50 protein-coding genes, 2 pseudogenes and 1 riboswitch are annotated in these 54054 nt (G+C 62.5%); of the genes and pseudogenes, 22 read left to right on the top strand and 30 right to left on the bottom strand.

All coding sequences use genetic code 11. The annotated features are described in order from the left end of the window. The 5 genes from CFR79_RS11745 to CFR79_RS11725 all read right to left on the bottom strand — a co-directional run. Window positions 1–1680: diguanylate cyclase domain-containing protein (locus tag CFR79_RS11745; RefSeq protein ID WP_110548021.1), on the bottom strand; the 1680-nt coding region annotated here is incomplete at its 3' end. A gap of 277 nt (window positions 1681–1957) precedes the next feature. Further along, complete coding sequence (locus tag CFR79_RS11740; RefSeq protein WP_110548020.1) at window positions 1958–2221, bottom strand: DUF6587 family protein; 264 nt, start codon at window positions 2219–2221, stop codon at window positions 1958–1960. Then, the gene (gene feoB / locus CFR79_RS11735; protein ID WP_102325085.1) at window positions 2221–4056 is read right to left on the bottom strand and encodes a ferrous iron transporter B; all 1836 of its coding nucleotides are present in this window, start codon (window positions 4054–4056) and stop codon (window positions 2221–2223) included. The genes CFR79_RS11740 and feoB overlap by 1 nt, the downstream gene beginning before the upstream one ends. Further along, a complete protein-coding gene (locus tag CFR79_RS11730) occupies window positions 4053–4301 on the bottom strand; it encodes a FeoA family protein (protein WP_102325086.1) in 249 nt (82 codons plus the stop codon). The genes feoB and CFR79_RS11730 overlap by 4 nt, the downstream gene beginning before the upstream one ends. A 139-nt stretch (window positions 4302–4440) precedes the next feature. Beyond that, complete coding sequence (locus CFR79_RS11725; RefSeq protein WP_258373566.1) at window positions 4441–5760, bottom strand: cobyrinate a,c-diamide synthase; 1320 nt, start codon at window positions 5758–5760, stop codon at window positions 4441–4443. Window positions 5761–5848: 88 nt separating this feature from the next. Here CFR79_RS11725 and CFR79_RS11720 point away from each other — a divergent pair, with 88 nt between their 5' ends. Next, the gene (locus CFR79_RS11720) at window positions 5849–6940 is read left to right on the top strand and encodes a cobalt-precorrin-5B (C(1))-methyltransferase (protein WP_102325087.1); all 1092 of its coding nucleotides are present in this window, start codon (window positions 5849–5851) and stop codon (window positions 6938–6940) included. Window positions 6941–6953: 13 nt separating this feature from the next. On the opposite strand, the gene cobM is transcribed toward CFR79_RS11720, so the two are convergent. From cobM to cbiE, 3 genes are read right to left on the bottom strand one after another with little or no spacing between them, the layout of a single operon-like run. Further along, entirely contained in the window at window positions 6954–7706 is a 753-nt protein-coding gene (gene cobM / locus CFR79_RS11715; RefSeq protein WP_110548018.1) for a precorrin-4 C(11)-methyltransferase, read from the bottom strand. Beyond that, the gene (locus CFR79_RS11710; protein WP_102325089.1) at window positions 7703–8077 is read right to left on the bottom strand and encodes a cobalamin biosynthesis protein; all 375 of its coding nucleotides are present in this window, start codon (window positions 8075–8077) and stop codon (window positions 7703–7705) included. Before CFR79_RS11710 ends, cobM begins: the two co-directional genes overlap by 4 nt. Then, entirely contained in the window at window positions 8074–9324 is a 1251-nt protein-coding gene (gene cbiE, locus CFR79_RS11705) for a precorrin-6y C5,15-methyltransferase (decarboxylating) subunit CbiE (protein WP_110548017.1), read from the bottom strand. The genes CFR79_RS11710 and cbiE overlap by 4 nt, the downstream gene beginning before the upstream one ends. Before the next feature lie 32 nt (window positions 9325–9356). Between cbiE and CFR79_RS11700 the strand changes: the two genes are divergently transcribed. Further along, window positions 9357–10127: a cobalt-precorrin-6A reductase gene (locus CFR79_RS11700; protein ID WP_110548016.1), complete on the top strand. Its 771-nt coding sequence runs from the start codon at window positions 9357–9359 to the stop codon at window positions 10125–10127. On the opposite strand, the gene cobJ is transcribed toward CFR79_RS11700, so the two are convergent. From cobJ to CFR79_RS11665, 7 genes are read right to left on the bottom strand one after another with little or no spacing between them, the layout of a single operon-like run. Next, entirely contained in the window at window positions 10097–10864 is a 768-nt protein-coding gene (gene cobJ, locus CFR79_RS11695; RefSeq protein WP_102325091.1) for a precorrin-3B C(17)-methyltransferase, read from the bottom strand. The genes CFR79_RS11700 and cobJ overlap by 31 nt on opposite strands. Next, the gene (locus CFR79_RS11690; RefSeq protein WP_102325092.1) at window positions 10861–11586 is read right to left on the bottom strand and encodes a precorrin-2 C(20)-methyltransferase; all 726 of its coding nucleotides are present in this window, start codon (window positions 11584–11586) and stop codon (window positions 10861–10863) included. The genes cobJ and CFR79_RS11690 overlap by 4 nt, the downstream gene beginning before the upstream one ends. Next, the gene (locus CFR79_RS11685) at window positions 11583–12224 is read right to left on the bottom strand and encodes a precorrin-8X methylmutase (RefSeq protein ID WP_110548015.1); all 642 of its coding nucleotides are present in this window, start codon (window positions 12222–12224) and stop codon (window positions 11583–11585) included. The genes CFR79_RS11690 and CFR79_RS11685 overlap by 4 nt, the downstream gene beginning before the upstream one ends. Beyond that, window positions 12221–13456 (bottom strand): precorrin-3B synthase, encoded by a 1236-nt coding sequence (gene cobG, locus CFR79_RS11680; protein ID WP_110548014.1) that lies wholly within the window; start codon window positions 13454–13456, stop codon window positions 12221–12223. The genes CFR79_RS11685 and cobG overlap by 4 nt, the downstream gene beginning before the upstream one ends. After that, a complete protein-coding gene (gene cobN / locus CFR79_RS11675) occupies window positions 13453–16824 on the bottom strand; it encodes a cobaltochelatase subunit CobN (protein WP_110548013.1) in 3372 nt (1123 codons plus the stop codon). Before cobN ends, cobG begins: the two co-directional genes overlap by 4 nt. A 31-nt stretch (window positions 16825–16855) precedes the next feature. Next, entirely contained in the window at window positions 16856–17908 is a 1053-nt protein-coding gene (gene cobW / locus CFR79_RS11670) for a cobalamin biosynthesis protein CobW (RefSeq protein ID WP_102325096.1), read from the bottom strand. A gap of 5 nt (window positions 17909–17913) precedes the next feature. Next, window positions 17914–18312: a DUF1636 family protein gene (locus CFR79_RS11665; protein WP_102325293.1), complete on the bottom strand. Its 399-nt coding sequence runs from the start codon at window positions 18310–18312 to the stop codon at window positions 17914–17916. Between CFR79_RS11665 and CFR79_RS15925 the strand changes: the two genes are divergently transcribed. After that, window positions 18311–18490, top strand: coding sequence for a hypothetical protein (locus tag CFR79_RS15925; protein ID WP_165927312.1), 180 nt, complete (start codon window positions 18311–18313; stop codon window positions 18488–18490). The two genes, CFR79_RS11665 and CFR79_RS15925, sit on opposite strands and share 2 nt — an antisense overlap. Beyond that, window positions 18475–18708: riboswitch (cobalamin riboswitch) on the bottom strand. (Overlaps the previous gene by 16 nt.) Before the next feature lie 55 nt (window positions 18709–18763). Here CFR79_RS15925 and CFR79_RS11660 read toward each other — a convergent pair. Continuing rightward, complete coding sequence (locus CFR79_RS11660) at window positions 18764–19297, bottom strand: histidine phosphatase family protein (RefSeq protein ID WP_110548012.1); 534 nt, start codon at window positions 19295–19297, stop codon at window positions 18764–18766. A 169-nt stretch (window positions 19298–19466) separates the two neighbouring features. Here CFR79_RS11660 and CFR79_RS11655 point away from each other — a divergent pair, with 169 nt between their 5' ends. Further along, window positions 19467–19691, top strand: coding sequence for a CbtB domain-containing protein (locus tag CFR79_RS11655; protein ID WP_102325294.1), 225 nt, complete (start codon window positions 19467–19469; stop codon window positions 19689–19691). 92 nt (window positions 19692–19783) lie between these two features. Here CFR79_RS11655 and acuI read toward each other — a convergent pair whose 3' ends face one another. Next, window positions 19784–20764: an acrylyl-CoA reductase (NADPH) gene (gene acuI, locus CFR79_RS11650; protein ID WP_110548011.1), complete on the bottom strand. Its 981-nt coding sequence runs from the start codon at window positions 20762–20764 to the stop codon at window positions 19784–19786. 328 nt (window positions 20765–21092) lie between these two features. Here acuI and CFR79_RS11645 point away from each other — a divergent pair, with 328 nt between their 5' ends. Then, a complete protein-coding gene (locus tag CFR79_RS11645) occupies window positions 21093–21959 on the top strand; it encodes a nitroreductase family protein (protein ID WP_110548010.1) in 867 nt (288 codons plus the stop codon). A gap of 143 nt (window positions 21960–22102) precedes the next feature. Next, on the top strand, window positions 22103–23194 hold the full coding sequence (locus CFR79_RS11640; RefSeq protein WP_110548009.1) for a branched-chain amino acid aminotransferase: 1092 nt from the start codon (window positions 22103–22105) through the stop codon (window positions 23192–23194). A 172-nt stretch (window positions 23195–23366) separates the two neighbouring features. Here the strand turns inward: CFR79_RS11640 and CFR79_RS11635 are convergent, their stop codons facing one another. The 3 genes from CFR79_RS11635 to CFR79_RS16435 form a co-directional block, all read right to left on the bottom strand. Next, complete coding sequence (locus tag CFR79_RS11635; RefSeq protein ID WP_102325102.1) at window positions 23367–23630, bottom strand: DksA/TraR family C4-type zinc finger protein; 264 nt, start codon at window positions 23628–23630, stop codon at window positions 23367–23369. A 184-nt stretch (window positions 23631–23814) separates the two neighbouring features. Further along, the gene (gene thiC / locus CFR79_RS11630) at window positions 23815–25656 is read right to left on the bottom strand and encodes a phosphomethylpyrimidine synthase ThiC (RefSeq protein WP_102325103.1); all 1842 of its coding nucleotides are present in this window, start codon (window positions 25654–25656) and stop codon (window positions 23815–23817) included. A gap of 51 nt (window positions 25657–25707) precedes the next feature. Beyond that, the gene (locus tag CFR79_RS16435; RefSeq protein WP_456305894.1) at window positions 25708–25902 is read right to left on the bottom strand and encodes a hypothetical protein; all 195 of its coding nucleotides are present in this window, start codon (window positions 25900–25902) and stop codon (window positions 25708–25710) included. Between the two features lie 151 nt (window positions 25903–26053). Here CFR79_RS16435 and ade point away from each other — a divergent pair, with 151 nt between their 5' ends. The 10 genes from ade (at window position 26054) to CFR79_RS11580 (ending at window position 37993) form a co-directional block, all read left to right on the top strand. Next, the gene (gene ade / locus CFR79_RS11625; RefSeq protein WP_110548008.1) at window positions 26054–27754 is read left to right on the top strand and encodes an adenine deaminase; all 1701 of its coding nucleotides are present in this window, start codon (window positions 26054–26056) and stop codon (window positions 27752–27754) included. Window positions 27755–27778: 24 nt separating this feature from the next. Continuing rightward, window positions 27779–28645, top strand: coding sequence for a site-specific integrase (locus tag CFR79_RS11620; protein WP_110548007.1), 867 nt, complete (start codon window positions 27779–27781; stop codon window positions 28643–28645). Next, window positions 28638–29342, top strand: a complete 705-nt coding sequence (locus tag CFR79_RS11615; protein ID WP_102325106.1) for a hypothetical protein — start codon at window positions 28638–28640, stop codon at window positions 29340–29342. Before CFR79_RS11620 ends, CFR79_RS11615 begins: the two co-directional genes overlap by 8 nt. Further along, window positions 29339–30184 (top strand): segregation and condensation protein A, encoded by an 846-nt coding sequence (locus CFR79_RS11610; protein ID WP_110548006.1) that lies wholly within the window; start codon window positions 29339–29341, stop codon window positions 30182–30184. Before CFR79_RS11615 ends, CFR79_RS11610 begins: the two co-directional genes overlap by 4 nt. 607 nt (window positions 30185–30791) lie before the next feature. Further along, the gene (locus CFR79_RS11605; RefSeq protein ID WP_102325108.1) at window positions 30792–31460 is read left to right on the top strand and encodes an energy transducer TonB; all 669 of its coding nucleotides are present in this window, start codon (window positions 30792–30794) and stop codon (window positions 31458–31460) included. An 86-nt stretch (window positions 31461–31546) separates the two neighbouring features. Next, window positions 31547–32632, top strand: a complete 1086-nt coding sequence (locus tag CFR79_RS11600) for a MotA/TolQ/ExbB proton channel family protein (protein ID WP_110548005.1) — start codon at window positions 31547–31549, stop codon at window positions 32630–32632. 2 nt (window positions 32633–32634) lie between these two features. Next, window positions 32635–33057, top strand: coding sequence for an ExbD/TolR family protein (locus tag CFR79_RS11595; RefSeq protein ID WP_102325110.1), 423 nt, complete (start codon window positions 32635–32637; stop codon window positions 33055–33057). A gap of 54 nt (window positions 33058–33111) precedes the next feature. Further along, on the top strand, window positions 33112–33552 hold the full coding sequence (locus CFR79_RS11590; RefSeq protein ID WP_102325111.1) for an ExbD/TolR family protein: 441 nt from the start codon (window positions 33112–33114) through the stop codon (window positions 33550–33552). Between the two features lie 582 nt (window positions 33553–34134). Then, entirely contained in the window at window positions 34135–36552 is a 2418-nt protein-coding gene (locus tag CFR79_RS11585; protein ID WP_408884573.1) for a TonB-dependent receptor, read from the top strand. A 70-nt stretch (window positions 36553–36622) separates the two neighbouring features. Next, window positions 36623–37993 (top strand): nucleobase:cation symporter-2 family protein, encoded by a 1371-nt coding sequence (locus CFR79_RS11580; RefSeq protein ID WP_243705194.1) that lies wholly within the window; start codon window positions 36623–36625, stop codon window positions 37991–37993. A gap of 17 nt (window positions 37994–38010) precedes the next feature. Here the strand turns inward: CFR79_RS11580 and CFR79_RS11575 are convergent, their stop codons facing one another. Next, the gene (locus CFR79_RS11575) at window positions 38011–39411 is read right to left on the bottom strand and encodes an MFS transporter (RefSeq protein WP_110548003.1); all 1401 of its coding nucleotides are present in this window, start codon (window positions 39409–39411) and stop codon (window positions 38011–38013) included. A 125-nt stretch (window positions 39412–39536) separates the two neighbouring features. Further along, the gene (gene purD / locus CFR79_RS11570; protein ID WP_110548002.1) at window positions 39537–40817 is read right to left on the bottom strand and encodes a phosphoribosylamine--glycine ligase; all 1281 of its coding nucleotides are present in this window, start codon (window positions 40815–40817) and stop codon (window positions 39537–39539) included. A gap of 68 nt (window positions 40818–40885) precedes the next feature. Between purD and xseA the strand changes: the two genes are divergently transcribed. The 4 genes from xseA (at window position 40886) to CFR79_RS11550 (ending at window position 44169) form a co-directional block, all read left to right on the top strand. Further along, window positions 40886–42346 carry an exodeoxyribonuclease VII large subunit gene (gene xseA, locus CFR79_RS11565; RefSeq protein WP_110548001.1) on the top strand — a complete coding sequence of 487 codons (1461 nt, stop codon included), beginning with the start codon at window positions 40886–40888 and terminating at the stop codon, window positions 42344–42346. Window positions 42347–42415: 69 nt separating this feature from the next. Beyond that, on the top strand, window positions 42416–42754 hold the full coding sequence (locus tag CFR79_RS11560; protein ID WP_180967552.1) for a BA14K family protein: 339 nt from the start codon (window positions 42416–42418) through the stop codon (window positions 42752–42754). A gap of 157 nt (window positions 42755–42911) precedes the next feature. Next, window positions 42912–43319 (top strand): DNA-binding protein, encoded by a 408-nt coding sequence (locus CFR79_RS11555; RefSeq protein WP_102325117.1) that lies wholly within the window; start codon window positions 42912–42914, stop codon window positions 43317–43319. 124 nt (window positions 43320–43443) lie between these two features. Continuing rightward, window positions 43444–44169 carry an OmpH family outer membrane protein gene (locus CFR79_RS11550; RefSeq protein WP_102325118.1) on the top strand — a complete coding sequence of 242 codons (726 nt, stop codon included), beginning with the start codon at window positions 43444–43446 and terminating at the stop codon, window positions 44167–44169. A gap of 53 nt (window positions 44170–44222) precedes the next feature. Here the strand turns inward: CFR79_RS11550 and ybaK are convergent, their stop codons facing one another. From ybaK to CFR79_RS11510, 7 genes and pseudogenes are all read right to left on the bottom strand, one after another. Beyond that, window positions 44223–44696, bottom strand: a complete 474-nt coding sequence (ybaK, locus tag CFR79_RS11545) for a Cys-tRNA(Pro) deacylase (RefSeq protein ID WP_102325119.1) — start codon at window positions 44694–44696, stop codon at window positions 44223–44225. Then, window positions 44693–45442, bottom strand: a complete 750-nt coding sequence (locus CFR79_RS11540; RefSeq protein WP_110548000.1) for an SDR family NAD(P)-dependent oxidoreductase — start codon at window positions 45440–45442, stop codon at window positions 44693–44695. The genes ybaK and CFR79_RS11540 overlap by 4 nt, the downstream gene beginning before the upstream one ends. After that, on the bottom strand, window positions 45439–46953 hold the full coding sequence (gene purF / locus CFR79_RS11535; protein WP_110547999.1) for an amidophosphoribosyltransferase: 1515 nt from the start codon (window positions 46951–46953) through the stop codon (window positions 45439–45441). Before purF ends, CFR79_RS11540 begins: the two co-directional genes overlap by 4 nt. 51 nt (window positions 46954–47004) lie before the next feature. Further along, window positions 47005–47529 carry a CvpA family protein gene (locus CFR79_RS11530; RefSeq protein WP_102325122.1) on the bottom strand — a complete coding sequence of 175 codons (525 nt, stop codon included), beginning with the start codon at window positions 47527–47529 and terminating at the stop codon, window positions 47005–47007. A gap of 172 nt (window positions 47530–47701) precedes the next feature. Next, a complete protein-coding gene (locus tag CFR79_RS11525; RefSeq protein ID WP_110547998.1) occupies window positions 47702–48106 on the bottom strand; it encodes a phosphoribosyl-ATP pyrophosphatase in 405 nt (134 codons plus the stop codon). Window positions 48107–48502: 396 nt separating this feature from the next. Further along, a complete protein-coding gene (locus tag CFR79_RS11520; RefSeq protein WP_243705196.1) occupies window positions 48503–49585 on the bottom strand; it encodes a polysaccharide biosynthesis/export family protein in 1083 nt (360 codons plus the stop codon). A 1137-nt stretch (window positions 49586–50722) separates the two neighbouring features. After that, window positions 50723–51322, bottom strand: a pseudogene (locus CFR79_RS11510) (IS5/IS1182 family transposase); the annotation flags it as partial. A gap of 478 nt (window positions 51323–51800) precedes the next feature. Between CFR79_RS11510 and CFR79_RS11505 the strand changes: the two are divergent. Further along, complete coding sequence (locus tag CFR79_RS11505) at window positions 51801–52631, top strand: WavE lipopolysaccharide synthesis family protein (RefSeq protein WP_110547995.1); 831 nt, start codon at window positions 51801–51803, stop codon at window positions 52629–52631. A gap of 62 nt (window positions 52632–52693) precedes the next feature. After that, complete coding sequence (locus CFR79_RS15695) at window positions 52694–53248, top strand: hypothetical protein (protein ID WP_258373561.1); 555 nt, start codon at window positions 52694–52696, stop codon at window positions 53246–53248. Window positions 53249–53950: 702 nt separating this feature from the next. Here CFR79_RS15695 and CFR79_RS11500 read toward each other — a convergent pair. Continuing rightward, window positions 53951–54054: pseudogene (locus CFR79_RS11500) on the bottom strand (IS481 family transposase); the annotation flags it as partial.

The raw sequence follows: 54054 nt of genomic DNA, 5'->3' as shown, positions 1-54054 counted from the left end.
GGCGGACAGGTTCACGGCCACCGTGGGCACATGGATGCCGTCGCGGTCCCATTTCACGATCTGGCGGCATGCTTCAAGCAGCGCCCACTGGCCGATGGCCTCGATCTGGCCGGTCTCCTCCGCCACCGCGATGAAGCGGGAGGGAAAGATGTTGCCAAGGCGCGGATGATGCCACCGCGCCAGTGCCTCCACCCCCGTCAGTTCCAGCGTATTGATGCGGACCTGTGGCTGGTAATGCAGCTTCAGCATGCCTTCGGCCAGCGAGTCCCGTAGCGCCGAACCAAGGACAAGCCGGTCCTGCGCAAGCTGGCTTTTAGCCGGGCTGGCGAAGCGGAATGCCCCGCGCCGGTCCGTGCGGGCCCGCCGCATGGCGGCATTGGCGGTGCTGAGCAGCGATTCACTGTCCGGCCCGTTGGTGGGGAAGATGCTGATGCCGATACTGCATGAAATGGTCAGGGTATTCTGGCCAACCCGCATCGGCCGCGCGATGGTGTCCAGCAGCAGACGGGCGAAATCGGTGGCGTCCTCGTTCGTGCAGTCGGGTGCGATCACCACGAATTCGTTGCCGTTCGAACGGCTGATGATGTCGCCGTCTTTTACGATCGAGCGCAGGCGCTGGGCGATTTCCACCAGAAACTGGTCGGCGTAGATATGGCCCAGCGCATCGTTGATGTCGCGGAAGCGGTCGATATCAAGCATGAAGACCGCAAGCTGCCGGTTGCCTTCCTGCCTGGCGATCAGTTTCTCGATTTCCCGGTGTACGGCGGTGCGGTTGAGCAGGCCGGTCAGCGGGTCAAAATTGGCGAGGTGGGAAATATGTTCCTGCGCCGCGTTCTTTTCAAAGGCCAGCGCGCAGAACGGCACGCAGGCATCGACCACGCGCTGCGCCCATGTATTGGCGCCCTGTTCCACGCGGGTATAAAGGGCAAAAATGCCTTTTACCTGCCCTTCGCCACAATGCACGGGCATGCTGAAACACTGCTGAAGCCCCAGTGAAATGCCAAGGGAGCGGTAGCTGTCCCATACCATATGCGTGGCATGGCGGGCGTCCGCGCGCAGCTTTTCCATTTCCGGGCCGGAAACCGGCAGGCTTTCCAGTGCGCTCCGGTAACGGTTGGGCAGGGTGGGGCTGGCCAGCACGAGCAATGACCCGTCCGGCTCGATCAGCAGGAAGGCCGCCACCGCGTCGGGCACAAAACTTTCCACCCGGCGGCACATGAGGTCGGCCACATCCTGCATGAGCGTGTTGCTGGCCAGGGCGCGTAACACGTCATTCTGTAAAATCAGGATCTTGTGCTGCTGGCACGCGCTGGTGACATTCTTCATCACCCCCGTGTAAAAACAGCGTCCCGTATCCGCATTGACGCGCGACAGGGATAGTTCACCGCAGATGTTCATCCCGTCGCTGCGGGTAAAGGCCACTTCATGTGTGGCGTCGCCCTCGGCTACCGTGCTGTCACTGCTGCGATTGATGAAAGCTTCATAGCGGCTGCGATGCGGTTGCGGCAGCAGCGTGTCCATCGACTGGCCCAGCACGTCCTGCCTGTCGAGGCCCCACAGTTTTTCCGCAGCCCTGTTGAACAGGATCACCCGGCCTGCGTCATCAATGATAATGGTTGCATCAGCGGCCTGCTCCAGTGCCAAAATCAGGACTTCGGCACTCAGTTTAGGCTTTGGCATTGATCTACCTCGCACAAGGGGTAAGGGCGATCCGCCATCACGCGCCAACGCACGGGGTCGCGCAGTCTCAAATGGTCAGGACGGGTATGGTCCCGTCCCATATTCTCAATATGGCCAGTATACAGGATTGGCGGCAATGGTGCATGGGTATCACATGTGGATGGCACAGACATCACATACCAGTTTAGATAATACTTATTCTATACTTGTATAATTTATCGCCATATCCTGCTCGCAATGGCACTGTAGCTGTCAGTTGGACCAGCAGTGAACCGGATTACCTGTCAGGTCCGGCGCCGGGCGTGCAGTTTCTGTCCGCACAACCCGAACAGCCGCCACATCCTGTCCGGTTGCGGGGCCGGCTGCGGCGGTCGGCATAATGGATCATGCCAGCCGGTGCATGCAGCCCGCGCAGGATGGCTGTCATGCTGCTCCATCCCCTGCGGCTGGCGGCAGGAAACAGTCGCCCGGCCCAGTACAGCCCACAGGCCAGCACCATCGCGCAGGCCAGCACTGTCTGGATGATGTGGTGGGGCCCCATCAGAACATCCGGGCGATGTGATACGTCAGGAACGATGCGGCGTAGGCAAGGGCGAACAGGTAACCCGCGGCGATGGCGACCACCCGCCACGATGCGGTTTCGCGCCGGATGACGGCCAGTGTCGCGACACATTGCGGTGCGTAGACATACCATGCCAGCAGGGACAGGGCGGTTGGCACGCCCCAGTGCGTGGGCAGCATCTGGCCAAGCTGAAGTGCCGCCTGATCCGTATCGGTGCCCGAGCCAAGGGAATAGACGGTGGCCAGCGCGCCTACCGCCACCTCACGCGCGGCGAGACCGGGGATCAGCGCGACGCAGATCTGCCAGTTGAAACCCAGCGGGGCGAAAACCGGCAGCATAAGATGGCCGATCCTGCCCGCGAAGCTCCAGTCGATTGCCGGACCCTGCGCGCCTGCGGGCGGGGCGGGAAAGCTGGAAAGCCCCCACAGCATGACGGTAAGCGAGACAATGGTCGTGCCTACGCGCAAAAGGAATATGCGCGCCCGTTCCCACAGCCCCAGCGCCAGATCGCGGGGGTTGGGTACCCGATAGGCGGGCAGTTCCATAAGCAGCGTGGCTTCCTGCCGGTCGGCATTGCGCCAGCGCAGTACGCGCGCGACCACCAGGGCGGAAGCAATGGCCACTGCGTACAGGCCGAACAGGACCAGCCCCTGAAGGTTCAGGAAATGGGCGATGTTACGATGCGGTATGAAGGCCCCGATCAGCAGCGTATAGACCGGCAGGCGCGCCGAACACGTCATGAGCGGGGCGATCAGGATCGTGACCAGCCGGTCGCGCGGGTTCTGGATCGTGCGCGTGGACATGATGCCCGGCACCGCGCAGGCGAAGCTGGACAGCAGCGGAATGAAGGATCGCCCACTCAGCCCGGCAAAGGACATGAGCCGGTCGAGCAGGAAGGCCGCGCGGGGCAGGTACCCCGATTCCTCCAGCACCAGTATCCATGCGAACAGGATCAGGATCTGTGGCAGGAATGTCACCACGCTGCCTGCGCCCGCGATCACGCCATCCACGATCAGGCTGCGCAGGACGCCATCGGGCATGAGCATGCCGATCTTCTGCCCCAGCATCCCCATGCCCGCATCGATTGCATCCATAAGGGGCTGTGCCCAGGCAAATACCGCCTGAAACATGAAGAACAGCAGCACGATCAGGATGACCGGCCCCCACACCGGATGCAGCACCCAGCGGTCAAGCCGTTCCTCGATCCGGTCGGACAGGGGGGAAGACTGCGTCACGCAGTCCGACAGGATCTGGCGCACCAGCGCGTGCAGGTCCGTGCCTTCGGGCAGTGGGGCGGGTACGGGGGGTGGCGTCCCGTCCAGTTCCGCCAGCAGTTCGCGCGCGCCGTCGCGCCGGACGCCGATCGTGGGGATCACCACCATGCCCAGTTCCGCCTGCAGGCGCGGCAGGTCGATTTCCATGCCGTTGCGTCTGGCGGCGTCGATCATGTTCAGCGCCAGCACAAGGGGACGGCCCATGGCCCGCATTTCCAGCACGAAACGCAGGTGCAGCCGCAGGTTGGTGGCGTCCGCCACGCAGACCAGCAGGTCAGGTGCCGCTTCCCCGCGATAGGTCCCTGCACAGACATCGCGCGTTACCGCTTCATCGGGGCTGGTGGCGTTCAGGCTGTACGCGCCAGGCAGGTCCAGCAGCCGGATACGGCGGCCCCCGGGTGTGGTAAACCAGCCTTCCTTGCGTTCGACCGTCGCGCCGGCATAGTTCGCCACTTTCTGCCGACTGCCGGTCAGCAGGTTGAACAGGGCGGTCTTGCCACAGTTCGGATTGCCGACCAGCGCGATGTTCAGGGTGGTCATGCCAGTTCTTTCACCGGGTGGATAACCACGCGGTCCGCTTCCGTGCGACGCAGGGCGAAGCGGGTAAACCCGATGCGCACCGCCAGCGGATCGCCCCCCAGCGGGGCGGTTGCGACCACACGCACCGGTTCACCCGGCACGAATCCCAGTTCCCGCAGGCGCCGCGCGACGGGGTCGGTTTCGGCATGATCGTCCACGTGGTCGATTATGGCATCGGTGCCACGTGGCAGGTCGCTCAGTCGCATTGGCGGGTTTAATCCGGACAATATAAGTAAGTAATAATAATTATTATTAAATATGAACCGTAATGGTGTCCATCATCTTTGTCCCGATCCCTGTGCTGCCACCATTACGGGTATGTTTACCCTGCATGCGCCGCCATGTTCATGATGGACACGCCGCCAGCACGTGAAAGAACGTGCCCGATACATAACCACGTCGCCCACCACCCGCGCCGCGTTCCACACCATAGCCATCGCGCATGTCGGCCAGTGCCCCGTCATGGCCGGGGTCAGTCACCGTGGCATAGTGGAATTCGTGCCCGCGCAGCGTATCTCCCGCCCGGCCTATGGCGCAGTCATGGCGCAGGGTGGCGGCACGGTAGCCAAGGTTCATGCGACGGGTGGCGAAGGACGTGGCATGACCCAGCAGGCCGGTCATGCGATGGGTCTGGCCGGTTTTATCGGTCAGACTCTGGCCCAGTACCATGAAGCCCCCGCATTCCCCATGCACGGGCCGGCTGGCGGCGAAACGGGACAGCGCACCCCGGAAGTTTTCCGCTGCCGCCAGTTGGCCCGCATGCAGTTCGGGATAGCCACCGGGCAGCCAGCAGGCATCGCAGTCATCCGCCGGGCCTTCGTCATTCAGGGGGGAAAAGGAATGCAGTTCCGCCCCCGCCGCGCGCCAGCCTGCGGCGATATGGCCATACAGGAAGGAAAAGGCGGCATCATCCGCCACCGCAATCCGCTGGCCCGGCGGGGATAGCGCGATGGTGGCGCCCCCCATCGGGGCGATGCGCGGGGGTGCTGCGCATGCGATGATGGCGTCAAGGTCCAGATCGCGCCGGGCCTGCGCGGCCAGACGTGCGGCCAGTTGATGCAGCCCGTCATGTTCGCGCGCCTGTACCAGTCCCAGATGCCGTTCGGGCATCTGCAACTGCGCATCCCGCCCGAACGCGCCCAGAACGGGGATGCCGGTTGCGGTAATGGCCTGTGTCGCCATCGCGGCATGACGGGGGGAGCCAACACGGTTCAGGATGACGCCCGCCACGCGCACCGCCGGGTCCAGCGTTGCAAAACCCAGCGCCGTCGCCGCCGCCGACTGGCCCTGACCGGAAATGTCCAGCACCAGCACCACCGGCAGGCCGTAGCGCGCGGCGATGTCCGCGGGCGCTCCCCGCGCGCCATCCGGCCCCAGCAGCCCGTCAAACAGCCCCATGGAGGCTTCCGTTACCAGCATGTCGCAACCGGACAGGCTGCGCGCCATCACATTGTCCAGCAGGGCAGGCGGCATGGCCCAGCTATCGAGATTGAGGCTGGCATGACCTGTCAGGGCCTCATGGAACGCAGGGTCGATATAGTCCGGTCCCGTCTTTGCCCCGCGCACGGCCACGCCGCGGTCCCGCAGGGCGGCAAGCAGGGCCAGCGTCAGGGTCGTCTTGCCACCGCCCGAACGTGGGGCGGCTATCATCAGGCCTCGTGTCATCATGTCCGTTCCTGCTAGACCGTGGCGACGGAACCCATGCCGTTGCCTGCCATCCTGGTTATCCGTATCGGAAAAGAAGGTCATCCCGATGGAGCGTTCCCATACCAGCCTGCGTCGGGGCTGGACTACAGGCAGTTGCGCCACCGCTGCCGCCCGCGCCGCGTGGGGCGGCCTGTGCGGGCCCGGTTTTCCAGACCCCGTAACCATAACGCTTCCGGGTGGCCAGCATGTCGCCTTTGCCCTTGCCGCCCATGGATATGAGGGGGATAGCGCATGGGCGGAGGTGGTCAAGGACGCGGGCGATGATCCGGACGTGACCCATGGCGCACATGTGCGCGCTACCGTCCGTCATGCGCCACCGGGCAGCGGGGTGGTATTTCGCGCGGGCGAGGGGGTGGGCACCGTCACCCTGCCGGGCCTGCCGCTACCGCCGGGGGAGCCTGCCATCAATCCCGTCCCGCGCCACATGATCCGCACGGCATTGAGTGCCGTGAGCGGGTATGAGCCGGATGTGGAGGTCACCGTCTCCATCCCCGGCGGGCAGGATATGGCGCGGCATACGCTTAATGGCCGTCTGGGTATTGTGGGGGGGCTGTCGGTCCTGGGCACGACGGGCATCGTGGTGCCATTTTCCTGCGCCGCGTGGATTGACAGCATCCATCGTGGCGTGGACGTGGCGCGCGCGCTCGGGCTGCGGCATGTGGCGGGCTGCACGGGCGATGTGTCGGAACGGGCGACACAGGCGCTGTATGGCCTGCCGCCCGAAGCCATGCTGGAAATGGGCGATTTTGCCGGGGGGCTGCTCAAATACCTGCGCCGCCACCCCGTGGACCACATTACGGTGGCGGGGGGCGTGGCCAAGATGACCAAGCTGGCGCAGGGTTTTCTGGACCTGCATTCCCGCCGGGGACAGGCCGATATGGGACGTGTGGCGGATCTTGCCCGCGCGCAGGGTGCGACGGCAGGTGTGGTGGCGGACATTGCGCGCTCCCATTCCGTCGCGGCGGCCTTTGCCCTTGCGATCGAAGCGGGGGTGCCCCTTGGCCCGGCCGTGGCGCGGGCTGCGTGGCAGACTGCATGCGATGTGCTGGCGGGCGCGGACTGCATGCTGGATGTGCTGTTGTTCGATCGCGCGGGCCAGATGGTGGCCCGCCATGGCCCGCATCCCGTTACGCGGTAACCGGCCTGCTGGCTCAGGAACGGAAGCGGCGGTGATAGTCGGGGTTGTAGAGCGCGCTTTCGCGGAAATCATGCGTGCCCAGCGCGCGCCCGACCAGAACCAGCGCCGTGCGCTCGATGGGATTTTCGGCGAGCTGTTCGCTTATGTCGCCCAATGTGCCGCGTAACACCAACTGGTCCGGCCATGTCGCCCGCGCCACGATGGCGACGGGACAGTCCGCGCCATAAAACGGGATCAGGTCGGCTACGATCTGGTCCAGCACATGGATGGCCAGATGGATCGCAAGCGTTGCTCCCGTTGCGCCAAAGGCGGCCAGTTTTTCACGTTCCGGCATGGCGGAGGCCCGGCCGCTGACACGCGTCAGCACCACGCTCTGCGCGACTTCCGGCACGGTCAGTTCACGTCCCAGCACGGAGGCGGCGGCGGCAAACGCCGGTACGCCCGGCGTCATGGTCCACGGGATGTTATTGCGGTCCAGCCTGCGGATCTGTTCGGCCACGGCGCTATAGACCGACAGGTCGCCCGAATGCAGGCGCGCCACGTCCTGTCCCGCCGCATGGGCGCGGATATATTCCTGCTCGATCAGGTCCAGCGTCAGCGGGGCGGTATCCACCAGCCGCGCATCGTCCGGGCAGTGTTCCAGCATTTCCACGGGTACGATCGAACCCGCGTACAGGCAGACCGGGCATTTCGCCAGAAGGTCGCGCCCGCGCAGGGTCAGCAGGTCGGCAGCGCCCGGCCCGGCGCCGATGAAGTGTACGGTCATGCATCCTCTCCCTGTGCCATGGCACATGTTGCGTGGGTGCCGGTCAGGCGCGGCACGACAAGCCTCGATCGCGGTCCCGCCACCGCAAGGGCGCACCCTTCCGCAACGGAAGCTACGCCAGTAGCCGCCAGCGCCCGGGCGGAATGGCTGATGCAGCGGGGCTGCGCGGCCAGCAACTGCGCCCGTGTCACCCCGCGCAGCATCAGGCCCAGATGGGCGACGGCGGCCCGCAGGCCGGGCTCGTCGTACCGGAAGGCTGGCACGGCCACAAGGTCCGCCTGCCCGCCGCAGCACTCCTGCGCCGCATGGAGCAGGTCAAGGATCACCTGCATGTCACACCCGCTGCGCAGGCCCAGTCCGGCCACGATCATGCGCGCGCGCCATCAGGACGCTGCGCGGCATATAGCGTGACGGTCATGCCGGGCCGGAAACCATGGAAACGTCCGATCTGTTCCAGCCGCTCGACCTGCATGCGCGTCAGCGTGCCGCCCCAACGTGCATGGGCGGCGGCCAGCGCCGTCTCGCTTTCCAGCGTCACGGCATTGGCGACCAGCCTGCCACCGGGGCGCAGCGCCTGCCACGCCGCCTCCAGCATGCCCGGATTGCTGGTGCCGCCACCGATGAAAATGGCGTCGGGCGCGTCCACACCGTCGGCCAGCATCTGTGTGAGGACAGCCGGGGCCTCGCCTTCCACGACGCGTAGGGCGGGCACGCCCAGGCTGAGCGCGTTGCGTGCGATGCGCGCGCCGCGCGTGGCCGATTTTTCAATGGCGATGGCCCGGTTGGCGGGGTGGCGCAGCATCCATTCGATGCTGATCGAACCCGATCCACCGCCAATATCCCACAGCATTTCCCCCCGCCGGGGTGCAAGGGCGGACAGGGTGGCGGCACGGATTTCACGCTTCGTGATCTGTCCGTCATGCTCGAACAGTTCATCCGGCAGCCCGCAGGCCAGCGGAATGACATGCGCGTCCCGCTCCGCCACGATTTCCAGCGCCATAAGGTTCAGCCGGGGGATGGATGCTACCCTGTCGCCTGCCAGCGCGGCAACCGTCACGACCTCATGCGTCTGCTCCGCCCCGCCCAGCGCGCCAAGGATATGAAGCGTGGAAGCCCCAAAACCGCGCTGGTCCAGCCACCGTGCGAAGGCAGCGGGCGTATGTTCATCGGCGGACAGGACAACCAGCCGTGCGCCGGGCTGGAGGGAGGGCGCGCAGGCTTCCATCGGGCGACCGCATAGCGACAGCACGGCCACGTCCTGTTCCGCCCAGCCCAGCAGGTTGCACGCCAGCGCGACCGAGGACGGGGCAGGCAGGCAGACCATTTCCCCCATCGGGACATGGCGGCGCAGCGTGGCCCCGACGCCGAACAGGAACGGATCGCCCGATGCCAGCACACAGACCGTCCTGCCGCGCCATGTCAGCAGTTCCGCTACACCCGCGGCAAAGGGATGCGGCCACGGCAGCATGCGTCCCGTAATAAGGGATTCGGCCAGTTCCAGATGACGCGCGCCGCCCGCCACCAGTTCCGCACCGGCGATCAGCGCACGGCTGGCGGCGGACAGCCCCTCGACACCGTCTTCCCCAATGCCGATAACGTGCAGCCATGGCGTGTTCATGCGGCACCCATCGCGCATGCAGGAGGATAGGGATGCGGGTTCTGGTTCTGGGCGGCACTACGGAGGCACGTGCGCTTTACGGCCTGCTGGAAGCACGGACCGGGTGCTTTCAGGCTACCGTTTCCCTTGCCGGGGCGACGCGCGCGCCGGTGCTGCCCGCGCTGGATGTACGCATCGGCGGGTTCGGCGGTGTGGCGGGACTGCGGGCATGGCTGGAAACCCATGGTATCGAGGCGGTCATTGACGCCACCCATCCCTTTGCCGCGCAGATCAGTGGCAATGCGGTACAGGCCTGTACGCAGGCGGGCGTGCCGCTGCTGCGGGTGGAGCGGCCCGGCTGGACACCCGGTGTGGGCGATGACTGGACCCTCGTGCCCGACATGCAGGCCGCAGCCTGTGCGCTGGGCACGGTGCCCCGGCGCGTGCTGCTGACGGTCGGGCGCAAGGACCTGCTGCCCTTTGCCACGATGGACCGGCATGACTGGCTGCTGCGTAGCGTGGACCGGCCCGATTCCGCCCTGCTGCCGCCGGGCGCGCGGGTGCTGCAGGCGCGTGGCCCCTTTGATGAGGCGGCGGAGGAAACCCTGCTGCGCACCGAACGGATTGACGTGATCGTCACCAAGAATTCCGGTGGCATGGCCACGGCGGGCAAACTTGTCGCCGCGCGCAGGCTGGGGGTGGCGGTAATCATGGTCGCCCGGCCCGTTCTTGCCCCGGCCCCGGTCGTGCCCGACGCCACGGCCGCCATGGCATGGCTGGACGCCCTGCATGATCACGGCGCGTCCACCCTGCGCGACGTGTAAAGCCACTGGCCCCCATCCGCCCGGTCGATGACATGGGTCAGCGGGCAGCCGATCAGCACCAGCGTGCTCATGTCCACCTGTTCGGGGTCGGCACTGGCGATGTCGGTCAGGATAACGCGTTCATCGGGCCTGCCGATGGCACGGGCGAAGGCGACCGGCACGGTGGGGGGCAGGATGGTGCGCAGCAGGTCCAGTGCTTCGCCGAGCTGGTCGGGCCGTGCGCGGGAGCGGGGATTATAGAGCGCGATGACCAGCCCCGCCTGTGCCGCCGCCGCCAGCCTGCGATGGACGACCTCACGTGGCTTGAGGTTGTCGGACAGGGAAATGACGCAGAAATCCCCCCCCAGCGGCGCACCCAGCCGTGCTGCCGCCGCCAGTACGGCGGAAATGCCGGGAATGACGGTTACCTCAACCCCGCGCCATGCGGCGGGGCCGTGGTCGATGGCCTCGAACACGGCGCTGGCCATGCCGAATACGCCCGCATCACCACCCGATACGACCGCCACGACCCGCCCCGCCAGCGCCAGTTCCACGGCATGGCGGGCACGATCCAGTTCCACGCGGTTGTCGCTTGCGTGCCGTATCACTTCCGGCCCGGCCTGAACGCGGGCGACGTAGGGTGCGTAACCGATCAGGTCGGTTGCCTGCGCCAGCGCCGCATCGGCCTGCGGCGTGCGCTGCGCCAGTGCGCCGGGTCCCAGCCCGATGACAAGGATGCGACCCCGGTTTTCCGTCATCGTGCGTCCTCCCGACCGGGAACGAGGATAATGGAGAAATAGGGGGCAGGCCCCTGCATTTCGGTCAGCTTCATGCAGCGTTGCTGCGGCTGGGTGGCGCGTTCCACGTAGATCGCCCGTTCCTCCCGCCCGGTCTGGCGCAGGGCGGTGCGGATCTTTTCAAGATTGCGGCCCAGTTTCATGATGACGGCGGCATCGGCCTGTTCCAGCCGCGTGGTCAGGGATACGGCATCCAGCGTGCCGGGAATGACGCACAGCACGTCATCGCCATGTACCATCGGGGCCTGCGCCACCGACCAGCATCCGGCCATGGCGGTAATGCCCGGCACGATGGTGCAGGGGAAACGGTCATGCAGGCGGTCGAATACATACATGGCCGATCCGAACAGGAACGGATCGCCCTCGCATAGCAGGGCGACATCCTGCCCGTCACGCAGGCAGGTTGCGATCCGCCCGGCGCAGTCATCGTAGAATCGTGCCATGCGCACCAGATAGGCGGGATCGCTGACCGGGATTTCCGTGGTGAAGGGATAGGCGAAGCGCAGCGTCGTGGCGGTGGGGGAGACCAGATCCCCCGCGATCTCACGGGCATGGCCGGGGCGGTCATGGCGGCAGAACCATGCGACGACCGGGCTTTCGCGCAGCAGGCGCGCGGCCTTCAGGGTCATGAGTTCGGGATCACCCGGTCCCATGCCCAGAATGGACAGGTGGCCAGTGGTCATTCCGCCTCGCTCGCCAGTGCGTTGACGGTCGCCGCCGCCATGGCGCTGCCGCCCAGACGACCACGCACGATGATGAAGGGCAGGTCGCCGAATCCGGCCAGCGCCTCTTTCGATTCGGCGGCCCCGACGAAGCCGACCGGCATGCCGATCACCGCCGCGGGCCGTGGCGCGCCCGCCCGGATCATTTCCAGCAGGTGGAACAGTGCTGTCGGTGCATTGCCGATGGCGACGACTGCCCCCGCCAGATCATCGCCCCACAGGTCCATCGCGGCGGCGGAACGGGTATTGCCGATCGCCCGGGCCAGTTCGGGTGTGCGCGGATCGCGCAGCGTGCAGATGACCGGGTTATCGGCGGGCAGGCGCGCGCGGGTCACGCCATGGGCGACCATGTTCGCATCACACAGGACCGGCCTGCCCGCCAGCAGGGCGGCGCGTGCGCTGCTGACGAAATCGGGTGACATGCGGACGGCCTGCGCCACGTCCACCATGCCGCAGGCGTGGATGATGCGTACGACCACGCGGGCTTCCGCCTCATTCAGGCCGCTGAGGTCCGCTTCGGACCGGATGATGGCAAAGGAACGGGCATAGATCGCCGCCCCGTCATGGATGTAGTCGTACGGTTCCGTTTGCGCGGTCATGCCGGTCCAGTTCTCCCGTTCTGTGGCGAGGCATCGCCCTGTCGCGGGGACCAGCCCCGCACGATGGGATGTATCTGTGCCAGCGAAAGCCCGATGTCTACAGGCGTATCGTCCGCCCGGCCATGCGGACACAGGGCATAGCCATCCTGTCCGGCGACCAGGGTGATGTCGGCGGGGGCCGGATGGGCGCATCCCTTGGTGCAGCCCGATACGTGCAGGCTCACGCCCGGTGGCAGGTCGGGGGCCAGACAGGCCGCATCCGCAATGACGTCGCGCGGCGCACAGCCACAGCCGCGCATGCCGATACAGGCCGATATGCGCAGGCGCGGATCATCGGGTGTGGCGATCAGGCCGGGCACTGGCGGTGGCGCAGCACAGTCTTCCAGTATGATCGTGCGCCACGGGGCAATGCGCATATGGCCGTTGCCTGCGGTTTCGGACCAGTCCGCCACGGCTTCCAGCATGTCGGCGTCAATCGGGCCGGGGGGCAGGACCGCGCCCATGGCATTGCCGGGCAGCGGACCGGCCAGTTGCGGTGTCGCCCCGGTTGCGGCGGGGATTTCCACCGTATCGGCCAGCAGGCCAGACTGCGCAAAGGCCGCGCGTCCCAGTCCCGCATCACGCAGGGGACGGCTACGTGCGCCGGTGGCAGCCAGCGCATGGGCCAGTGCAAGAACCGTGGCGGGAACCCGTGCGCCGGTACAGGGCAGGCCCCGCGCGCCGCATATGACCAGCCAGCCGGTGGGGCAGGTGCGGACAACGATATCGGCGCGCAATGTGCCCGCCGGGATATGGCCGCCGCAGTCAACGGCGATCAGGAATTTGGCAGGCAGTCCGCACAGGGTATCGGCGGTGGCCAGCGCGGCATCAAGCGCACGTATGACGGCAGGCGCGCCAGCCGCTGCGTGCGGGTCCAGCCCCGCCAGTGGGGAGAGCAGCAGCCCGCGCCGGGCCTCCGTCGCCGCATCCGCGCTGGCCAGACCGGCGGCGTGCATGTCACGGGCGAAAGCACGCGTGCTGTCGGGTGTCAGGCCGCGCAGTTGCAGGTTGCCCCGGCTGGTCAGTTCGATCAGGCCATTGCCATGCCGCCGCGCCGCCTGCGCGATCTGGCGTGCCTGAAGCGCGGACAGGCGGCCAAGGGGCGGGCGCACGCGCACCAGCCAGCCATCGGCGGCTTCCATGGGAGTATGCAGGCCGGGGCACCAGCCGCGCACGCTGGGGGCGATGGTCATGAAGCATCATCCAGCAGCAGCCCGGCGCTGTTGCTGCGCGGTCGCCACAGGTCGCGCCGCATCGCATCGGCCAGCAGCCGACGGATGGCGGCATGGGCATCGGGATTGGCTTCGCGCAGGAAAGCCTCCATTTCCGGATCGTCCAGCAGCGCGCCGAAAGTCAGGTCGAACTGCCGGTCGAAGCGTGTGGGCAAAGTCGCGGCAAAGCCATGCAGGGCTTCCATGCCGCGCGCGATTTCGGCTGCGCCCCGGTAGCCATGGCGGCGCATGCCCGCAAGCCAGGCCGGGTTGACCAGACGACCGCGCGTCACGCGGGCCACTTCCTGCGCCGTGGCGCGCAGGCGGGGCGTATCCGGGCGGGACGTATCGCCATGCAGCAGGCGCGGTGCATTGCCCAGCATGCCTGCCGCCGCCGCCATGCCGCCTTCATGTGTGGCGATGTCCACGCTTTCCAGAATATCGGTTTCCGCGTTGTCCTGTAAATGCAGCATGACTGCCGCCTGCGCCATGCGCTGCGCCAGTGCGGCCGGGTCCTGCCCGCCTTCACGCTGGCCGCCATAGGTCCATGCCGAACCCGCCAGCCATGCCTGCCCCAGTTCATCGCGTCCGGTCCATGCCCCCCCGGCCAGCAGGTCTTCCACCCCGCTGCCATAGGAACCGGGCGCGGCGCCGAACATGCGCGCGGTGGCGGCGTGGCGGGCCGGGCCGTCCAGTCCGGTGACACTGGCGGCCAGCGGGTTAAGGTCCGGGGCTTCGAAATCGCGCCCCGCAATGGCCTGCACCGCCTGTTCAAACAGGGCGATCTGACCCGGAAAGGCATCGCGGAACAGGCCCGACAGCCGTAGCGTGACATCCACGCGCGGACGGCCCAGTTCGGCCATGGGGACGATCTCGATCCCGGTGATACGGCCCGATGCGTCATCCCATACCGGCCTGACCCCCATAAGCAGCAGCGCAAGGGCCAGATCCTCGCCCCCCGTGCGCAGGCTGGCCGAACCCCACAGGTCGATCACAAGGCTGCGCAGCGGCTCGCCCTGATCCTGAAGATGCCCTTCAAGCAGTATGGCGGCGGTGCGTTCGGCCAGCACCAGCGCCGAACGGGTGGGGATGGCGCGCGGGTCCATGGCATACAGGTTGCGTCCCGTGGGCAGCACATCGGCACGCCCACGCGTGGGCGCGCCAGCCGGGCCTGCGGGAACGAACCGGCCATCCAGCGCGGCTAGCAGCGCATTGCTTTCCGCCTGTCCGCATGCGTGCAGACGGGTGGCGATTTCCTCGCCATCGGTCATGTTGCACGAATGCGCGATGGCCCGCGCCAGTTCATCCGCCCGTGGCGGCGGGTGGCCAAAGACATGCAGCCCGTCGCGGATCTGCAGGTCCTTCACATCGCACAGATAGGCATCCAGCCGGGCGAGGGCTTCATCCTCATCCCCGTCACGGGCTGCACCGCTTTCTCCCAGCAGGCCCAGACTGTCCGCGCGTTGCAGGATTTCCCCGCGCAGTATGGCCCCGCGCCTGCGGTCCAGACCATCAGCCGCCGCATATTCATCGATCAGGCGTTCCAGTTCGCCCGTATCGGTCCCGCTGGTGCCGACCGGCACGATGGGGGGCGTCATGTGGCCGATGGTGACGGCCCCTAGCCTGCGCCGGGCGGCGGCGGCCTCGCCGGGGTTATTGACAATGAAGGGATAGATCACCGGCAGGCCGCCCACCAGTAATGACGGCCAGCAGGTGGCGCTGGGCGCAGCAGCCTTGCCCGGCAGCCATTCCAGCGTGCCATGCGTGCCCAGATGCACCATGGCGTCCAGCCCCGCTTCATGGCGCAGCCACAGATAGAAGGCGACATAGGCATGCCGGGGCGGAGTATCGGGATCATGATAGCCCCCGTGCCGGTCGCCCGGTGCGCCCCGGTCGGGCTGCAGCGCCATCAGGATGTTTCCCGCCCGCATGTGGCGCAGGTGAAACATCCCGTCCCGGCAGGCCGGGTCTTCTTCCGGCGCGCCCCAGCAGGTAGTGAGCGCTGCGCGTGATTCCGCAGGCAGGCCGTCAAACCAGCGTTGGTAGGTGGTGACGGAGACAAAGGGCCGCACGGATGCACGGGCCAGTGCATCCGTAAGCTGCCGTGCGGTAGGCAGCGGGGCCGCACCCGTATCGTATCCGGCGGCGTGCAGCAGGTACATGATGTGTTCGAGGCTTGCGAAACTGTCCAGTCCCACGGCGTGGGCGGCCTGTCCCGTGGGCGCGCCCTGCGCGCCGGGATAGTCGGACAGGATGATGCCCACGTGCCGCGCGTCGGGCCGCGTGTGTCCCAGCCGTGCCCACCCGGCGGCGCGGGCGCATGTCAGCGCGATGCCATCGGGGTAGGGCACATGACGCGCGGGCAGCCCGGGCGCGGCTTCTTCCTTGAAGGAAATGGGACAGGCGGGAATTCGCCCGTCGAGTTCCGGCAGCACCACCTGCATGGCAAGGTCCGCCTGTGACAGGCCGCGCACGCTGTCGCGCCATGTGGCGTAGGGTATGCCCGGCTGCTGCACCTGCAGCACCGGCACGCCCGCCATATCCAGCGGACTGTGGCCATCATCGCTGCCCCGCGTGGAAAAGAAGGTGGCGTTGACGATGATGTCGGGCGGGGCTGCGGCAATCCGGTCCGTCACCACCCGCGCCGACGCGGCATCTTTCAGGGAGGTGACATAAAGCAGGTCAGCCCCGATGCCGTGCCCGGCCAGAGCGGAGGCCAGTTCCATGATGGGGGCGATATCCGCTGCCAGCAGATGCGTGCGGTAGAACACCACCATTGCACGTAGCGGCAGGGCGGGGTCGGCTGCGTGCAGCAGTTCCGCCGGGGGCAGGGGAATGGTGGGCGTATCCACATCCGGCCCGCATCCGGCCAGATGCGCCATGACCCGCAGGGCGGTTGCCATGTTGGCGCTGCCGCCCGTGCGCATGAGGGCATCAAGCCGCGCGCGCGTGGCGTCCCCCACGGTGGAAAGCTGTGCCAGACGCGGATCATCGCGTCCATCCCCGGACAGGAAGGCCAGCGGGATATCCGCCTGACCGCATGCGCGCGCCAGTTCTTCCGCCCCGTAACGCCAGTAATCCAGCCCCCCCAGCAGCCGCACCACCACGCAGCGCGAATCCATGATGGTATCGGCTACATACAGGTCGATCGACATCGGGTGCAGCAGTCGCGACAGGGTGACGGTGCGCAGGCTGGCAGCCGGAGCGTCCGCCGCCGCACGGGCGGCGTTCAGGCACAGCAGGTCGCTGTCCGAAAAGGACAGGAACACGATATCCGCCGGGGCATGCCCCAGATCTTCCGCCTGATCGCCGTCGTCGAGCGTGCGGACCTCGCGTGCCAGCAGATGCATGGTGCCTGTCCCGTCCTGCTGCCGTTGTCCCCTAGACCTGCGCCAGCGCGTGCGCGATGGCGGACTGATCCATGCCCTTCTGCCCGATCACCACCAGATCGCCCGTGCGCGGCGCATCACTGGCAAGGGGGCGGTCGAACTGGTGGCGGAAGCGGCTGCCGACGCCCTGCACCGCAAGGCGCATGGGTTTGCCCTGCACGCAGGCATAGCCTTTCATGCGCAGGATGTCGTGCTGTTCGGCCAGTGTTTTCAGCCGGTCGATGAAACCGTCCACGCTGCCCTGTTCGGGAATGGCCAGCACGAAGCTTTCAAAATCATCATGCTCGTGCTCGCCGCCTTCCGCATCGTGGTGGGACGGGCGCGCTGCAAGGTCGTCTTCCGCCGCCGCGTCCAGACCAAGCAGCACCGCCGGGTCAACCTGCCCGTCTGTTGCGCGCACCACCTTGACCGCGCGGGGGATTTCGGCGCGGATCGCGGCTTCCACCGCATCGGCCTGCTGCGCCGTCATCAGGTCAGACTTGTTCAGCACCACCAGATCGGCCGACAGGAGCTGGTCTTCGTAGACTTCGGCCAGCGGGTTGTCATGGTCGAGCGACGGGTCGGCCGCCTGCTGGCGGGCGACCTCTTCAGGGTCGTCGGCGAAGCGGCCAGCGGCGACGGCGGGGCCGTCCACCACCGTAACCACGCCGTCCACCGTCATGCGGGTGCGGATGGTGGGCCAGCCAAAGGCCTTGAGCAGCGGCTTGGGCAGCGCCAGACCGGAGGTCTCGATCACGATATGGTCCGGCGGGCTTGCGCGGTCGAGCAGGGCTTCCATGGTCGGCAGGAAATCATCCGCAACCGTGCAGCACAGGCAGCCATTGGTCAGTTCGACAATATCCTCGTCACGGCATCCTTCCACGCCGCAGGCGCGCAGCGTGTCGCCATCAATGCCCAGCGTGCCGAATTCATTGACCACGATGGCAATGCGCCTGCCCTTCGCATTGGCCAGCACATGGCGCAGCAGCGTGGTCTTGCCCGCGCCCAGAAAGCCGGTGATGACGGTAACGGGTACCCTGGCACGTGCCGTGGTGGTGGGGGTCATGGCGATCAGGCTCCAGAAAAAAGGGATGCGGGAAAACGGCCACGCACCATGTCCGACAGGCTGGCGGGCCTGCGCGATGGCATGACGGTGCCGCTGCGCGATGCGGCGTAGGCCGTAAGATAGGTCATCAGGTCCTGTGCCTTCTCCGGGCCGAGCCGGGCGAGGAGCCAGCCCCATTTGCCCGGCGTGGCCACCACGGCGGCACAGCCGCTGTCACATGCGGCAAGGCAGGAGACCTCATGAATGACAAGGCCTGGCGTGTCCGCCGCCAGCGCCACCATGGCGTCATGAAGCTGGCGTCCCTGCGGATTGTCGGATGCGGGCAGGCCCCGGCGGCAGGTCACGCATACATGCAGATGCACGGGGGGCGTATTTCCGGATTCCGGCTGCGGCTGTGCGGTCATGTCGGTCCGTGCCCTTTCGCGGCATGGCTGCGCGGCGCAGCCTGAAGGCGGGGTGCACGGTTACGACCCCGCACCCGCGCGGGGCGGGGACGGTGGCCCATCGCGTGCCGGGCACCCCGCCGGCCATGCGATTGAAATCGGTCTCATCCGGGTCGCATGGCTGCGGCGCGGCATATGATGGCAGGTCTCCTGGCTTGTGGCGGAGGGGGTGATCCCTCCCTTCCGGCTGCCTTCCCGGTCCCGCTGGTAAGGGACCAGTGACAATGCCGCGTCCCCTGACAGGTCACGCGGGCCGGAAACAGCCACCTACAGTTGCGGGGGCAGCGACGGCCTTGCCCATGGGCGCACCGTCTTCCCTATTCTCCCCAATGGGGAACCATCAGGACCGGATTTAGACGATTGCGGACCACGCTGTCAAAGAAACCACGGCAATGCTGGATATGTCCCGTCTTCATGACAGCGGCGCGCCGGTCATGCGCACGCGCCATGCCGTATGCCGTGTCAGCACCGTGTGGCTGCATGGTGCGATATCCAGCCGCGACAGCATGCCCGCATCCCCGCCAAGGGCTGCGATGACGATGGCCTTTATGACCGTGGCATCGGCCATCACCCGGATGCGCGGCGGTGTTGTGGGCAGGGCCGTCAGCCAGGGGGTGATGCGGTGCAGGAGGTCCGCGCGGCTTTCCCCGCCGGGCGGGGCGAACGTGGCATCCGCAGTCCAGCGGGCCAGACCGGCAGGGGGCAGATCCTTCAGTGCAGCGCCCTGCCATGCGCCCATTTCCACCATGCGCAGCGCGGGCACATGATGGCAGGCACAATCTGGCGGTGGTTCCATTGACGGCGGGATCAGGGTCAGGTCGGCATCATCGGACAGGCTGCCTGGAAAATCCGGGGGCAGGGCGATGGCATCGTCCGTGCGGGGGATCATGCCCCGGCGCAGGCTGTCCGCCGGGGGAAGGGCAATACAGGTCAGGATCTGGTTCATGGGTCACTGTCCCGCGCATGGGGAAAGGGTGGGTCAAGCAATGGATGATTGACCTTCCATGCCAATTTTGGAAACATGCGGCCAGATCCGGTTATGGAACGGGCGGCAGATCAGGCCGTGTTTCATGCATACTGCTCCGGGTCGTGCGTGATCCATGGAGTTTCCCAGTATGAGCCAAGGTACAACTGTCCTGTCCACCGGTAGCGTTGCCGCGCCGCAGGTTTCCATCCCGGTCCGCGACCTGCTGCCGTGGGGTGTGTTCGGGCTGGTACTGGCATCGCTGCTGCTGTATTTCGTCGGGGCGGAGCAGGGGGCGACCGCGCTCATTTCCGGTCACTACGTGCATGAATTCGTGCATGACGGACGCCATCTGCTGGGCTTCCCCTGCCACTGATCCAGTAGGGGCGCGGGTTCGTCCCGCCTGTTCCGGTCCCGTGACCGGGTATGTGCTGAACGGCATTTCCATCGGGAATGCCGTTTTTGCGTTCAGGCCATGCTGATGACCGTTCGGCCCCGGACGTGACCCGCCAGAATGCGCGGCGCGATGGTGATGGCATCGGCAAGCGGTGCATCGTGCAGCATGCTTTCCAGAAGCGTATGGTCGATGTCGCGCGCCAGCCGCGCCCATGCCGCCATCCGGCGCGGGCGGGGACACATGACGCTGTCCACGCCCTGCAGGCGCACGTTGCGCAGGATGAAGGGCGCGACCGTCAGGGGCAGGGCCATGCTTTCCGCCAGTCCGCAGGCCGCCACCGTGCCACCGTACTGGATGGATGCGCACATCGTGGCCAGTGTGTCCCCGCCCACTACATCGATACCCCCGGCCCACCGGATTTTTTCCAGTGGCCTGCCCGTGGGGGCCAGCGCCTCACGCGGCACGATTTCGCTCGCGCCCAGACGGGTCAGATAGACATGAAGCTGCGGGCGGCCGGTTACGGCTGTGACCTGATAGCCCAGTTGCGCCAGAAGCATGATGGCCATGCCACCCACGCCACCGCCCGACCCGGTTATGATGACCGGTCCGCTGGCCGGGGTCAGCCCCCCTTCTTCAAGGCTCATGATGCACAGCATGGCGGTAAAGCCGGCCGTGCCGATTCCCATCACCTGCCGCGAGGACAGGCCCGCAGGCTGTGGCAGCAGCCACCGTCCCGACAGGCGGGCCATGCGTGACAGGCCGCCCCAGTGCGTCTCCCCCAGTCCCCAGCCGGTGGCAAGCACCCGGTCGCCTGCGCGATAGAGTGGATCTTCCGATTCGATGACGCGACCGGCAAGGTCGATGCCCGGTACCATCGGAAACCGCCGCACCACCGGCGCGCCACGGGTAATGGCCAGTGCGTCCTTGTAATTGAGGCTGGAATGATCCACCGCGACCGTTACATCGCCTTCGGGCAGGGATGCGGGATCGACCTGTTCCACGCGGGTCGTGACCGCATCGTCGGTGCGGGAGATCATCAGGGCCTCGAACATGCTGGCGGACTTCCTTTATGGGCAGGGGAAACGCGCGGCCGGAGCGGCGTGACTGTAACTTTCATGCAGGATTCAGGTATGGTTTCCTATTTACAGCCCTGTGACATCGCAGCAACGTGAAGAAAAGTGCATCCTGAAAAATACAAGATTTTCAAAGGATCTTTTTAAAGACCATCCGGTCGGTCCATGACCGGATGGTGGCGCATGGCCGTCCTGCGCCATGATGCGAAAATGTGCAGGGCAGGTGTGATTTTCCCACGCTTCCCGCCAGACAGGCAGTGTGGTGTGCTTATTATCCAGCCACCATTGCACAGGCAGGAGGCATTTCATGTCCGACAGTCTTGTTTCGTCCTTTCCGGCCCTTTCTTCCATGACCGCGCTGTGGCGGGCGCGGTACGGCACCCAGCCGCCCGCAGCCCCCGCATTGCCCGAAAGCCCGGTGGCGCGCGGTCTCATGACGCACCGCTCCGTGCGGGGATTCAGTGCCAGCGCCCTGCCTGATGGGGTGCTGGAGGCCGCCGTGGCCGCGGCGCAGTCGGCGTCCACGTCATCCAACCTGCAGGGATGGAGCGTCATTGCCGTGCGCGACGCCGACCGGCGCGCGCGGCTTGCGAAGATAGCGGGGGATCAGGATTTCATCGCGCAGGCGCCGCTGTTCCTTGCATGGGTTGCCGACCTGTCGCGGCTGGACCATGTGGGGCAGGCGCATGGCCGTGACCTGCCGGGGGTGGACTGCCTCGATACCTTTCTGGCCGCCGTCATGGATACGGCTTTCGCCGCGCAGAATGCCGCTGCCGCGTTTGAATCCTACGGGCTGGGAATCGTGTATGTCGGCGCGGTGCGTAATCGGCCCGAAGAGATTGCCGCCGAACTTGGCCTGCCCGCGCGTACGGTTGCGCTGTTCGGCATGAGTGTCGGCTACCCCGACCGCCAGCGTCCCACCGCCATCAAGCCCCGCCTGCCGCAGCATGCCGTGCTGCATGCCGAACGGTATGACAGTGCTGCCGCGAACGACCCGGCTGTCATCGCGGCCTATGATGAACGGCTGCGTGCCGCCCGTACCGCTCAGGGATCGCCGGGGCGTAGCTGGAGCGAAAGCGTGCTGGCGCGTCTGGGGGATGTTAGTGCGCTGCATGGGCGTGAACGCCTGCCTGAAGCACTGCGCGGGCTTGGTTTTGTGCTGGGTCAGACGTGAAAGCAGGGTGTTTACGCGCAGGGCGGGGTTGACCGACGGAATGTTCTGGTGAACTTCTGCTAGCGATGCCCGCGCCTGACGGCGGGCATGAGCGCGCGCCTTGCGTATCGCGCCAGCGTCATGATGAAAGAGAAACAACGGCTATGGACAGCGCCACTTCCCTTCCCTTCACGCTTTCTCCCAATGCGTCGCCGGTTTCGGCGCAGCGCCGGGCGGAGATTCTGGCCAATCCCGGTTTCGGGCGTGTCTTTACCGATAACATGGTCGTTATCCGCTATGAGGAAGGCAAGGGATGGCATGACGCGCGCGTACAGCCCTACGCATCTCTGACACTGGACCCGGCGGCAGCCGTGCTGCATTACGCACAGGAAATTTTCGAAGGGATGAAAGCCTACCGCACGGCGGAAGGCGGGATCACCCTGTTCCGGCCCTATGCCAATGCCGCGCGTTTCCGCAAATCAGCCGAGCGCATGGCCATGGCGCAGGTGCCCGAGGAACTGTTTGTCGAAGCCGTGCGCCAGCTTGTGCGCGTGGACCACGCATGGGTGCCGGGCAATCCCGACGAGAGCCTGTATATCCGTCCCTTCATGATCGCGAGCGAGACGTTCCTTGGCGTGCGGCCCGCGGGTGAATACCTGTTCATGGTCATTGCTTCCCCCGTCGGCGCCTATTTCGGGGCCGAGGCGGTCAGCGTGTGGGTATCCGATTTCTGCCGCGCGGCTCCCGGTGGTACGGGTGAGGCCAAATGCGGGGGCAATTATGCCGCAAGCCTTATGGCCCAGCAGGAAGCCAAGACGCACGGCTGCGCGCAGGTGCTGTTCCTTGATGCGGTCGAACGCCGCTGGATCGAGGAAATGGGCGGCATGAACGTGTTTTTCGTGTTCGATGACGGTTCGGTCTCCACGCCTGCCCTGACCGGCACGATCCTGCGGGGCATCACGCGCGACTCGCTGCTGACCCTGGCGCGGGAGATGGGCCTGACGGTGCGTGAAGAACGCTATGGCATCGACCAGCTTTACGCTGATGCCGCCTCTGGCCGTCTGAAGGAAGTCTTTGCCTGCGGCACGGCGGCGGTTGTCTCGCCCATTGGCCGTTTCTGTGGCCGTAACGGTGATGCGGTGATTGGCGATGGCGCGGGGATCGGCCCGGTTACGGAAAAGCTGCGCAATGCCCTGATCGGCATCCAGCGCGGCACGGCGGCCGATCCGCATGGCTGGGTGGAAAAGGTTATCTGATTTTCCCGCATGATCCGGCCAGTCAGTCTGGCCGGATCATGCCTGAGACGATGGGTGAGCGGATTGGTCTGGATTGATGCCGCAGCCCGCCATCCCGGATTGGGTGGCAGTTCTTGTCAATAGGCAGGTCTGTGGTCATGTCCTGTGATACGGGATCGGGTCCCACGGGCTGCTAGCGAAGCTGGCTGTCCTTGCTTCCCCGGCGGTTGATGCCGGTGAAGACCGGCTTTCTGTCGCGTTCCGACTGGCAGTCGATGCACAGCTTGACGCCCGGCATCGCCTGCTGCCGGGCCGGGGGGATGTCTTCCCCGCATTCACGGCAACTGGTTTCGCTTTCGCCTGTGGGGATATGGGACCGTGCCCGTTTGACGGCGTCTGCTATCGTATCGTCGATCTGATCCTGTACGGCTCCGTCGGGAGCCCAACCGGTGGCCATGCGTGTTCTCCTGAAACGAAAGCACGCAGTATATCGCGTGACGTATGTTCAGACAAAACGGTTCGTGATCGATATGAACAGAATTCGGTGCCAGCCCCGATGAGGCGGCGGGCGACGGGTCTGCGGTCCGGCACCCGTGCAGCAGCCGGCAGACATCTGCCGCACGGGCTGGATGGAGCGGCCGTTATTCCGCAGGCGTGACCGTTTCCTCAACGGGTACGTAAATGCGGTTGCCACTGTTGCGGAATTCTTCCTTTTTCTGTTCCATGCCCGCCATGCGTTCGGCATTGGCCTTCAGATCGTGGCTTATGCGCATGGAACAGAATTTCGGCCCGCACATGGAACAGAAATGCGCGTTCTTGTGGGCTTCACGCGGCAGGGTTTCATCGTGGTACGCGCATGCGGTATCCGGATCGAGTGACAGCCTGAACTGGTCATTCCACCGGAAATCGAAGCGCGCGCGGCTGATGGCGTCATCGCGTATACGGGCTGCGGGGTGTCCCTTGGCCAGGTCGGCGGCATGGGCCGCGATGCGGTATGTGACCACACCGACCTTCACGTCATTGCGGTCGGGCAGGCCAAGATGTTCCTTGGGAGTGACGTAACACAGCATCGCCGTGCCAAACCACCCGATCATGGCGGCCCCTATGCCTGATGTGATGTGGTCATATCCCGGTGCGATATCGGTCGTGAGCGGGCCGAGGGTGTAGAACGGTGCTTCCCCACATTCGCGGAGCTGTTTTTCCACATTGACCTTGATCTTGTGCATGGGCACATGGCCCGGCCCCTCGATCATGACCTGACAGCCTTTCGCCCATGCGATTTTCGTCAGTTCGCCCAGTGTTTCCAGTTCGGCGAACTGTGCGGCGTCATTGGCATCCGCAATCGAGCCGGGACGTAGCCCGTCACCGAGCGAGAACGAGACATCATAACGGCGCATGATGTCGCAGATTTCCTCAAAATGTTCATACAGGAAGCTCTCGCGGTGATGGTGCAGGCACCATCCGGCCATGATCGACCCGCCGCGCGAGACGATGCCCGTCACGCGGTTGACGGTCAGCGGCACATGGCGCAGGCGCACCCCGGCATGGATGGTGAAATAGTCCACGCCCTGTTCCGCCTGTTCGATCAGCGTATCGCGGAAGATTTCCCATGTCAGGTCTTCAGGTACGCCATTTACCTTTTCCAGCGCCTGATACAGCGGCACCGTGCCGATGGGCACCGGCGCGTTACGCAGGATCCAGTCGCGGATGTTGTGGATGTTGCGCCCGGTGGACAGGTCCATGACCGTATCCGCGCCCCAGCGGATGGCCCAGACCATTTTCTCCACTTCTTCCGCCACCGAGGAGGTAACAGCCGAATTGCCGATATTGGCGTTGACCTTCACCAGAAAGTTGCGCCCGATCACCATCGGTTCCAGTTCGGGATGGTTGATGTTGGCGGGCAGGATGGCGCGACCCGCCGCGATTTCGGCGCGCACGAATTCCGGTGTGACGAAGGCGGGGATGTCCGCGCCAAAATCCTCGCCATCCGCGCGGCGTTCTTCCGCGTGCGCATCCATGGTGGCGCGGCCAAGGTTCTCGCGGTGGGCGGCGTAGATCATTTCTTCGGTAATGATGCCGGCACGGGCGAATTCGTACTGCGTGACCATCTGCCCCTGCCTGCCTTCATGCACCGTATGGGGGGCAGGGCAGGCGGGGACCAGATGTTCGCCCTGGGCGAAGCCGTTGTCTTCCGGGCGTACGGCGCGGGGTGTCACTGTGGGCAGGTCGCGTGCTGCAATCCACGGCGCACGCACCGGATCAAGCCCGCTTCGTACGTCGATGCGTGCCGTCGTATCGGTATAGGGGCCGGATGTGTCGTACACCCGTACCGGTGGTTCGTTCGCGCTGGGTTCCAGCGCTATCTCACGAAAGGGCACGCGGATGTCGGCGTGTCCGACGGGTGATGACCAGACCTTGACGGACCCCAGTATGGGGCCGGTGGTGACATGGTCGGGAGATGAAGGCGAAGCAACGGACGACATGGCTATGCTCCTCGTTTCCTCTCCGACAGGGGGTGTGGGGAGAAAACCGGGCTATGCGCCTGTATGCGCATGACCTTCGGCCACAGGGGCCAGCAGGGGTATGCCGATTGTCTGCACCAGTCCCTCCGCCGGTATGAGCCGGATCAGGTTCCCCGGGACGCACCATGCGCCCGGAAGGGTCCCCGCGCGCATGACCGGGTCATGCCAGCGGTATCTCAGCCCCTTGCCGGGACTCCCCTTGGTCATTTCAGGATCATGAATCCTGCCGTCCTTGTCAACGATATTGCGAAAAGCGGGGCAGGCGGGGCGAAAAAGAATCCGTGTGCCGATTTGTCATCCGCGCCGTTGTGATAGAGTGCGGGCAGGCAACATCTTTTTTCCGGGGAAGCAGGACAGTATGACAGGCAGCGCCATTTCAGATCGGATTGCACAGGGCAGCGGGCGTGTGGTGGCGGATACCGTCATCAGGAACGTGCGCCTGTTCGATCTGGTGACCGGGACGCTGCTGCCGACCGACATCGCCATCTGTGGCGATACCATCGTGGGCACGCTGGACAGTTACGAAGGCGCCACGGTGATCGAGGGGCATGGCCGCATCGCCGTGCCCGGCTTTATCGATACGCATCTGCATGTCGAATCCTCCCTGATCACCCCGTTTGAATTCGACCGCTGCGTCCTGCCCCATGGCGTGACCACCGCCATCTGCGATCCGCATGAAATGGCGAACGTGCTGGGCCGTCCCGCGCTGGATTACTTTACCGAAGCGGCGTTGCGCACGGTCATGGACCTGCGGGTCAATCTTTCAAGCTGCGTGCCGTCCACCGCGCTGGAAACATCGGGTGCTACGCTGGGTGCTGCGGACCTGCTGGCCTATCGTGACCATCCCAAGGTGATCGGCCTTGCGGAATTCATGAACATTCCCGGCGTGCTCAATGGTGATCCGGTATGCATGGAAAAGCTGGAAGCCTTTGCCGGCGGTCATATTGATGGCCACGCCCCGCTGCTGCGCGGGCGCAGGCTCAACGGTTATCTTGCTGCGGGCATCACCACCGACCATGAGGCCACGACGGCGGAAGAAGCGCTGGAAAAGGTACGCAAGGGCATGATGGTGCTGATCCGCGAAGGATCGGTATGCAAGGACCTGCGCGCGCTGGTGCCGCTGCTCAACCCGGTTACGTCCCCGTTCTTCGCCTTCTGCACCGATGACCGCAACCCGCTGGAAATCGCGCATGAAGGCCATCTGGATTACCTGATCCGCCTTGCCATCTCGCTGGGCGTGGAACCGCTGGCGGCATATCGCAGTGCCTCGCTCAGTGCGGCGAACGCCTTTGGCCTGCGCGACCGGGGCCTGATCGCGCCGGGACGGCGGGCGGATATCGTGCTTCTGGACGACCTGCGCGAATGCCGGGTGTCGGACGTGATCAGCGCCGGGCGACTGGTCAATGACGCGCTGTTCGCCGCGCGTGAGATCATCCCCCCCGTTGGCATCGACAGCATCAACCTGCCCGCGCCCGTGACGGCACGGGACATGGAAATTACGGGCAGCGGCACGCAGCGTCCCGTGATCGGCCTGCTGCCCGGCCAGATCATCACACCCTTCCTGCATGCCGACCTGCCGGTGCGTGACGGGATTGTCCAGCCGGACCCGGCGCAGGACATCGCGCGGATCTGCGTGGTGGCGCGCCATGGCCATAATGACAATATCGGACGCGGGTTCGTTAAGGGGTTTGGCCTGTCGGGCGGGGCGCTTGCATCCTCCGTCGGGCATGACAGCCACAACATATGTGTGGTCGGCATGAACGATGCGGACATGGCGGTTGCGGTCAACCATCTGGAAAAGACCGGCGGCGGGTTCGTGGTGGTGCGTGACGGCAAGGTCGTGGCCGACATGCCCCTGCCGGTTGCGGGCCTGATGAGCGATGCCCCGTTCGAGACCGTGCGTGACCAGCTTGAGGTCCTGCGCGCTGCCGCCCGTGCGCTGGGCTGCGAACTGGATGAACCGTTCCTGCAGCTTGCCTTCCTGCCGCTGCCGGTTATTCCGCACCTCAAAATTACCGATTTCGGCATGGTGGATGTCAACCGGATGGAGCTGGTCTGACACAGGCATGGATGGGAACGGTCCATGACAACGGTTGCTGAGGCCCCCGCGCGGGAAGCCACGGCCACCCTGCGTGCCTACCGTGCCGACTGGGTGCATTTCACCCAGTGGTGCGCGGCGCAGGCCGTATCCCCCATTCCCGCCTCGGCGGAGGTGGTGGCCGCCTATCTGCGCAGCCTGACGGAATTCGCCCCCGCCACCATCCGGCGCAGGCTGGCGGCGATCGGCAAGATGCACCGTTTCAATGAAATGCCATGGGATGTAAGGGACCACCGCGTGCAGCACGCGGTGGCCGAAATGGTGGAGAAAACCGCCACCCCCGCGCTACCCCCGGCCGTCGTAACGCCGGAGATGCTGCACGCCATGGTCGCGCGGTGCGGGGACGGGGTGCGTGGCCTGCGTGACCGCTGCCTGCTGCTGTTCGGTTTTGCCGGGGCGCTGCGTCGTTCCGAACTGGTGGGGCTTCAGGTGGAAGACGTGCAGCCAGACCACGGACAGGTCGTTTTGATGATTCGGGATGAAGGCGGCGCGCAGCCCGTCATCCTGCCCCGGGCGCAGGACCGGACGCTTTGCCCGGCTGCGGCATATGCGGCGTGGCAGCAGGTGGCGCACCGGCTGACTGGCCCACTGTTCCGTGGCATTTCAAAGGGGGAGCGCATAGGCGGTCGTGCCCTGACCCCCTATGCCGTAACGCGTATCCTGCAGCGCCGGGCGCTGATGGCCGAACTTCCGCCTGATACGGTCGCCCGGTTAAGCGCCCATGCGCTGCGCTCCGGCTTTATCCTTGATGCCCTGCGGCGCGGGATGGAAACCACCGAACTGTGCCGCCATACCCGCTACCACGATCCACGCGCCCTGCGCCCTTATGAACGGCAGCTTGCCGATGGCTGAAAACCTGCGTCTGCCCTGGGCTGACCTGCCACCTCCCGCCGTGGCGGAGGAAGAGCCGACTGCCACGCCCGCCCGCCGGACACCGGCACGGCGGGGGCGACGGCCTCTTTCATCGTGGCCTAAATCCTCCGAACCTGCGCCGTGGAAGGGGTGGCACCTGCTGGTCCATGGACCCGATGCGGCCATGGATGCGTTCGTGGCGCAGGCATCCGGCCCCGGCCTGATTCCATGGCCGTTCGATGCCGAACGGGTGGAGGAAGATGTGTTCGCCCTTGCCATCGGCGCCAGTGGCAAGGGACCGGGGCGCAGTGGTCTGTCGGTGGAAGGGTGCCGGATACTGGCCCGCCAGTTCCGCGAGGCGGCGGAAGTGCGTCATGCCCGGCTGGCCCTGCGGTCGGGTGCGGCCTGTCCGCTGGACTTTCACCGTCTGGTGCCGGTGCCGCAGCGGATACTGGAACTTGGCGCAACGCATCCCGATGCGCGGGCATGGCTGCGCACGCACTGGGGAATAGCCGAAGCACCGGTGCAGGTCAGCCTGCTGCCCCGGCTGAAGGCAGGTCGCCGCCTGCCACGCGATCACCGGGCAGCCGTTTACGGGTTCTTTACCCGCAATGGCGCGCCCGCCCCTGTGGTGCGTCGTCTTGAGGAGCATTTCCCAACCCTGACCTTCCGGCTGTCGGAACGGTCGCTGGCATGAACGCGCAACTGGGCCTGTTTGACAGTGGCATGCCGGACGGGGGGGAGCCGGTCATCCGGCTGGAAGCCTATCAGGGCGGGCTGTCCCATCTGCTGCAACTGGCGCAGGCGCGCGAAATCGATCTGGGTCAGCTTGATATCGTCGCCCTGATCGACCAGTTGGCGGAAGCAGCGCGCATCCATGTGTCCCTGCCGCTGGGCATGAAGGCGCAGTGGGCGGTTATGGCATCGGGCCTTCTGCTGCTGCGCTCGCGGCTCATGCTGCCGGTCGATGATCCCCGCCAGCAGCAGGCCACGCAGGAAGCGGCCGACCTGCGTTCGCGCCTGATTGCGGCGGAAAACGCTACCCGCCTTGCCGGATGGCTTGCCGCGCGTGAACAGCTTGGGCACGACGTTTATGGTTTCGGGGGCGCAATACACGGCGATACGGACGAATCGATGCCGTGGGAAGTTGACCGCATCGAATTCCTGTGGGGCTGTCTTGCCGTGTTTGATGGCAACTGGGGCGTCATGCCGGTGGAAAGTCCCGCCTACGCGCCGGTCCAGCTTGACCTGTTTTCGGTAGAGGATGCGCGGGTGCGGGTGCGCTCCTGTCTGGCGCGGGCGCGCGAACGCGTGCCGCTTGAACGCATGCTGCCCGATTCCATGCGGAAGGGACCGCCAGGGCGCCTGTCCACCGGTCAGCGCCGCTCGGCTTGGAGCAGCACCTTTTCGGCCTGTCTGGAAATGGTGAAACAGGGCGAGGCGCTGGCCTTTCAGGACGCATCCGAAACCCTTCCGGCCTTCAGTGGCGTGCCCGATGCGGCCACCCCGGATACGCAATCCGTTTTCGCCAAGAAATAAGGGTGGCGGGGGACGTGATCTGTTGCAACCTATACTGATCCACGGCAGACTCGTATCGAATCCGAAATGTTATTATGCCCGCCCGGAAGGCCACGGAAAGGAGGAAAGATTTTTTCGGGCGTTTTTTAACACTTTGCTTGACTAGGATTTTTTTTTGATGAAGCTGGAACGAACGGTTTTTCAGCGATCTTTCGAACGGTGGTGAAGACGGGTCCATCGGACCGTTTCCCGCCCCCTCGGTATGTTTCGCAAAGTTATGACGTGCACATAAGTTTATTTCGGATAAAATCGGGGTTGATTTCGAGATGTTAATAATGTTTATGGATAAAACGTGATGAATGAGTGGCTTGGCCTGTCATGGCGGCATGTATCGGGTGCTTCGGCACCTGCCTGCATGTTGCCGGAAGTCGCGGCGGTCGTGTTCTCCTGTTCCGCCAGGAGGGATGGTTGCCGTGCTTCAGGGCCGGGTCAGGGAGAACAAGGCGGATCGCATCAGTCGTTTCGTAGAAATCTGGTCATACTCCCGCAGTAAAATTGGTGAAATCAGAACATCTAGAATAATTTTTGTAGTAATTCCTTCCTAAAACTATGCCGTTCTGAGTGAGGTATGGGTATGACGTATGCGGAACAGAGTGACAATACACTACAAAAGGTGATAATTTTCGCCATTGTCCTTGTGTTCGAAGCGGCGCTGGTGATGGCACTTTTGTTTGGGCTTCACTCACCACCTGATGCGCCAAAAGAACCACCGCGGCCGCCGGTGCAGGTGCACATGATCAAGGAGCCGCCGCCGCCGCCGCCGCCGCCTCCACCCCCGCCGCCGCCGCCGGAAATCACGCCGCCGCCGCCGCCTTATATTCCGCCGCCGAAGATTCAGGTGCCGACGCCGCCGCCGCCGATGCGCGTGACGCACACGAAGCCGCCGAAGGCCATGCCGCCCGTAAAGGCCATGCCGCCGTCCGATGCGCCCGTGTCCAACGCCCCGCCGGTGCCCGACCATTCGGCCGGAACGTCGCCGCTGAACCATGTGGTGCCGGAATATCCGGAGGAAATGTCGGAAGAAGGTCGTGAAGGCGTGGTCTCCGTCGCCTGTGACGTGGAGCCCAGCGGCGAGACCAGCAACTGCCAGGTCGTCAATGTAAAGGGTGGCGAACCGTTTGCTGAAGCCGCGCTGAAGGCGGTCCGCCGCTCACGGTATGCGCCGGCTGTTAAAAATGGTGTGCCCGTCAAGGAATATCACCATCTCTATACGATCACGTTCAGTCTGAATGACTGAGCCTGAATGTTAGGTCAGGCACGGCGGGGGCCGGCAGCACCCCGCCGCCTCGGAAAAAACATCCTGCTCCAGAGGATTTTGGTTAAATGATCAGACTGCATCGTAAACACACTCTTGTTGCCTCGGCCGCTTTCGCTGCCATGCTGTGTGCTGCCTCTCCGCTCGCAGCGCTGGCACAGGATGCCGCCCCGGCCGCGAACGATGCGGCCACGGCACCCGCACCGGCGGTTTCCGCTCCGCCGACCGATGGCAGCGGCGCGGCCGCCACGCCGGCTCCGGGTGCGGATGCCCCGGCTGCACAGACGCCTGCCCCGGCAGATGGCTCGGCACCTGCGGCCCCCGCTCCGACCGACGCGGCGCCTGCCGCCCCGGCCGATGCGCCCGCCGCTCCGGCGCCCGCTCCCGCAGCGGATGCGACGCCTCCCGCCGATGCCCCCAAGGCACCCGAAGGCAATCCCTACGGTCTGGGCGCGCTGTGGGCCAACGGTGACTTCATCGCCCGTGGCGTGCTGCTGATCATGGTCTTCATGTCGCTTGGCACATGGTACATCATGATCACCAAGTTCTTCGAGCAGGCCCGCGTCATGGCTGCCGCCAAGAAGGTGATGAGCGATTTCTGGACCAAGGGTTCCATCAAGGACGGCGCCGCCGCCCTGCCCGCGAACTCTCCGTTCCGCTACATCGCGGATACGGGTGTGAAGGCTGCTGAGCACCACGAAGGCACGATGCAGGAATCCATCGACCTGCACTCCTGGACCACCATGTCCATCCAGCGTTCGGTTGACGTGATCCAGACCAAGCTGCAGGGCGGCCTTGCCTTCCTCGGCACGGTGGGTTCGACCTCTCCGTTCGTGGGTCTGTTCGGCACCGTGTGGGGTATCTATCACGCGCTGACCGCCATCGGCATCGCGGGTCAGGCTTCGATCGACAAGGTTGCAGGTCCGGTTGGTGAATCGCTGATCATGACGGCCATCGGCCTTGGCACCGCGGTGCCTGCGGTTCTGGGCTACAACCTGCTGGTGCGCCGCAACAAGGGCGCCATGGACAAGATCCGCAACTTCGCGGCTGACGTGCAGTCGATCCTGATGGGTGGTTACCGCCATGGTTCGGAAATCACCATCCATCCGGACAACTCCCCGACCACAACGACTATCGATAACCGGGTGGCCTGATCATGGGTATGCAAGTTGGAGGTGGCGGCGATGAAGACGAGGTGGTGTCGGCCATCAACACCACACCGCTTGTCGACGTCATGCTGGTGCTGCTGATCATCTTCCTGATCACCATCCCCGTCGCGACACACACCATCAAGGTCAGCCTCCCGATGGATGCGAACCAGCCCACCCGGACGATGATGAACAACGTTGTCATTGCGGTGACGCCACAGGGGCAGGCATACTGGGATGAAACGCCGCTTACCAGTTATGCCGACCTTGAGTCCCACCTGGAGCACGTGGCTGCGCAGAACCCGCAGCCACAGATCCAGATCCGTGGTGACCAGGCATCGAAATACGAAGGTGTGGGTCGTGTGATCGCGGCCTGCCAGCAGGCAGGTATCGTCCACATCGATTTCATTACCGAGCAGCCGCACGGCTGATATCCATTCCCGGCCGGGGTCTGATCCCCGGCCAATTTCGGGAGAGTAGACACCATGGGCATGAATGTCGGCTCAGACAGCACGACAGAGGATGAAGGTATTGTCGATATCAATACCACGCCCCTGATTGACGTCATGCTGGTGCTGTTGATCATGCTGATCATCACCATTCCGCTTCAGACGCATTCAGTTTCGATCGACCTGCCGCAGGGTAATCCCCCGCCGTCTTCTGTCCAGCCGGACCCGGTTGTGGATACTGTGGCGATCGATTTTGACAACACCATCACCTGGAATGGTGAACCGGTTCCGGATGATGCAGCCCTTCAGGCCCGTTTTTCGGAAGCGGCAGCCCAGCCGGTCCAGCCCGAGATGCACATCCATCCGGATCGTCTGGCCAGCTACAAGGTTGTGGCACGGGTTCTGGCTGATGCGCAGCGCCTGGGTGTGAGCAAGCTTGGCATTATGGGCAGCGACCAGTTCATGGATGCGCAGTAAGGCTTCTGCATTCCTGATAATGGTATGAATCCGCATGACAGAACGGCCCTTCCGCAAGGAAGGGCCGTTTTTTCGTACCATCATGCAAGGTGTCAAAACTGCCTATTTTAAAGGCAGTCAGCCTGTTTCACCTGTGACATTAAAGCCACGAAATACACATTGTTGACGGTGAGATCGGCTTGGTCACGCAGGAGCATTCATGGCAGGAATATGGAATATTTATTGTTTTTTAGGGGGATAGAGCTTATTTGCCCCTTCCGGCAACGGTGTGTTGTCAGATAGATAAACAGCCCGTTGCATTTTTTGAGCTTTCCGTGTCCATGTGTATTTCTTAAGTCAACATATATGCGGAATGTTTAGTTTCCGTAACTACTTCAGCATTACCGAACAGGACGGGACCTGCTGGTAGGAAGGCAGACGGGGATGGCTGCCGCTGGAAAACAAAACCGTATGGCAGCCCCGAAAAGCGGTGCGCCAGACAGATTTGCGGGGGAATGAATGAAGACGGGCCGGGATTTCTATAGCGCAGTGATACGTCAGGTACGGAACGCGGGGGGACGCACCGGACTTGCGGGACTGTGCATGCCGGGGCTGAAAACGCGCCTGCGTGCCATGTCGTGCCTTGTGGGCACGGTCTGCATTGCCTCGGGTGCTGATGGCTGGGCGCAGGCGGCAACCACCACCACGCAGCCGGCGCAGCAGCATGCGACGACAAAGACGGGTGCGACGTCTGCCGCCAGGCACACCACGACTGCCGCTACCGCGCAGCCCGCCGGGCTGGTCAACCATCAGGCTCCCGAAGTCATCAACGTGGCGCGGTCCCGTCAGGCCAATGACGGCGGCGGCGGCATGATGCGGCTGGAAACGGCGCCGCATGCGGTCCAGACCGTGGGCAAGCAGTTCATTGACATGCGCAGCCCGACCAGCACGGCGCTCGATCTCGTCAAGAACCTGCCGAGCATGAACGTGACCACGCCTGATTCGTCAGGCATGGAAGGCGGCCAGATCCAGACCCGCGGCCTGACCGATCTGGATATGGGTCTCATGGTTGATGGCGCCCCGGCTGCCGCTGCCAAATACATGGCGGAAGACATCGATTCCGAAAATCTGGATAGCGTCGAAGTCACGCCGGGCAGTTCCGGCACCGACCTGCCGGTCATGTCGGCGGCGGGTGGCGTGATGAACGAGCATTCGCACACGGCATCGCACAAATTCGGCGGCATGACGGATTTCTCCTACGGGACGAACAACCTGTCGCGTGAATTCATCCGTCTGGAATCGGGCGACATCGGCAAGACCGGCCTGCGCAGCTACTTCTCGTTCTCCAACACGCATGCACGGTCGTGGATGGGGTCGGGCATCAACCAGCGCAAGCATATTGATTTCGGTCTGCAGAAGGACTGGAACAACGGTTCCACGGCCCGGCTGTTCCTGTCATGGAACTCGGAAGATTTCACCATCGACGCCTATCCCGACAGCACGGCATTCGAAGCCTACAAGCACGGTGGCACGGGCTATGGTCGCAATTCCGATCCGACCAGTGACAACTACTGGAAGAACAACAACGACCACTGGAACCAGATATTCCTGACGGCGCCGATCCACGTCGTGCTGCCCGCCAAGTTTACGTTCGACCTGCAGTCCTATTTCAGCTTCGGTCAGGGCTGGGATGCTTCGCCGGGTAATAACACCGCGTACGGGGCCAACTACTCCCCCTCCGAAGGGCGCAACTATACCGACTACTTCCTCGAAAACGAGTCCCGTCAGGTCGGTGTAGTGGCCAAGCTGGGTTATGATATCGACCGGCACAACCACGTTTCGGTTGGTTACTGGTATGAAAACAACCAGACGATCCAGTCCTATCCGCTCAGCTACACCATGGCGAATGGCGCGGCTCCCAGCCCCAATGCCTCGGCGTACCAGAATACGTATTCAAACGAGACGTTTGGCGTATCGGGTGTGAATGCGGGCTATGAACTGCATGCCCTGTTCATTCAGGACACAGCCAAATATTTCAATGACAAGCTGCAGATTCACGCAGGCTTCAAGTTCGTCATGTCCGATGCATGGAACAAGGGCTGGAATTCAGCCGCCAATGGCTGGACCTATGGCAAGAACCTGACGCCGGGGGCATCCGTTGGCCATAATGGCGCCAATACCACCGAACCGCTGCCGCAGCTTTCGATCGGCTATACCTTCAACGATCACCATCAGATCTATATCAATGCCGAAGGGGACTACCGCCAGCCGTCCGCCGTTGATCTGGGGTGGCTGACGCCGGTAACGGGTCAGTCGATGCTGAAGAACCAGTATTCCATCAAGGAAGAACTGGGCTATCGCTATCACGACAAATACGTGATGTTTGATCTGGCGCTGTTCAACTACAACGTGACCAACCGCCTGATGGACACCTATATCGGTGCGAACCAGTACATGCCGATCGAGGCGGGCAACCAGACGATGCGTGGTTTCGACGCCATGGTTGCGACCCGTCCGTTCCATGGTTTCAGCCCGTACGCATCGTTTGAATACCTGCATGCGACCCAGGATTCGAACGTCACGGACCCCACCTCGGGCATTACTTATGCCGCGAAGGGCAAGCAGGCGATCATGGCGCCGCATATCATGGCGAATTTCGGCCTGACCTATAAGTACAAGGGCTTCTTCGCCAACGGCAGCGTGCATTACACCGGTGCGCAGTCCGTGGCACTTGATAACAGCGAGCGCATTCCCGGCTACGTGACGGATACCCTGTCGCTTGGCTATCACTTCAAGCCGTTCATGTATGCAAAGTCGCCCACCTTCCGCCTGAACTTCACCAACCTGACCGGCTCCATCGTCCGGACGGGCGCGATGGGTGCGATCTATCACGCTGGCACCCAGGGTGGTTACCCGGTCTATTACGGTGCGTCCTCGGCCATGGGCCGCTATGCGAATGGCAACTCTTTCATGGTTGAACCGCGCTTCACCATGACAGGCACCATTTCCACCTCCTTCTGATCATTAATCGCGCACGGGGAACCCCGCCTTTGCTCCAAAGGCGGGGTTCTTTGTGTCAGGACCATCGCACATGGCGGAAAAAGCCATGCAGCAGGGGAATGGAACTGTGACAACGGGCACGACACACCCGGTTGATGAAATGCTGCCAGCGGGCATGCTGTTTGCCTTTGGTCTCCAGCACGCACTGGTGATGTACGCGGGCACCGTGGCGGTGCCGCTTATCTTTGCTGCTGCCATGCACATGTCAGCCGCCCAGACGGTGTTGCTGATCAATTGCGGGCTGATGACATCGGGCATCGCCACGATCGTGCAGAGCATCGGCTTCTGGAAATTCGGCTCCCGCCTGCCCATCGTGCAGGGGTCATCCTTCGCCATGCTGGCATCCATGCTGCTGATCGGGCAGATTTATGGCGTACCCTCGGTTTTCGGCGGGGTGATCGGGGCCGGGCTGGCGATGGTGCTTCTGGCGCCGGTCATGGCGCGGCTCATGCGGTATTTTCCGCCGGTCGTGATCGGCTGCCTCATCACCATAATCGGTCTGACGCTGGTTCCGGTGGCCGGGCGCTGGATTGGGGGCGGGACACCGGGTGCGCCCGGTTTCGGCAGTGTTGCGAACCTGCTGCTGGCCTTTGTCACCATCCTCATTACGGTGGCGGTACAGGCATGGGGCAGGGGATTCCTGGCCAATATCAGCGTACTGGTGGGGCTGATCGCGGGCAGCATCCTGGCGGCGCTGTGTGGCATGGGACATTATGGCATGGTGGCGGATGCGCCATGGTTTGCCGTCAGCATGCCCTTTGCGTTCGGCCTGCCGGAATTCCACCTTATGCCGGTGGTCATCATGCTGCTGAGCATGGTCATCATTGTTGCGGAAACCACCGGCAACTGTCTGGCCATAGGTCGTGTGGTTGACCGGCCCGTAACGGATGCAACCATCGCGGGCGCCCTGCGGGCCGATGGGCTGTCCACCGTGCTGGGCGGACTGTTCAACAGCTTTCCCTACAATGCCTTTACGCAGAATACCGGGCTTATCGCCATAACCGATATCCGCAGCCGCTTCGTTGTGGCGGCGGCGGGCGTGGTGATGATCGTGCTGGGCCTGTTCCCCAAGCTGGGTGCGCTGATCGCAGCCTTGCCGCCACCGGTTCTGGGGGGCTGCGGGCTGGTCATGTTTGGCATGACCACGATCGGCGGCGTGCGCGAACTCCTGCATGTTCCCTTCGAGGGTACGCGTAATGGCCTGATTGCCGCCGTGTCCATCGGGCTGGGCGTGCTGCCCATGGCGTGCCCTGACCTGTTCACCCATCTTTCCGGATTGTGGCGGCTGTTGCTGGGCAACGGCGTGCTGCTGTGCATCCTGTCCGGTGTTCTCCTGAACCTGCTGGTGGGTGCAGGGGAAACCGATGCGGCGGATGGGAAAGGAGAACGGTCCGGCTCCTGAACCGGGCCAGGGATGGGTCAGCGCGTGGCGGTGGCTGATGCCGGGCGGAAGGGGAGCAGCCGGGCGGCACTGCACAGCATGCCGGTAAAGGCGACAATGGACCCGAAGCCAAGGCAGCTCCGTTCCGCGTCATGCGCGATCAGGCCAAAGGCCATGGCCACGCACATGGCACCCGTCGCCTGTCCGCATTGCCGTGCGATCTGGACCATGCCCGAGGCACTGCCCGACCGCCCCGCCGGGGCAGTGACCATCATGATGCGGTTGTTTGGCGGCTGGAAAATGCCGAATCCCATGCCCGCTACCGCAATGCGCCACGCAATGTCGAACCAGCCGGGATCGGGTGGCAGAAGGTAGAGGGCCAGAAAACCCACCGCCGTCACGCACAGCCCGATCGAGGACAGGATGGCTGCGGGCACCTTATCCGCCAGTCGGCTGATGACGGGGGCCACGGCCATGATGCCGACGGGCCATGGCGTCATGAGCAGCCCGACGATGGAGGGCGGATAATGGAACAGGGCCTGTAGCGTGAACGGGAACGAAACCATGAACAGGTTTGACGAAACAAAGCCCAGAAACCCCACAAGCGTGCCCATGCGGAAGGCAGGGATGCGCAGCATGTCGACCGGGAACATGGGATGCGCCTGCCCGCGCTGACGGCGCACCAGCAGCCAGCCCGCCACAATCCCGGTCAGGGCCAGCAGCACGACCCGGCTGGTATCCGCGTGGTGGGCAATGGAATCACCCGCCATGATCAGCGCGCCGAAAGCCAGCACGTTCAGCACCGCGCTTGTCCCGTCAAACGATGACGGATTGATGGGCGTGCGCGGCAGGGAGATCAGCGCCAGCACAAGGGCGGTCAGCCCCAGCGGAATGTTGATGAGGAACAGCCACGGCCAGGTGGCGAAGGACAGGATGATGGAGGCTACGGTGGGTCCGGCACCCACGCCCATCGCCACCATCACACCGTTCAGCGCGATGCCGCGCCCGATGATGGCATGGGGATAGATGAAGCGGATCAGCGCAATGCTGACGCTCATGATGCACGCGCCGCCCACGCCCTGTACCGCGCGGGCGAGGGACAGGACCAGCAGCGTGTGGGACAGTGCGCAGAACAGGGAAGCCACGGTAAACAGCGCCAGCCCAAGCTGGCACAGCCGCGAAAACCCGATCCGTGTGCCAAGGGCCGCCATCGGCAGTAGCGAGACCACGCTGGCCAACTGGTAGGAATTGACGATCCACACCGCCGAGGCGGGTGAGACATGCAGGTCCGCCCCGATGGTTGGCAGCGCCACATTGGCAATGGCGTAGTCAAGCAGGGCAAGCAGCACGGACAGCGCCACGGCGGTCATCGCGCGTACGCGCGCCGCGCCATGCAGGCCTTCGCCTTCGATCAGGACAGGTTTTACGTGGGGAGACATGGGCACGGGCTTTTCGGGCGATGGGGGCAATATGTTCTGATTGGTAAACGATATGCGAGCGTGCCACCTGCATCAACACCCGTCCGGGGCGGGGCAGGTATGGCGATGGCCCGAAAGCCGCGCGGTCAGTCCTGTGCCGCCAGCGCGCGCTGGCCGATATCGTGGCGGTAGACGGCATCGGGCCAGTCGATCGCCTTTACGGCCTGATAGGCATGGTCGCAGGCTTCGCGCAGCGTGTCCGCCGCCGCACATACGGCCAGAACGCGGCCACCGGCAGCCACCAGGCGACCTTCATCATCCAGCTTCGTGCCTGCCTGGAACACCTGCACGCCGGGTATGGCCGCGGCGGCTTCAAGATTGCGGATGGCCCCGCCCGTGACCGGTTTGCCCGGATAGCCCCGCGCGGCCATGACCACGCTTATGGAGGACTGGCTGGAAAAACGGATATCGGTCCGGTCCAGTTCGCCCGCCGCCACGGCGGCAAGGGCGGCCAGCAGGTCGCTTTCCAGCCGGATCAGCAGGGCCTGTGCTTCCGGGTCGCCCAGCCGCACATTATATTCAATCAGTTGCGGTCCCAGCGGTGTCAGCATAAGGCCCGCGAAGATGATGCCGGTGAACGGCGTGCCCCGTCGCGCCATCTCGCGCAGCATGGGGCGCACCAGCAGGTCAAGGGCGGCTTCCTGCCGGTCGCGGTCGAAGCCGGTGGGGGGCGAGACCGCGCCCATGCCGCCGGTGTTGGGGCCGGTATCGCCATCGCCAATACGCTTGTGGTCCTGCGCGGCACCAATCAGCACGGCGGTTTCCCCGGCGCAGAAAGCGAACAGCGAAACCTCATCGCCGATCAGGCAGTCCTCGATCACCACGCTGTGGCCTGCCTGACCCAGCGTGCCGTCCGTCATCATGTCGGTGATCGCCTGTTCGGCTTCCGCGACACTCTGCGCGACGACAACGCCCTTGCCCGCGGCAAGTCCGTCTGCCTTGACCACAACGGGCGCGCCGTGGCGGCGCACGTAATCCAGCGCGGGCCGTGCCGCGTCGAATCGTGCCCAGCCTGCTGTGGGAATGCCTGCCGCGTCGCATATTTCCTTGGTGAAGGTCTTGCTGCCTTCCAGTGCCGCCGCCGCCTGCGTGGGTCCGGCACAGGCAATGCCAGCTTCGCGGCAGGCATCGGCGATTCCTGCGACCAGCGGTGCTTCGGGGCCGGGAATGACAAGGTCGATGCGCTCACGCCGCGCCAGCGCGATCAGTCCGGGTACGTCATCCGCGCGCACGGCGCAGTTCGTGCCCAGCGCAGCCGTGCCCGGATTGCCCGGCGCGATGAACAGGGCGTCCAGAAGCGGCGACCGCGCAATGGCAGTGGCCATGGCATGTTCACGTCCGCCCGATCCAACCAGCAGCACCCGCATCACTCTCGTACCTTCCGTTTTTCATCTCTGCCCTTTCGGGGTGGCCGTCTCTATCATACCTTGGGCGAATGGATGAACAGTTTCCCGACTCGGGGCCCATCATGGGCGGCAACACACCTGAATTTTCGGTTTCCGAAATTTCGGGCGCCATCCGCCGTACGCTCGAAGGTACGTTCGGCCGTATCCGCGTGCGGGGCGAGATTACCGAATTCAAGCGCTACCCGTCGGGGCATCTGTATTTCTCGCTCAAGGATGAAGGGGGCAAGCTGTCCTCCGTCGTGTGGCGCGGGACGGTCTCGCGCCTCGGGCTGAAACCCGAAAACGGGCTGGAAGTCATCGCCACGGGCAAGATTTCCGCGTACGGCGAGCGGTCATCATACCAGATGGTGATCGACCGGCTGGAATATGCGGGCGAGGGGGCGTTGCTGGCCCGCATTGAACGCCTGCGGCTGCGGCTGGCGGCCGAAGGGCTGTTCGATGCCGGGCGCAAGCGGGCGCTGCCCTTCCTGCCCCGTGTCATCGGCGTGGTGACATCGGCGCAGGGTGCGGTGCTGCATGATATCCGCACCACCATTGCCCGCCGCTTTCCCCTTCCGGTTCTGGTCTGGCCGGTGCCGGTGCAGGGAGAAGGCGCGGCGGAACGGATCGCCCATGCGATTGCCGGTTTCGATGCTGTTGACGGCAGGGGAAGCGTGCCCCGTCCCGATGTGCTGATCGTGGCGCGTGGCGGGGGTTCGCTGGAAGACCTCATGGCGTTCAACGACGAAGTCGTGCTGCGTGCGGTGGCAGCCTGCCACATTCCGCTCATTTCCGCCGTCGGTCATGAGACGGATACCACCCTGATCGATTTTGTATCCGACTGCCGTGCCCCAACCCCCACAGCGGCGGCGGAAATGGCGGTGCCGGTCCGCATGGAGCTTGAGGCCGGGCTGACACAGCGTGAGGCCCGCCTGCGCAGCGGTCTTGCGCGCAGCCTGCAACTGGCCCGGGCGCGTCTTGACCGGGCGGCAGCCAGCCTGCCGGACCTGCCCGCCGTGGTGGAAGGCGCCCGGCGGCGGCTGGATGACCGGAGTTACCGGCTGGATCTGGCGTTGCCCACCCATATGCGCCACCTGCGCGCCAGCCTGCGCAGTGCATCCGACCGGCTGCCCGCCCCGCAGATGATCCTGGCGCTGCGCCGCGCGGACCTTGCCCGTGTGGATACGGCGTGCCTGCAGGCGATGACGGCGTACATCAACCGGCGCGAAGCCACGCTGGGCAGCCTGCGTGTACCGCCTGCGGTGCTGGTGTCACAACTGCGCGCCTGCGCCAGCCGCCTTGCGGGAGAGGGTGGGCGACTGGCTTCCCTCTCCCCGCAGGCCGTGCTGGAACGGGGTTACGTGCTGGTGACGGATCGGAAGGGCAAGCCACTTTCGCAGGCGGCGCAGGCGCGCAGGGCAGCACAGGTCGTCCTGACCTTCGCCGATGGAAAGGTTGCCGCCCGTCCTCTGCCATCGGGTGAGGCCGCGCAGCAGATTCTCGATCTGTAACGCATTACGGACAAGGCATATGACAGCATGACACGATGGACACGACTATACGCCACAGGCATGGTTTTCATGGCGCTGGCTGGCTGCACGCATCAGCCGCACCAGCCCCGCCCGCGCGTGGCGGGAGCCGCGGCATCCGTGCCGGGACGTATCCCGCCGCAGGGTTTCGCTCCCGGCCTGACCGGGGAAGAAGGGGCACCCCCGCCGGGTGTCGTCCTGACCAATGACCCGTCCGCCCCGGCTGACACGCCCCTGTGCGGTCATGCCGTGCGGGAAGCCAACAGCATCGGGGCGACGGTACATCCGGACATTACGCCCGTGGTCAGCAGTTGCGCGGCCAATGCCTGTTTCGATGCGCAGACGGGCACCTATATCGCGGCGGATGGCAGCCGCCGGGTCTGTCGCTAGACCAGCCCGCGTAATTCCGTATGGGTCATATACCGGGTATGGTCGGACCAGAGCCATATTCCAATTGACTTTGCGTGTGGGGATGGTTGACCCTTGAGCTACCATGACCGTCCCTACATCATCCGGTACGACAGGTGATTCACAGGCGACAGTGCACATGTTCCCCCTCAGGCGCATGCTGTCGCTGCCTGAGGCTGCGGAATATATCGGCATTACGCTGCTGCGGCTGCGCTGCCTGCGCCTTGTGCGCGCCGGGCCGCATGCCGCCATGCGCAACGGGCGTGAAGTGATGTTCCGGACCGAGGATCTGGATGCGTATGTGGATACGCTCTACCGTCGCGCCAACATCTCCCATGCCGAACAGGCCCGGCACCGTAACGAATGGCGTGGCAGGATCGCGGGCCTGTCCGATACGGCGCGGGGCAGCATTTCCGATTCCTTCATGCAGATCGTGACGCGTGACGAACTACTGGAAACCGGGACGAACCGGGGGTTCCGGGTGCTGTTCCTCGGCGGGTTGTGCCTCATTTTCCTTTCCCATACGCCGCTGATCTGGCGGCTGTAGCGCAACAGGACGCCCATTTCGGGGCAGATGCATTTTTTGGCTGTGCGGGTATGTTCTTTCGCCATACGATCCGCTACGCAGAAACCACGATAGCGGAACAATAATGGATCGGATAATGACAGGTATGCGCAGCAGCATTATGGCCCGGACCGGACACGCGCGCCTGCGGGGCGCGTTTTTTGGGGCGGCCCTTGCGCTGACCCCGGCCATTGCCATGGCGCAGGATGCGGGCAACCAGCAACAGCAGAGCCCCCCCATCCTGCCCATGCCGCCGGTGCCCGACTTCAAGCCGCTGCCTGCCGGTACCCGGCCCGCAGCACCTGTCATCGGCATTTTCAACACACAGCAGATCATGGCGCAGTCCACTGCCGTGCAGAAGCTGCAGACCGAACTGGGTACGCGGCGCGAAGCCCTGGTGCGTGATGTCCGGGCGGAGGATGCCCAGCTTCAGGCCCTGCGCCAGTCCATCATCAAGGCGGGAAAGGCCCCCACGCCCGAGCAGCAGCAGGACCTGCAGAAGCGTGTGATGGCTGACCGGACCAAGTTCGGCAACCGTAACCGCATCCTTGAAGAGGACGCGCAGGTTGCCCTCAATCAGGTCCAGCGTGAAATGCAGCAGGTCGTCAGCGCCATTGCCGCGGCACGGGGCATGACCATGGTGCTGCAGGCTGGCACTGCCGCCCTGCATGACAACAGCCTTGATATCAGCGATCAGGTTGTGACCTACCTCAATCAGGCGCTGCCGACCGTCTACCTGCCCGGACCGACGGAAGACCCCGAGGAAATTGCCAAGAGCGGCAAGTACCCCGTCATGCCGTTCCAGCCCAGCGATAATGGCGGCGGCGAGTAATACAGACCCGATCACCCAGTCCCTGCGGTCCGGTACCGCAGGGCTGGCATGATTTATGCCAGAAGATCTGCCGTAATGGCCCCGGTGACCGCAATGGCATCGGCTGCGGCAAGGCGGACCAGATAGCCGCGTTTTCCCCCGTTTATGATGACATAGGGCTGCATCAGCGCTTCCTGCGCCAGCGCGGTGCGCACGCGGCGGCGCTGTCCGAACGGGCTTATGCCACCCACGCGGAAGCCGGTGTTACGCTCGGCTACGGCAGGCGGCATCATTTCGGCTGACTTGCCGCCAAATGTAGCAGCCACCTTCTTCATGCTGATGCTCTCGGCCACCGGTACCACCACACAGGCCGGTTTCCCGTCCACCAGAACCATGAGCGTCTTGAATACCCTTGCTGGTTCCTCCCCGATGGAGGCCGCGGCATGGTTGCCCGTCTGCCCGGCAGCAGGGTCATATCTGTATTCAATGACCGTAAATGCGATGCCTGCCTTTTCCAGTGCGGCGGTGGCGGGTGTTGCCTTGCTCATGCATGTAACTCCGGCTCGGGCACCGCCTGCACGTAGCAGCCCTGCGGCTGGGGACCGGGCAGGCACAGGCGGATGATCTGCGGGGCGATGGCCTGCGGTGTGGTCAGGCTGGCCATATCCAGCGCGGGCATGGCCAGTCGGCGCAGGCGGGTGGCGACCATGCCGGGTTCAAACAGGTTGATGCGTAAGGCGCTGTGCGGGGGCAGTTCCTGCGCCCATGTCCGGACAATGGCGTCCTGTGCCGCACGGCTTGCCGCCACCATGCCCCAGAACGGGGCGGGCTGGCGGGCATGGCGGTCCGTCAGGAAAACCGCCCGTCCCGCCTGCGAATGTTCCAGCAGGGGGGCGAGCGTGCGGATAAGCCGCCATGTCACGCCCGGTCCTGCATGCAGCGCGCGTTCCATGTCCTGTGGCCGGATATGGGGCAGGGGGGAAAGCAGCCCCAGTTCCCCGGCACAGTGGACCAGAATATCCAGCCCCCCTTCCTGAAGGGCTATGGAGGGACCAAGCGTATCCAGCCGTTCGCCATCCAGCAGGTCCAGCGGCAGCAGGACGGCGTCCTGCTTCGCATGCTGGCGGATCAGATCATCCGTCTGTTCCAGCCCGCCCTGCGTGCGCGCCACCAGAATGCAGCGTGCCCCCGCCTGTGCGAGGGCTACGGCAACCGCGCACCCGATCCCGCGGCTGGCCCCGGTTACAAGGGCGGTACGCCCGTGCAGGTCTGGACTGGCGGGCTGGTTGTTCATGCAGGTTCGGGGTGGTGTTCGGCTTCGTAATCCACCAGTTCGATCGGGTAGTCACCGGTAAAGCAGGCATCGCAGTAACGGTTGCACGCGTCCTTGCGGTCCTTGTAGCCCAGCGCGCGGTACAGCCCGTCGAAGGAGATGAAGGCGAGGCTGTCCACACCGATCAGCTTGGCCATTTCCTCGACATTGTGCTGTGCGGCGAGAAGCTGGCCGCGTTCAGGCGTATCGATCCCGTAGAAACATGAATGCGTGGTGGGCGGCGACGAAATGCGCATATGCACTTCCTTCGCGCCTGCTGCGCGCACCATGTCCACGATCTTGCGCGATGTCGTGCCGCGCACGATGGAATCATCCACCAGCACCACGCGCTTGCCATCCAGTACGGGGCGGTTGGTGGAATGTTTCATCTTCACGCCCAGATTGCGGATCTGGTCGGTCGGTTCGATGAAGGTGCGGCCCACGTAATGGTTGCGGATGATGCCCAGTTCGAACGGGATGCCGCTTTCGGCGGCGAAGCCCATGGCAGACGGGACACCGGAATCCGGCACGGGTACGATCACATCTGCTTCCACCGCACTTTCGCGCGCCAGCTCGACGCCGATCTGCTTGCGGGTGTCATACACGGCCTTGCCATCCATGACGGAATCGGGCCGGGCAAAATAGATGTATTCGAACACGCAGAAGCGCGACTGCTTGCTGCCAAACGGCTTGAGGGAACGGATGCCGTCATCATTGATGATGACGATCTCGCCCGGCTCCACGTCGCGCACGAACTCGGCCCCCACGATGTCCAGAGCACAGGTCTCGCTTGCCAGCACCCATGCGCCTTCCGTGCCGTTTTCCTCCCGGATGCGGCCAAGGATGAGCGGTCGTACCCCCAGCGGGTCACGCACGCCAATCAGTGCCTCACGCGACAGGACAATAAGCGAATACGCACCCAGCACCTGCTTGAGCGCATCGATCAGCCGGTCCACCACATTCGCGTAGAGCGATATGGCGATGAGGTGGATGAACACCTCGCTGTCGGTAGTGGACTGGAAGATGCAGCCGCGGCGCACCAGCGCCTTGCGCAGGGTTTCGGCATTGGTCAGGTTGCCGTTATGGGCAACCGCGAGGCCACCGAATTCGAAATCGGCAAACAGCGGCTGCACGTTACGGATAAGCGTGGCACCCGTAGTGGCGTAGCGGTTATGGCCAACCGCGCAGTGGCCGGGCAGGGTGGCCATGACGCGGGAATCACCAAACACGTCCCCGACCAGTCCCAGTCCCTTATGGGTATGGAAGCGCGTGCCGTCATACGACACGATGCCTGATGCTTCCTGCCCGCGATGCTGGAGCGCATGCAGCCCCAGTGCCGTCAGGGCGGAGGCGTCATTGATGTTCCATACGCCAAATACCCCGCATTCCTCATGCGGCTTGTCATCATCGTGTCGCCACTGGGCGGCGATATCGTCGCGTTCCGACTGCGTGGGGGAATTGTCGGAAGCGGCATGGAGGCGGGTGCGGGACATGGTCAGCGATCTTTCCTTGACGGACGGAGGCGGCGGGTACCGACGAAAGGTTCAGATGGGCGCGTCATGCCGCGTCCCGGCGGGTTGCGCAAGATGCACATGGAAGTTATCGGGCGAGAAAGCCTTCAGATAGGCCATGCTGGTGCCGATAAGGGGCGTAATGCGGCTTGAGCGCATCACATCGGGCCATTCCTCCTGCGGTACAAGGGCAGTGATGCCGGCATAGAGTACCACAAGAAGGATATAGCCCCGCGCCAGCCCGAACAGCAGGCCCAGCACACTGTCCAGCCCGGACAGGATGGAACCCTGTACCGCCCGTCCTGACAGATGGGCAGTCGTGGTGAAAATAACAAGAAGGACCAGAAACAGCACGACGAAGGACGTGATGGCGGCCAGCGTGTGGTTACTGATCCATTGCGCGGCATAGGGTAGCAGCGCGCCATACCAGGCTACCGCCAGTACTGTCGCCATGACCCAGGCGGCAAGCCCCAGTACTTCGCGCGAGAATCCACGTACTGCACCAACTATTGCCGACAGGCCGACAATGGCGATGCCTGTGATGTCAATCCAGTTCATGCTTGCCGATTATGCTGGGTGCCGGCAGGCATATAACGGGCATGGCCCCGGTCATCTGTCGCACTGTTCTCCGTTATTCGGCCAGCGGCCAGCTTATGCCACCGCCATGGCAGCGCGCATAGGCAAAAAAGTGGAGGCCAGCCATTTCCCCGCGTGGGCACGTAGTCGGGTTTCAGGGCAGTTTGGTGGTGCGGATTTTCCACGGACGCTTGCGCGCAAGGGCCGGGCCTGACTTGCGCTCCGTCGTGTTCAGGGCCAGCAGCAGGTTGCCCATGCGGGTGCGGCGGTCAAGCTCGATCCATACATCCTCAGGGCTGACGGCTTGTGCCGCCCAGATTTCCAGCAGATGGACCAGCACATCCGCACTATGGGCGATCAGGCCCGCGCGGTCTTCCGTCATGAGATCCATCACGCACTGTTCGGCCGCACAGGTAAAAGCCCGCCCCGCGCGACGGGCGCGGGCAGGGTCCTGTGTCGTATTCTTGCCGGGGATGGCACGGCCCGACCGGTCCTGAAACGGGCCAAGCGCATGGGCCGCACCCGACTGGCTGGCTGGCGTGTGATGGGGGCGGGACATGATACGATGATGGGGATTATTTCACGTGCGGTCAACAAGACCCATCCCGTATCGGCCCAGTGTTTTTTTCAGGTCGGATTGAGCAGGGCATGCGCTGGATTGCGATCCGTTGCATACGCGACAGGACAGGGCCAGCACCTGGCATTGTGTGCATTTGATCATTGCGGAATGGCAAAAATGATCCGGGGGTGACTTCCCGTCTCCTGTTTCCTGCCCCGCCTGAGACACACCTTCTGGCAGCCTTGGAAAGCTGATTCTGAACAGGGAGGAAGACAGGGAGCAAAAGGTTAAGAGATAACCCCAGATGGAAATATCTCTTTTTCACAGTGTCAGATGGCGCATCGTAATGGTGTTGCTGCTGATTTTCCTACACCATTACATGAACAGGGTCATCAATCAGCGGGCTATGCCCCCCATTGATGTGCCGGGAGAGATGATGGTGGTAATCAGGCCAAAGAATTTATAGAATTTGTTGCTCGAAGAGTTGGCAATATAAATCAGGTCCCGATCCCGCATCATGAATTTCTGTGCCAGGAAGAAACTGGCCGGATTCATCATATCTAACTGGTAAATGATGGGCGCAGTGGTGGCGTTCTGGTCTACTGGCATGCCCAGCCGCCGCAGAATATCGGCATTTTCAAAGCGGAACACATAAACAGCATTCGGATCGGCGCGCGAATCAATCGGGCCGCCATTGCGGGAGACAGCTTCGGCCATGGTCAGTGTCGGGGTCGTGAACTGGGTCTGGGTAACCCGGCCGCTGGCACCGAAAACCGTGAAGCTGCGGGGCTGGAAGGTCAATTGCACACGGTCGCCCGGCTGCACCACGATGTTCTGCTGCGGGTCAATTTCTATCGTTTTCAGGGGCATCTCGGCGATGCGTCCGTTACGGGTCAGCCGAACGGTATAATCCTCATGCGCCTGAGCGGGATGGTCCTGTCCCCCGGCGAGGGCGATGACATCCAGAATCCGTTCGCGGTTGGGGGTCAGCGAAATACGGCTGGGATGCTGGACAGCGCCATAAACCATGACCGAATTGGCGATATCGGTGGCGATACGGACCATGACCTGCGGCGACTGGGATTTGCCTTTCAGTTGCGCGGTGATGGCCTCAACGGCCTGACTGGTCGTCAGACCCGCTACATGCACCTGACCTGCAAAGGGGACCGTAATGTTTCCGGCACTATTGACACTGAGCAACGGCAGGCTGGAACTGCTGGAACTGCTAGGTATCGCATTATTTCCTGGCGCCATGCCAATTAGGGGGGGGCTGAAAAGCGCGCTACCGACTTCATATATCGCAACCTGTAGCACATCACCCGGGCCGATTGTGTCATTCCTGGTTTGATGGACCGGCGCGTTTCCACTATCCAGATTGCTGAACTGGGGGGGGGCTTCACTTTCGAGCAGCGTGATGAGATCCGGGCTGATCTGTACGATCGCGTATCCGACCGTATTCTTTTTCGGGTCGCGCTGCATGTGATTGACCTGCGCTTCTGTCGGACCGCTGTCAGGCAGGGAATTACATCCGGTCAATAGCAACAGAAGCCCCCCCGCGACCGCGAAGCGTCTTTTTCTGCGCATGCTAGATGGAACGGGGCCCAAAGTTTTCGGAAAACAGAAGATGGTCAATGTGACACCGCGGATGAAGGTTTAAGGTGAAGCCGGTAATCAGGGTAGGCAAGGCACATGCATGCATCCAGCACGTCATGGATATAAAGCCCCGAAAAAATGGTGGGGCCTTTTATCAAATTCTGTTTCAACTGACTATAGGTAAAGGCCCGATCTGATATTGGATGTAGCCGTAAAGAAGATTATGAAGGGATATTTCCCTGTGAATCAATGCGCTATTGACTGAACTGTGGGTTGGCAACAGCCTGTATCCCTTTGGCATATCAGTTGAGTCCCATATCCAGTCCTGATGTGTGAGGGGAGGCAGCAGCAACATGCGTTACATGATCGACTACAGCATTGTTTTAAGCGCATGCCGAATGACCTTCCTTCGTGGTCGTCGGTATATTGGCAATTCCGTCGCTGGATGATGACGGGCGGCTTCGATGTAGTGATGGCCTGATCTGCATATTGCTTTCGGTGCGTAGGGTGTAACCTCTACGGAGGCCATTATAGCCAGCCAGGCTTCCTGCTCAACGCTGGAAAGTGAATCACGCGTTGTATATGGTGGAGGATAAACGCAAAAAGGGATCAAGGTTCCATCTTGGCGGTAGACGGTAGATCTACCTGCCAGACCCTGCATGTCATATCGGCCAGTCGTGACGATTATTGTGCCGAGGTCGGACGTTTCGCTGCCACCATTCCGGATACGACGGACGGAAATCCTTGAACTTGGCCTATGTTGATCAGGGCTATATGGGAAAAAAGCCTACTGCGACACCCTTGAGGTCGTCAGCTTGCCTGCGGCCAGACGAAGCTTGGTTCTACTCTCATGCTGATGGGTAAGAGATTTTTCGCATGGGCCACACACCTGGGGGGATCGAAGAGCGATTGTTTGATGTGCCCGGGTTCGGATCTTGGGCTTTTGGCATGCTGATTGATGGTTGCCGTGGTGGTATTCGCTCTGCGTTTTGATCAGATTGGGATTTCTCATTCGCTGGATTGCTACGCTGCGGCGTTAATCCTCTGCAAAAAGAGGAAGCGGCGCATATTGTAGACGATATTGGCCAGCCCAATCCTCATAGTGGCTCGAGTAATGCCGACTGTTCGGATGAACAGTCCCGTTTGTGACTTCTGGTCAGCAAAGACATGCTCGACACGCGAGTGGATAACTGACTTTCCAGCATTCGATTTCCGGATCAGCCGGAACTTCCGATCAATGGCAATGTGGGATTTATAGCCAAAGAACGGAATGGCCAGATCGGTTGCTGGCATACTCCCGTCCTCCTGTCGCTTCGCCTTCGTGAACTTCAACGTCCAGCGTGCCTGGCGGTCCTTGTGGGATAGCTTTGACGGCTTGTTCTGCCAGTCTTCAGGAATACGACCAGCCCGGAGATCCGCTTTCTCAGCAGTGGTATTGCGCTGCCTAGGAGCCGCTACCAGCGTGGCATCCAGGATTTGGCCTGACATGGGCAGATAACCGGCGTTGCGCAGTATCATTTCGAACTGGTTGAACAGTACGTCGATGGCACCCACCTGTGTCAGACGCTCGCGAAACAGCCAGACCGTTTTGGCATCAGGCACACGATCCGACAGCTCCAAGCCCGCTCAGCCGAGCAAGCCGCTCTTCAACATCAAAGAAACCCAGCTGCTTCATCTTCCATCCCCCCAATCAACGCAGGAGAGATGGAATCATAGGGAACACACTGAAACCAGAGGGTTTTTAGAACCCTCCAGGTGGAAATAGGTGCTAAACGCCTGCTGTAGCGTCTCAACTGGAATCAGAGAAAACAGAATATGGTCAGTGAATGTGTTCATTAAATTCTGTAACATATCTCTTAATAAATGGCATGATTTTCTAAATTTCTTTCGTGCTAATTGGTTTTTTGCGGGAAATCATATGATTTATTTATTGAGTATATTCTGTATTAATCATTATAAAATACTTTATGTAAACAGAATATGATTTTCTTTCCATGTTTAAACTCGTGTTTTTTGTATAATAATATGAAAAAATCATTTCACATGAATTCGATATTATGATATAAAGGAACAACATATATAAACTTTATTTGGTATAAATATGATGAAAATAGATAATAAATCAATAAGTATTGTTATACATGGCGGGTGTTTTGAGAAAAATGCAGCCGAGGTTGCGAATATACTTATTAATTATAGGAAAACATTTGAAGAATCAGAAATAATATTTTCTATATCCAGTTCAGATTTTATAGATTTCGATCTTTCTAATGAGAAGTCTGTATTTTCGTTTAAGAAAAATATGGTAAGTTTTTGTCATATTGTTAATAAATATGCCGACAAAATAGCTTATTCCTATATGGCTCAGCCTCTTCCTCCTGTTTTTCGGGGGGCGCCTAACTGTCATGCCAATCATATGATTGAATCTGCCCGCAATGGGTTGGCATTGGCATCAAGAGAATTTGTTCTGAGGACCAGAAATGATTTGCTCTTTAAAGATAGATCTATTGTAGAAGAGTATATTAAATTATCTGAAAATTACTATAGGAAGGGAAAATATACAGTTTTTTCGTCTCCTGTTATGATTTCTTCACTGTACACGCTTAATCCCTTCGCCGGGGGCAGGTTGCCGTTTCATTATAGCGATTGGTTTAACTTCGGCAAGTTGGTTGATATCCGTCCCATATGGGATGTACCTTTGGTCACATTGGATTTTATGACGTACTACAGTACTAATTATTATATGCCAGGAAGTAAGGAAAAAGAACGAAATTTCAATTCACGGACTGCTATAGAGCAGTATGTATATTTTAGCTTTTTTCTAAGAAATTTAATAAATTCAGGCTTGATTATCATAACGATGATCACTCTATTATGGAATCCATACAGGTATTATTGGATAATTTTATTATTTCTGATATTTATTACCTAAATGTATATTATCCAAAATATCTAAATGGATTCAATTCATATGGCGATAATAACACAAGAATCATGCAGCGTGCGTGGGAATATTTGTCCACTCATAGAAACGTAAACCCAGCTGAATTTCTTCATGTTCCTCGTGATAAAATCCGTCAGTATGCTCCTGTTATATTCCCACTGAAAATAGGCACGGAGCAACTCCATACGAAAACAGGCTTTCATTTTGGGAAAAGCATTGTTATCCCTTATGATGCGCCGCCAGGTGTTGCGTGCTTCGGCCCCTACATTACCCTAGGCCAGGGTTCCTATGCAGCACGTGTTTCTTTGTCTGCTTTGTATCCAGAAGATGAACAATGCACAATAAAAATATCTGCTACAGGAGAAGAGGGAAAAATAACTCTTGGATCGAGAGAATATAATTTTGACAAGGTTGAAAGTTATAGCCATGAATTAGTTTATTTGGATTTTGAATTTGAGAATACGTATGAAAATCTTATCGAATTTGAGATTGTTATCGAGACATTTTCCAAAGTAGATCTTTCAATTGATTATATTTTGCTATCAAAATTAGAAAATAAGGCAAAAAACAATTTCCCACTTCTTAATAAACTTCTAAAAATTTAGATATATATCTTATTCATTAATTGAATATTGAAGTTGCCCCGATTTTTATCAAGAATTATCTATGTTTTTGGTTGAAGTTCTGACTTAGGATTAGGGCCCGTTAATTTATTGAATGGCGCTGTGACTGGTGGTTCATAGGTTTGCGTGGAGGCAAGCCTATGAACACCTTGTTCCTGTTATCTGAAAGTCAGATGGTAGAGATCGGGTTGTTTTCCCCTCTGGCGCATGAACTGCTGCGGATGGATGATTATCCGTGTGATCCGTAACGGGCTTAAATGAAAAGATCTGCCAAAGGTGTATGATTTCCCTAAAACGCTATGTAACCGTCTCGTTGTTTGGGGCCGGCTGGGTTTTTAACCGGATTTCTGCTTTCCAGGACAGAACGGGCAGGTAGATTGTCGTGTCCGGATGATGGATGTGATCTACGCTGAGAGCGTACTGAATATCGGTCTCAGCGGTCAAAAGGGCTTTGCCTCGTCATATCGGATGGATAAAAAGCGACACCGACTCAAAGTTGCATGCCGTGTGTGATGGGCAGAGCCGACCTGTCTGCACATTTGACTTCTGGACAGTTCGATCACCTCAAGGGGTTGTGTTCTTCTGCAGGAACTGCCGGAAGAAACTCAGTTATTGGCGATCAGGGGCTATGATAGCAATCTGCTCGGGATGTCTCTCATTGTCCAGAATATCACGGCCTGTATTCTAGATGTTTAGTCCCAGGATTTGATGGTGCGGATTTTGCATGAACCGTGATGGTTCTTTTTCCCATTGCTGGCAAATAAATTCATATGGAGTGAGGCCGCGCA

The sequence above is a fragment of the Komagataeibacter saccharivorans genome (assembly GCF_003207825.1).
GTDB lineage: Bacteria > Pseudomonadota > Alphaproteobacteria > Acetobacterales > Acetobacteraceae > Komagataeibacter > Komagataeibacter saccharivorans.
The sequence above is the reverse complement of the archived record's forward strand: the minus strand, read 5'-3'. Positions and strand labels throughout refer to the sequence as shown.

Coding starts and splice junctions, on each gene's coding strand:
- CFR79_RS11580 (WP_243705194.1), top strand. CDS start 36,623: ATGGCGGAAAAAGCCATGCAGCAGGGGAATGGAACTGTGACAACGGGC.
- purF (WP_110547999.1), bottom strand. CDS start 46,953: ATGTCCCGCACCCGCCTCCATGCCGCTTCCGACAATTCCCCCACGCAG.
- CFR79_RS11645 (WP_110548010.1), top strand. CDS start 21,093: ATGTCCGACAGTCTTGTTTCGTCCTTTCCGGCCCTTTCTTCCATGACC.
- CFR79_RS11530 (WP_102325122.1), bottom strand. CDS start 47,529: ATGAACTGGATTGACATCACAGGCATCGCCATTGTCGGCCTGTCGGCA.
- acuI (WP_110548011.1), bottom strand. CDS start 20,764: ATGTTCGAGGCCCTGATGATCTCCCGCACCGACGATGCGGTCACGACC.
- CFR79_RS11555 (WP_102325117.1), top strand. CDS start 42,912: ATGTTCCCCCTCAGGCGCATGCTGTCGCTGCCTGAGGCTGCGGAATAT.
- CFR79_RS11610 (WP_110548006.1), top strand. CDS start 29,339: ATGAACGCGCAACTGGGCCTGTTTGACAGTGGCATGCCGGACGGGGGG.
- CFR79_RS11600 (WP_110548005.1), top strand. CDS start 31,547: ATGATCAGACTGCATCGTAAACACACTCTTGTTGCCTCGGCCGCTTTC.
- CFR79_RS11635 (WP_102325102.1), bottom strand. CDS start 23,630: ATGGCCACCGGTTGGGCTCCCGACGGAGCCGTACAGGATCAGATCGAC.
- cobW (WP_102325096.1), bottom strand. CDS start 17,908: ATGACCCCCACCACCACGGCACGTGCCAGGGTACCCGTTACCGTCATC.
- cobM (WP_110548018.1), bottom strand. CDS start 7,706: ATGACCGTACACTTCATCGGCGCCGGGCCGGGCGCTGCCGACCTGCTG.
- thiC (WP_102325103.1), bottom strand. CDS start 25,656: ATGTCGTCCGTTGCTTCGCCTTCATCTCCCGACCATGTCACCACCGGC.
- CFR79_RS11690 (WP_102325092.1), bottom strand. CDS start 11,586: ATGACCACTGGCCACCTGTCCATTCTGGGCATGGGACCGGGTGATCCC.
- CFR79_RS16435 (WP_456305894.1), bottom strand. CDS start 25,902: ATGACCAAGGGGAGTCCCGGCAAGGGGCTGAGATACCGCTGGCATGAC.
- ade (WP_110548008.1), top strand. CDS start 26,054: ATGACAGGCAGCGCCATTTCAGATCGGATTGCACAGGGCAGCGGGCGT.
- CFR79_RS11525 (WP_110547998.1), bottom strand. CDS start 48,106: ATGTCCCGCCCCCATCACACGCCAGCCAGCCAGTCGGGTGCGGCCCAT.
- CFR79_RS15925 (WP_165927312.1), top strand. CDS start 18,311: ATGTCGGTCCGTGCCCTTTCGCGGCATGGCTGCGCGGCGCAGCCTGAA.
- ybaK (WP_102325119.1), bottom strand. CDS start 44,696: ATGAGCAAGGCAACACCCGCCACCGCCGCACTGGAAAAGGCAGGCATC.
- purD (WP_110548002.1), bottom strand. CDS start 40,817: ATGCGGGTGCTGCTGGTTGGATCGGGCGGACGTGAACATGCCATGGCC.
- CFR79_RS11615 (WP_102325106.1), top strand. CDS start 28,638: ATGGCTGAAAACCTGCGTCTGCCCTGGGCTGACCTGCCACCTCCCGCC.
- CFR79_RS11585 (WP_408884573.1), top strand. CDS start 34,135: ATGCCGGGGCTGAAAACGCGCCTGCGTGCCATGTCGTGCCTTGTGGGC.
- cobN (WP_110548013.1), bottom strand. CDS start 16,824: ATGCATCTGCTGGCACGCGAGGTCCGCACGCTCGACGACGGCGATCAG.
- CFR79_RS11730 (WP_102325086.1), bottom strand. CDS start 4,301: ATGCGACTGAGCGACCTGCCACGTGGCACCGATGCCATAATCGACCAC.
- CFR79_RS11505 (WP_110547995.1), top strand. CDS start 51,801: ATGATGAAAATAGATAATAAATCAATAAGTATTGTTATACATGGCGGG.
- feoB (WP_102325085.1), bottom strand. CDS start 4,056: ATGACCACCCTGAACATCGCGCTGGTCGGCAATCCGAACTGTGGCAAG.
- CFR79_RS11550 (WP_102325118.1), top strand. CDS start 43,444: ATGCGCAGCAGCATTATGGCCCGGACCGGACACGCGCGCCTGCGGGGC.
- CFR79_RS11725 (WP_258373566.1), bottom strand. CDS start 5,760: ATGACACGAGGCCTGATGATAGCCGCCCCACGTTCGGGCGGTGGCAAG.
- CFR79_RS11660 (WP_110548012.1), bottom strand. CDS start 19,297: ATGAACCAGATCCTGACCTGTATTGCCCTTCCCCCGGCGGACAGCCTG.
- CFR79_RS11740 (WP_110548020.1), bottom strand. CDS start 2,221: ATGGGGCCCCACCACATCATCCAGACAGTGCTGGCCTGCGCGATGGTG.
- CFR79_RS11655 (WP_102325294.1), top strand. CDS start 19,467: ATGAGCCAAGGTACAACTGTCCTGTCCACCGGTAGCGTTGCCGCGCCG.
- cobG (WP_110548014.1), bottom strand. CDS start 13,456: ATGACCATCGCCCCCAGCGTGCGCGGCTGGTGCCCCGGCCTGCATACT.
- CFR79_RS11605 (WP_102325108.1), top strand. CDS start 30,792: ATGGGTATGACGTATGCGGAACAGAGTGACAATACACTACAAAAGGTG.
- cobJ (WP_102325091.1), bottom strand. CDS start 10,864: ATGACGGAAAACCGGGGTCGCATCCTTGTCATCGGGCTGGGACCCGGC.
- CFR79_RS11640 (WP_110548009.1), top strand. CDS start 22,103: ATGGACAGCGCCACTTCCCTTCCCTTCACGCTTTCTCCCAATGCGTCG.
- CFR79_RS11620 (WP_110548007.1), top strand. CDS start 27,779: ATGACAACGGTTGCTGAGGCCCCCGCGCGGGAAGCCACGGCCACCCTG.
- CFR79_RS11665 (WP_102325293.1), bottom strand. CDS start 18,312: ATGACCGCACAGCCGCAGCCGGAATCCGGAAATACGCCCCCCGTGCAT.
- CFR79_RS11560 (WP_180967552.1), top strand. CDS start 42,416: ATGGCGCTGGCTGGCTGCACGCATCAGCCGCACCAGCCCCGCCCGCGC.
- CFR79_RS11520 (WP_243705196.1), bottom strand. CDS start 49,585: ATGCAGCGCGACCCGAAAAAGAATACGGTCGGATACGCGATCGTACAG.
- CFR79_RS11590 (WP_102325111.1), top strand. CDS start 33,112: ATGGGCATGAATGTCGGCTCAGACAGCACGACAGAGGATGAAGGTATT.
- xseA (WP_110548001.1), top strand. CDS start 40,886: ATGGATGAACAGTTTCCCGACTCGGGGCCCATCATGGGCGGCAACACA.
- CFR79_RS15695 (WP_258373561.1), top strand. CDS start 52,694: ATGCAGCGTGCGTGGGAATATTTGTCCACTCATAGAAACGTAAACCCA.
- CFR79_RS11575 (WP_110548003.1), bottom strand. CDS start 39,411: ATGTCTCCCCACGTAAAACCTGTCCTGATCGAAGGCGAAGGCCTGCAT.
- CFR79_RS11710 (WP_102325089.1), bottom strand. CDS start 8,077: ATGATCGTGGCCGGACTGGGCCTGCGCAGCGGGTGTGACATGCAGGTG.
- CFR79_RS11540 (WP_110548000.1), bottom strand. CDS start 45,442: ATGAACAACCAGCCCGCCAGTCCAGACCTGCACGGGCGTACCGCCCTT.
- CFR79_RS11700 (WP_110548016.1), top strand. CDS start 9,357: ATGCGGGTTCTGGTTCTGGGCGGCACTACGGAGGCACGTGCGCTTTAC.
- CFR79_RS11595 (WP_102325110.1), top strand. CDS start 32,635: ATGGGTATGCAAGTTGGAGGTGGCGGCGATGAAGACGAGGTGGTGTCG.
- CFR79_RS11685 (WP_110548015.1), bottom strand. CDS start 12,224: ATGACCGCGCAAACGGAACCGTACGACTACATCCATGACGGGGCGGCG.
- cbiE (WP_110548017.1), bottom strand. CDS start 9,324: ATGAACACGCCATGGCTGCACGTTATCGGCATTGGGGAAGACGGTGTC.
- CFR79_RS11720 (WP_102325087.1), top strand. CDS start 5,849: ATGGAGCGTTCCCATACCAGCCTGCGTCGGGGCTGGACTACAGGCAGT.